This window comes from Corynebacterium sp. c8Ua_99, assembly GCF_039907185.1.
GTDB classification, from domain to species: domain Bacteria; phylum Actinomycetota; class Actinomycetes; order Mycobacteriales; family Mycobacteriaceae; genus Corynebacterium; species Corynebacterium jeikeium_D.
The window spans coordinates 1-57,671 of sequence record NZ_JASBOG010000007.1 but is presented as its reverse complement, the minus strand read 5'-3'; the positions used below and the strand labels follow the sequence as shown (position 1 = coordinate 57,671).

At 59.8% G+C, this 57,671-nt stretch carries 47 protein-coding genes, 1 tRNA gene and 1 pseudogene (1 of these 49 running past the window's edge); 25 read left to right on the top strand and 24 right to left on the bottom strand.

Annotated elements, in window-relative coordinates:
• The 3 genes in view from QKE19_RS05680 to QKE19_RS05670 are tightly spaced (at most 18 nt apart) and all read right to left on the bottom strand, a layout consistent with a single transcriptional unit that may run on beyond the window.
• Positions 1–307, bottom strand: partial view of a glycosyltransferase family 4 protein gene (locus QKE19_RS05680; protein WP_016421795.1) — the 5' portion only. The gene continues 884 nt to the left of window position 1, outside the view; only the first 307 of its 1,191 coding nucleotides appear in the window; the start codon lies at positions 305–307; its stop codon lies beyond the left edge, outside the window.
• A 3-nt stretch (positions 308–310) separates the two neighbouring features.
• Complete coding sequence (locus tag QKE19_RS05675) at positions 311–1,555, bottom strand: hypothetical protein (RefSeq protein ID WP_016421794.1); 1,245 nt, start codon at positions 1,553–1,555, stop codon at positions 311–313.
• 18 nt (positions 1,556–1,573) lie between these two features.
• On the bottom strand, positions 1,574–3,451 hold the full coding sequence (locus QKE19_RS05670) for a polysaccharide biosynthesis protein (RefSeq protein WP_016421793.1): 1,878 nt from the start codon (positions 3,449–3,451) through the stop codon (positions 1,574–1,576).
• A 366-nt stretch (positions 3,452–3,817) separates the two neighbouring features.
• Between QKE19_RS05670 and QKE19_RS05665 the strand changes: the two genes are divergently transcribed.
• Positions 3,818–3,970, top strand: coding sequence for a hypothetical protein (locus QKE19_RS05665; protein ID WP_155877870.1), 153 nt, complete (start codon positions 3,818–3,820; stop codon positions 3,968–3,970).
• A 132-nt stretch (positions 3,971–4,102) separates the two neighbouring features.
• The gene (locus QKE19_RS05660) at positions 4,103–6,670 is read left to right on the top strand and encodes a multicopper oxidase domain-containing protein (protein ID WP_016421792.1); all 2,568 of its coding nucleotides are present in this window, start codon (positions 4,103–4,105) and stop codon (positions 6,668–6,670) included.
• A gap of 8 nt (positions 6,671–6,678) precedes the next feature.
• On the opposite strand, the gene QKE19_RS05655 is transcribed toward QKE19_RS05660, so the two are convergent.
• On the bottom strand, positions 6,679–8,220 hold the full coding sequence (locus QKE19_RS05655; protein WP_016421791.1) for a glutamate synthase subunit beta: 1,542 nt from the start codon (positions 8,218–8,220) through the stop codon (positions 6,679–6,681).
• On the bottom strand, positions 8,213–12,835 hold the full coding sequence (gltB, locus tag QKE19_RS05650; RefSeq protein WP_347890581.1) for a glutamate synthase large subunit: 4,623 nt from the start codon (positions 12,833–12,835) through the stop codon (positions 8,213–8,215). The genes QKE19_RS05655 and gltB overlap by 8 nt, the downstream gene beginning before the upstream one ends.
• A gap of 314 nt (positions 12,836–13,149) precedes the next feature.
• On the opposite strand from gltB, the gene QKE19_RS05645 reads away from it, so the two are divergent.
• Complete coding sequence (locus QKE19_RS05645) at positions 13,150–14,007, top strand: HNH endonuclease family protein (protein WP_187404410.1); 858 nt, start codon at positions 13,150–13,152, stop codon at positions 14,005–14,007.
• Positions 14,008–14,546: 539 nt separating this feature from the next.
• Entirely contained in the window at positions 14,547–16,244 is a 1,698-nt protein-coding gene (locus QKE19_RS05640) for an AMP-binding protein (protein ID WP_049193377.1), read from the top strand.
• Between the two features lie 82 nt (positions 16,245–16,326).
• On the opposite strand, the gene QKE19_RS05635 is transcribed toward QKE19_RS05640, so the two are convergent.
• On the bottom strand, positions 16,327–17,058 hold the full coding sequence (locus tag QKE19_RS05635; RefSeq protein ID WP_016421787.1) for an SDR family oxidoreductase: 732 nt from the start codon (positions 17,056–17,058) through the stop codon (positions 16,327–16,329).
• Positions 17,059–17,082: 24 nt separating this feature from the next.
• Complete coding sequence (locus QKE19_RS05630) at positions 17,083–17,844, bottom strand: SDR family oxidoreductase (RefSeq protein WP_049172538.1); 762 nt, start codon at positions 17,842–17,844, stop codon at positions 17,083–17,085.
• 183 nt (positions 17,845–18,027) lie between these two features.
• Between QKE19_RS05630 and QKE19_RS05625 the strand changes: the two genes are divergently transcribed.
• A complete protein-coding gene (locus tag QKE19_RS05625; RefSeq protein WP_101738886.1) occupies positions 18,028–20,088 on the top strand; it encodes an NADPH-dependent 2,4-dienoyl-CoA reductase in 2,061 nt (686 codons plus the stop codon).
• 11 nt (positions 20,089–20,099) lie between these two features.
• On the opposite strand, the gene QKE19_RS05620 is transcribed toward QKE19_RS05625, so the two are convergent.
• The 4 genes from QKE19_RS05620 to QKE19_RS05605 form a co-directional block, all read right to left on the bottom strand.
• Positions 20,100–20,762 (bottom strand): nitroreductase family protein, encoded by a 663-nt coding sequence (locus tag QKE19_RS05620; RefSeq protein ID WP_049193382.1) that lies wholly within the window; start codon positions 20,760–20,762, stop codon positions 20,100–20,102.
• Positions 20,763–20,765: 3 nt separating this feature from the next.
• Positions 20,766–21,266, bottom strand: a complete 501-nt coding sequence (locus QKE19_RS05615) for a methylated-DNA--[protein]-cysteine S-methyltransferase (RefSeq protein WP_347890560.1) — start codon at positions 21,264–21,266, stop codon at positions 20,766–20,768.
• Between the two features lie 12 nt (positions 21,267–21,278).
• Positions 21,279–22,226 (bottom strand): alpha/beta fold hydrolase, encoded by a 948-nt coding sequence (locus QKE19_RS05610; protein WP_049189819.1) that lies wholly within the window; start codon positions 22,224–22,226, stop codon positions 21,279–21,281.
• Positions 22,227–22,335: 109 nt separating this feature from the next.
• The gene (locus QKE19_RS05605; RefSeq protein ID WP_070549594.1) at positions 22,336–23,229 is read right to left on the bottom strand and encodes a cation diffusion facilitator family transporter; all 894 of its coding nucleotides are present in this window, start codon (positions 23,227–23,229) and stop codon (positions 22,336–22,338) included.
• A gap of 43 nt (positions 23,230–23,272) precedes the next feature.
• Between QKE19_RS05605 and QKE19_RS05600 the strand changes: the two genes are divergently transcribed.
• Positions 23,273–25,690, top strand: a complete 2,418-nt coding sequence (locus QKE19_RS05600; RefSeq protein WP_088611812.1) for an ATP-dependent RNA helicase — start codon at positions 23,273–23,275, stop codon at positions 25,688–25,690.
• Positions 25,691–25,702: 12 nt separating this feature from the next.
• Here the strand turns inward: QKE19_RS05600 and QKE19_RS05595 are convergent, their stop codons facing one another.
• Complete coding sequence (locus QKE19_RS05595) at positions 25,703–26,869, bottom strand: glycosyltransferase 87 family protein (RefSeq protein ID WP_347890557.1); 1,167 nt, start codon at positions 26,867–26,869, stop codon at positions 25,703–25,705.
• 84 nt (positions 26,870–26,953) lie between these two features.
• On the opposite strand from QKE19_RS05595, the gene QKE19_RS05590 reads away from it, so the two are divergent.
• Entirely contained in the window at positions 26,954–27,676 is a 723-nt protein-coding gene (locus tag QKE19_RS05590; protein ID WP_049172553.1) for a YggS family pyridoxal phosphate-dependent enzyme, read from the top strand.
• Positions 27,677–27,706: 30 nt separating this feature from the next.
• Positions 27,707–28,093 carry a Rieske (2Fe-2S) protein gene (locus QKE19_RS05585; protein ID WP_049172555.1) on the top strand — a complete coding sequence of 129 codons (387 nt, stop codon included), beginning with the start codon at positions 27,707–27,709 and terminating at the stop codon, positions 28,091–28,093.
• 9 nt (positions 28,094–28,102) lie between these two features.
• Here the strand turns inward: QKE19_RS05585 and QKE19_RS05580 are convergent, their stop codons facing one another.
• A complete protein-coding gene (locus QKE19_RS05580; protein WP_049172559.1) occupies positions 28,103–29,311 on the bottom strand; it encodes an MFS transporter in 1,209 nt (402 codons plus the stop codon).
• A 106-nt stretch (positions 29,312–29,417) separates the two neighbouring features.
• Between QKE19_RS05580 and QKE19_RS05575 the strand changes: the two genes are divergently transcribed.
• Together QKE19_RS05575 and QKE19_RS05570 are read left to right on the top strand one after the other, a co-directional pair.
• Entirely contained in the window at positions 29,418–30,635 is a 1,218-nt protein-coding gene (locus tag QKE19_RS05575; RefSeq protein WP_049193394.1) for a saccharopine dehydrogenase NADP-binding domain-containing protein, read from the top strand.
• The gene (locus tag QKE19_RS05570; protein ID WP_070595871.1) at positions 30,632–31,483 is read left to right on the top strand and encodes an SDR family NAD(P)-dependent oxidoreductase; all 852 of its coding nucleotides are present in this window, start codon (positions 30,632–30,634) and stop codon (positions 31,481–31,483) included. The genes QKE19_RS05575 and QKE19_RS05570 overlap by 4 nt, the downstream gene beginning before the upstream one ends.
• A 1-nt stretch (position 31,484) precedes the next feature.
• Here the strand turns inward: QKE19_RS05570 and QKE19_RS05565 are convergent, their stop codons facing one another.
• The 3 genes from QKE19_RS05565 to QKE19_RS05555 form a co-directional block, all read right to left on the bottom strand.
• Complete coding sequence (locus QKE19_RS05565; protein WP_049189837.1) at positions 31,485–31,820, bottom strand: YciI family protein; 336 nt, start codon at positions 31,818–31,820, stop codon at positions 31,485–31,487.
• A gap of 108 nt (positions 31,821–31,928) precedes the next feature.
• Entirely contained in the window at positions 31,929–32,414 is a 486-nt protein-coding gene (locus tag QKE19_RS05560) for a hypothetical protein (RefSeq protein ID WP_070547000.1), read from the bottom strand.
• A 79-nt stretch (positions 32,415–32,493) separates the two neighbouring features.
• Positions 32,494–33,822, bottom strand: coding sequence for a PepSY-associated TM helix domain-containing protein (locus QKE19_RS05555; RefSeq protein ID WP_347890553.1), 1,329 nt, complete (start codon positions 33,820–33,822; stop codon positions 32,494–32,496).
• A gap of 145 nt (positions 33,823–33,967) precedes the next feature.
• On the opposite strand from QKE19_RS05555, the gene QKE19_RS05550 reads away from it, so the two are divergent.
• Positions 33,968–35,005 carry an aldo/keto reductase gene (locus QKE19_RS05550; RefSeq protein WP_070604516.1) on the top strand — a complete coding sequence of 346 codons (1,038 nt, stop codon included), beginning with the start codon at positions 33,968–33,970 and terminating at the stop codon, positions 35,003–35,005.
• Here QKE19_RS05550 and QKE19_RS05545 read toward each other — a convergent pair.
• A pseudogene (locus QKE19_RS05545) lies at positions 34,989–35,989 on the bottom strand (LLM class oxidoreductase). The gene QKE19_RS05550 and the pseudogene QKE19_RS05545 sit on opposite strands and share 17 nt — an antisense overlap.
• 54 nt (positions 35,990–36,043) lie before the next feature.
• Here QKE19_RS05545 and QKE19_RS05540 point away from each other — a divergent pair.
• Positions 36,044–36,961, top strand: coding sequence for an FAD-dependent oxidoreductase (locus QKE19_RS05540; protein WP_049172575.1), 918 nt, complete (start codon positions 36,044–36,046; stop codon positions 36,959–36,961).
• Here QKE19_RS05540 and QKE19_RS05535 read toward each other — a convergent pair.
• The gene (locus tag QKE19_RS05535) at positions 36,918–37,439 is read right to left on the bottom strand and encodes a GNAT family N-acetyltransferase (RefSeq protein ID WP_070827235.1); all 522 of its coding nucleotides are present in this window, start codon (positions 37,437–37,439) and stop codon (positions 36,918–36,920) included. The genes QKE19_RS05540 and QKE19_RS05535 overlap by 44 nt on opposite strands.
• 286 nt (positions 37,440–37,725) lie before the next feature.
• Here QKE19_RS05535 and QKE19_RS05530 point away from each other — a divergent pair, with 286 nt between their 5' ends.
• A complete protein-coding gene (locus QKE19_RS05530) occupies positions 37,726–38,955 on the top strand; it encodes an HNH endonuclease (protein ID WP_347890550.1) in 1,230 nt (409 codons plus the stop codon).
• On the opposite strand, the gene QKE19_RS05525 is transcribed toward QKE19_RS05530, so the two are convergent.
• Complete coding sequence (locus QKE19_RS05525) at positions 38,952–39,278, bottom strand: transglycosylase family protein (RefSeq protein ID WP_005511827.1); 327 nt, start codon at positions 39,276–39,278, stop codon at positions 38,952–38,954. The two genes, QKE19_RS05530 and QKE19_RS05525, sit on opposite strands and share 4 nt — an antisense overlap.
• A 93-nt stretch (positions 39,279–39,371) precedes the next feature.
• On the opposite strand from QKE19_RS05525, the gene QKE19_RS05520 reads away from it, so the two are divergent.
• Both QKE19_RS05520 and QKE19_RS05515 read left to right on the top strand, forming a co-directional pair.
• Positions 39,372–40,385 (top strand): phosphatase domain-containing protein, encoded by a 1,014-nt coding sequence (locus QKE19_RS05520; protein ID WP_070546991.1) that lies wholly within the window; start codon positions 39,372–39,374, stop codon positions 40,383–40,385.
• The gene (locus QKE19_RS05515) at positions 40,382–41,062 is read left to right on the top strand and encodes an AAA family ATPase (RefSeq protein WP_347890547.1); all 681 of its coding nucleotides are present in this window, start codon (positions 40,382–40,384) and stop codon (positions 41,060–41,062) included. The genes QKE19_RS05520 and QKE19_RS05515 overlap by 4 nt, the downstream gene beginning before the upstream one ends.
• On the opposite strand, the gene QKE19_RS05510 is transcribed toward QKE19_RS05515, so the two are convergent.
• The gene (locus QKE19_RS05510; protein WP_347890545.1) at positions 41,046–42,428 is read right to left on the bottom strand and encodes a DHA2 family efflux MFS transporter permease subunit; all 1,383 of its coding nucleotides are present in this window, start codon (positions 42,426–42,428) and stop codon (positions 41,046–41,048) included. The two genes, QKE19_RS05515 and QKE19_RS05510, sit on opposite strands and share 17 nt — an antisense overlap.
• A gap of 59 nt (positions 42,429–42,487) precedes the next feature.
• On the opposite strand from QKE19_RS05510, the gene QKE19_RS05505 reads away from it, so the two are divergent.
• The gene (locus QKE19_RS05505; protein ID WP_286683155.1) at positions 42,488–42,904 is read left to right on the top strand and encodes a DUF1801 domain-containing protein; all 417 of its coding nucleotides are present in this window, start codon (positions 42,488–42,490) and stop codon (positions 42,902–42,904) included.
• 38 nt (positions 42,905–42,942) lie between these two features.
• On the opposite strand, the gene QKE19_RS05500 is transcribed toward QKE19_RS05505, so the two are convergent.
• Positions 42,943–43,758 (bottom strand): hypothetical protein, encoded by an 816-nt coding sequence (locus QKE19_RS05500; protein WP_347890543.1) that lies wholly within the window; start codon positions 43,756–43,758, stop codon positions 42,943–42,945.
• A 635-nt stretch (positions 43,759–44,393) separates the two neighbouring features.
• Positions 44,394–44,477: transfer RNA gene (locus tag QKE19_RS05495), tRNA-Leu, on the bottom strand.
• A gap of 265 nt (positions 44,478–44,742) precedes the next feature.
• Here QKE19_RS05495 and QKE19_RS05490 point away from each other — a divergent pair.
• The 7 genes from QKE19_RS05490 (at position 44,743) to pknB (ending at position 53,946) form a co-directional block, all read left to right on the top strand.
• The gene (locus QKE19_RS05490) at positions 44,743–45,642 is read left to right on the top strand and encodes a DUF3662 and FHA domain-containing protein (protein WP_070602178.1); all 900 of its coding nucleotides are present in this window, start codon (positions 44,743–44,745) and stop codon (positions 45,640–45,642) included.
• A 136-nt stretch (positions 45,643–45,778) separates the two neighbouring features.
• Positions 45,779–46,240 (top strand): FHA domain-containing protein, encoded by a 462-nt coding sequence (locus tag QKE19_RS05485; RefSeq protein WP_016421758.1) that lies wholly within the window; start codon positions 45,779–45,781, stop codon positions 46,238–46,240.
• Positions 46,237–47,571: a protein phosphatase 2C domain-containing protein gene (locus QKE19_RS05480; RefSeq protein ID WP_016421757.1), complete on the top strand. Its 1,335-nt coding sequence runs from the start codon at positions 46,237–46,239 to the stop codon at positions 47,569–47,571. Before QKE19_RS05485 ends, QKE19_RS05480 begins: the two co-directional genes overlap by 4 nt.
• Positions 47,568–48,929, top strand: coding sequence for an FtsW/RodA/SpoVE family cell cycle protein (locus QKE19_RS05475; RefSeq protein ID WP_016421756.1), 1,362 nt, complete (start codon positions 47,568–47,570; stop codon positions 48,927–48,929). Before QKE19_RS05480 ends, QKE19_RS05475 begins: the two co-directional genes overlap by 4 nt.
• Positions 48,930–50,366 carry a penicillin-binding transpeptidase domain-containing protein gene (locus tag QKE19_RS05470; RefSeq protein WP_016421755.1) on the top strand — a complete coding sequence of 479 codons (1,437 nt, stop codon included), beginning with the start codon at positions 48,930–48,932 and terminating at the stop codon, positions 50,364–50,366.
• Positions 50,367–50,368: 2 nt separating this feature from the next.
• Complete coding sequence (locus tag QKE19_RS05465; RefSeq protein ID WP_347890540.1) at positions 50,369–51,829, top strand: serine/threonine-protein kinase; 1,461 nt, start codon at positions 50,369–50,371, stop codon at positions 51,827–51,829.
• 53 nt (positions 51,830–51,882) lie between these two features.
• Positions 51,883–53,946, top strand: coding sequence for a Stk1 family PASTA domain-containing Ser/Thr kinase (gene pknB / locus QKE19_RS05460; protein ID WP_347890538.1), 2,064 nt, complete (start codon positions 51,883–51,885; stop codon positions 53,944–53,946).
• Positions 53,947–53,949: 3 nt separating this feature from the next.
• Here the strand turns inward: pknB and QKE19_RS05455 are convergent, their stop codons facing one another.
• Positions 53,950–54,621 (bottom strand): aminodeoxychorismate/anthranilate synthase component II, encoded by a 672-nt coding sequence (locus tag QKE19_RS05455; protein ID WP_048731900.1) that lies wholly within the window; start codon positions 54,619–54,621, stop codon positions 53,950–53,952.
• A 135-nt stretch (positions 54,622–54,756) separates the two neighbouring features.
• Between QKE19_RS05455 and crgA the strand changes: the two genes are divergently transcribed.
• Positions 54,757–55,026 (top strand): cell division protein CrgA, encoded by a 270-nt coding sequence (crgA, locus tag QKE19_RS05450; RefSeq protein WP_005511903.1) that lies wholly within the window; start codon positions 54,757–54,759, stop codon positions 55,024–55,026.
• Between the two features lie 698 nt (positions 55,027–55,724).
• On the opposite strand, the gene QKE19_RS05445 is transcribed toward crgA, so the two are convergent.
• A complete protein-coding gene (locus QKE19_RS05445; RefSeq protein WP_347890580.1) occupies positions 55,725–56,273 on the bottom strand; it encodes a peptidylprolyl isomerase in 549 nt (182 codons plus the stop codon).
• 292 nt (positions 56,274–56,565) lie between these two features.
• Between QKE19_RS05445 and QKE19_RS05440 the strand changes: the two genes are divergently transcribed.
• Positions 56,566–57,459, top strand: coding sequence for a hypothetical protein (locus tag QKE19_RS05440; RefSeq protein ID WP_347890535.1), 894 nt, complete (start codon positions 56,566–56,568; stop codon positions 57,457–57,459).
• The last annotated feature ends 212 nt before the right edge of the window (positions 57,460–57,671 follow it).

Genomic DNA, 57,671 nt, shown 5'->3' with positions numbered 1-57,671 from the left:
CCACAGTCAGCGGGGTCGAGGACGCGTAGATCACGTCGGCAGGCACACGGGCAGCGACCGCGGAGGCGCGCACCAGGAAGTTGAAGAAACTGACAATGCGCTCGCGCTTCGACATTTCATTGCGGTATGGAATCGCTAGACGACGCACGTGGATGCCATCAACCGTTTTATCCATGGCCTCATCGCGACCACAGATCATTGTCACCTCGTGGCCTGCGGCGGCCATTCGGCGGGCAAACTCGTAGGGTCGGGAACCACCCGGCTCACCGGGGAGAACAAAGTGCTGGTGGATATAAGTGATTCGCATTGTTTAGGCTTCCTCGATTACGTCGACGGGGAGTTCTTCGGTGGTAGTTGATGGATTCTTCTGGCCTCCGGTTGGCCGCATTAGCGCCACTGCCGCGACCACGGCTGCTGCAAAATAGACAACTGCGCTGGTCCACGCGAGACCGAGGGCATCTCCGAGAAGAATGCCAATCGGGTAACAAATGACAGCGATGACGGCGGAAATAAGTTCCACTCGGCCAATTCGACGGGGATTGTCACTGCCGAGAATTTCACCGCACAGGTGTCGGTAGCAGCCGAGCACCACGGCCGCGATAGTCAGTGGCAGCACCAACTCCCGGGCAGGCTCAAACTCATGGCCGAATACCGGCACGATAAGGAAGTAGAGTGCCACCCCACCGAGCGCACCAAGTGCCCCGTACGCTGCAGTGACTATGCCAAGGTGTCGGAGCACACGAGATGGGGTGAGTTCGCGACCCCTCTGGTCGCTGGTGCGCTGATCGGCGACTGACTGCGCGATCCAGTACAGCGGTTCCGTCGCCGTCGCCACGACTACGAAAAGACCTAACGACGCCGGTGAGGCCAGCGCCGGCAGCAAAACGCGACCCAAGCGTGTGGTCGTCAGCGGCCCCAGACCCGATGCGATGAATGGGGCATTTGTTCGAGCCGTCTCTACCACTCCGCCAACACGGGAATCGGTGTGTTTGCGTGACTTCGCTAGCGACCAGATTGCCAGTGGCAGTGCCGGGAAGATATAGGCCGCAGCCCACCAGCGCCAGTCTTCGACTCCGGCGAAATATAGCGCAGCGCTAATAAGCAGTACTGAGCCCTGGAAACCGATGAATACTACGACGAAGAAGGACACTCGATGGCGGCTGATAGCCATGGCACGAACCATGGAAAATGACACGGTAACCAAGGCGACGACGCCGGCCATCGCCGTCCATGGTCCGTAGACGACACCTGCAATGGCACAGGCAATCAGAGCGACTACAGTCATGGCGAAACCACTCGGAATGAGACCGTGGTCGTAATCATCGCGGCGCAGCAAAAGCCGATCGGCCCCAAAGCCGACGAATGGCGCCACAATATAGGCGAACTGCAAAACGGTAGCGACCTCGCCTCGACCGGCGGGCCCCAGCACTCGCGCGGAAAGAATACTGACCACAAAGGCGACGACTGCGGCGAGCGCTGAAGCTGCCGAAATCGTCGCAACTGTTCGAACTCTTTGCGCCAGCTGCCCGGAGTTAGAGGAGCTGGTGGTTGTCACGGTGGGGAGTCATCCTAACTATTTTGCTTTCGAGCTAGCGGTTGCAAGTGATTGTGCACCGGTGGGATGCGCCTCAATACTGCTTTGCGCCCCACCGTGCTCTGCAAGCCAACGACGTGCCGCATCGTGATCATGTGTGCACGGAAGAATCCGCGAATTCAGCCGTTCCGGCTCAACACGTACCTCAGTGATTAGCGGATGACGATCACCGATCTTGGGAACCTCGCGGTCATCAACCAAATCCTCGGAGATTTTCTCACCTTCGCGAAGACCCGTGTAGACAATCTCTACGTCTGCGTCATGGAGCCTGATCAGGTTCTCCGCCAGCTCAGCAATCTTGACCGGCTTACCCATCTCCAGCACCAGAGTCTCACCGGACTCTGCAATAACGGTAGCCTGCAGCACCAGCTGCGATGCCTCCGGAATGGTCATGAAGTAGCGCTGAACGTCAGGATGCGTCACCGTCACCGGGCCGCCCTCTTCAATCTGACGCTGGAAAGTCGTAATGACTGAACCACGCGAGCCAAACACGTTACCGAAGCGGACAGATGCCCAGACACCTTCGTGAGTTTTCCCCATGTGCGCAGTCAGACGTTCCGCAGCGCGCTTGGATTCACCCAGAATCGAGGCCGGGTTCGCAGCCTTGTCCGTGGAAATATTAATAACGGTTGAAACGTTGGCCGCAGCCGCTGCATCCAGGACGTTCTGAGTTCCGATGACATTGGTTTGAACTGCTTCTGCAGGGTAGCTCTCCAACAGCGGCAGGTGCTTGAGAGCTGCAGCATGGTAGACAACATCGGGCTTGCGCTCGGTGAAGATCTGCGTCAGCATTTCCGCGTCACGGATATCAGCCAGGACGGTATCGGAGCCGTCGAGAAGCGCCGAACCCGTCAGCGACAGCTGCGTGGCATGCAAGCCGCCCTCATCGCGATCCAGCATAATCAGTTCTGCCGGCTCAAAGCGGTGAACCTGTCGGCAGATTTCGGAACCGATAGAACCTCCAGCGCCGGTAACCAGCACCTTCTTACCGCGGATTATGGAAGCGACCCTGGATTCATCCAGGTGCAGAGGCTGACGGCCAATGAGGTCGGCGATGTTAATTTCGCGCACCTGCGAGGTAGCGACAGCACCACGGTGGCGCGAGTACTCTTCCACCGGCGGCAGAATGAGCAGGCGCAGCGACGATTCCTCACAAATGTGGTTGAGGACGTTGATGCACTCAGTGGACAGTGGCTCATCAGTAGCAATGATGACCGACTGCGCCGAAGTGCGCGATGCGAGCTCACCCAGCTGATCAATTCCACGAATCACGCGGAGACCATGGATACGAGAAATATGGTTCTCGCGGCTTTCCTTGGGATCGACGATTCCAACCAAGTGGAAGCGGTTCTCACGGGAGATACCGGAATCCGTAAGACTGTTAATAAAGAACTTGGCTCGACGGCCTGCACCGAGAACAATCAAGCGATCATCCGTCTGACGGGAGCCAAAGTTGTTGGTAATCCAGCGAGCGAGAGTTCGGGTATAGATACTTGCCAAAGTTGCGACACAGCCACCTGCGAACGGAACGTACCACGCAATTTCCGGGAAGGTCTTCAGGATTTGAGCTAACCCAGTGGCTGCGGTAGCGCCGCCCATGCTGATGCTCAGCAGAACAATATCTTCAGTTCGACTGCCGGGCCATACGCGTTGTGGGTTGGTGTACTCCCCGAGCAGCAGGCCGAGCAGGACGATGACGGCCACGGCGACAGCGACAACCAAAAAATTAGTGCCTGATATTTCAGAGAAAGATACCAATTCACCGCGGACGATTCCGTTAGCGGCGGACAGCGCAATCAGCCAGGCGAGTACGTCAAATACGCACCAGGCGAGCTGCTTCCAGTCTCGGATAAACATTCTTATGCCTTTTACTGCTGGTTAAATTTTCTTACGCACAATGCGTTCCACAGGCTTGGCATACTATGCGATATGAACTACATTTACAGCCCCCTACTACAAAGGGCTACCCCATCGTTCGGGTAGCCAAAAAGCCACCTTTACCACTCATCATTCTCCCTGGCAAAACAACGTTTCACCAACTGTTTACTGAAGCTTCAATCTGTTTACATTCGTCTAACTAGCTGTACAAACTAGCTTCTAACGTAACCACTTCCTGACGATTGCAATTAATGCACAATCACCTCTTTATTGAGATGTTTATTCAAGGAAGTATTTGCGTGAATACTCAAACAATCGTTTTTGACAAAAGGGTTACACTTCCCCGTGAGCACATCATCAACGCGTCGGGCACGCGCTTTCATCACCCGGAAGCCCTTCCTTACTACCCTGATGCTGATTCAAAACCGGATGGGTCAGACACAGAAGACCACACAGTTCTGGCAGGCCCACAAAAACGGCGAAGACCCGACCAAATAAAAGCACTCTTACATGCGCCCATATTAAATGCGCACCCAGTATGCGTATTATTGATATATGTCGTCGCACGCCACACCAGAACCCCAATCCCCCACAACCAAACCGCCTACTAAGCCTGGCAAGAAGCGCCGCATGTCCTGGCATCGCAAGGCCGGTATGCCAGTGCGCTGGTGGTTCGCCTCCATCATTGTGGCAGCACTCATTCACCCTTTCGTCACCGATAGCCGTTGGCTGTTGGTGCATCTCTTTACCCTCGGCGCAGTCACCAACTCCATCCTCATCTGGGGCCGCCACTTCACCGAAAAGCTACTGAAAATCGACGTGCCCGTTGGCAATCGGAAGATTCAGTTGGCAAATATTTACCTGCTCAACGTAGGTATTGTCGCAACGGTCGTCGGCAAGCTCGGTGACTGGTGGCCGGTGACCACCGTCGGCGCGGCGGTCGTCGGCGTCGCCGTCGCATGGCATGCGATTTCCCTCGGCCGCGACCTGATGGCGAAGCGCGATCGGCCATTCGCCATTTCCGTTGCGCACTACGTCGCGTCGGCATGTCTACTGCCCATCGGCGCTGCACTCGGCGCCATCCTCGCATCTCCGAAGGGCAAAGCGCTTCACGACGACCTCCTATTGGCACACGAAGCCGTCAACCTCATTGGCTTCCTCGGGCTCGCGGCCTGCGGCACGCTCATCACCATGTTCCCAGCGCTGTGGCGAACCCAGATGTCGCCGCATTCCCGCCCGAAGCTGGCACTAGCAATACAGCTCATAGGTATCGCGATTACCGCGATCGGTGCACTGACCAGCATCAACTGGATCGCCTCGGTCGGCCTTGGCATCATCACTATCGGCTGGGTCATAGCCGCCATCCCGTGGGCGCACAACGTCATGACCGTCGCTAAAGACCCCCGCGACCGCCTCAGCTACCCGGCGCTGTCTGTCGCGGCCGCCATCGTATGGCTAATCGGCACACTCACAGTCGCCACAGTCAAGGCGCTTGACGACGGCTTCGTAATCTCATCCCTCACGCTGCCGCTGGTAATCGGTTTCGGCGCCCAGTTGCTTATCGGCATGATGAGCCAACTCCTGCCCGCCACCATCGGCGGAGGTGCTGGCCCAGTCTCTGCCGGTATGAAGGAACTTGACCGCGCGGGCGCATTTCGCTGGTCGACCATCAATATTGGTCTGGCACTGTGGCTAATGCCGCTGCCTTCCTGGACCAAAGTGGCGGTCTCCGCAATGGTCTCCCTTGCCTTGGTGTCTTATCTGCCACTTGTCGGCCGGGCCGCAAAGGCACAGATTGGTGCGCTGAAGGAACGCCAGAAGGCACGAGCTAACAAGGAAGCATCGCCGAAGCCGGTCGAGCTGCAAGCAACCGCGCGTCGTCTCGGTGCTCAAACTACCGCTGCTCTGGCTGTATTAGGCCTGGTAGTAACCGTCGGCGTTGCGCTGAGCGGTAGCGGTGGCGGTACGAGCAGCATTGAAACCACCGGCGATGTTGCGCCCACCGGAGAAACCGTCGAGGTCACGGTCACTGCCAACGATATGACCTATACCCCGAACGTCATTGAGGCGAACCCCGGCGACCGCCTGGTCATCACCATGGTCAACGCGGATTCCCAAGTCCACGATCTGCGCTTGGCCACCGGCGAGGACACCGGCCGAGTCTCCCCCGGCGACTCCGCCACCATCGAAGTGCCGGTCGTCCCTGGCGACATTGACGGTTGGTGCACCATTGCTGGCCACCGCCAGATGGGCATGACGCTCACAGTTAATGCAGGTGGTTCGAATCATTCACACCACACTGGGAACAGCAGCCACTCCGACCTCGCAACGCCAGGCGCACTCGGGAATGTCGGCGAGCTACCCGGCCCGGATTCCCCCACCATCAACCCGCTATTAGAACCCGCCGAGGACGCCACGGTTCACCACGTCACGCTGCGAGCCAGCGAGTTCACCGGCTACGCTGCCCCTGGCGTCGAGCAGCAGCACTGGGTCTACAACGGCAAACCGCTGGGGCCAACTCTGCGCGGCAAGGTGGGCGACGAGTTCGTCGTCACGCTCATTAATGACGGCACCATGAGTCACTCCATCGACTTTCACGCCGGCATTGTTTCGCCGGACGAGCCAATGCGCGACATCGCCCCTGGTGAGAAGCTTGAGTACCGCTTCCGTGCTGACCGCGCGGGCATCTGGATGTACCACTGCGCAACCATGCCCATGTCCATGCACATCGCTGCCGGTATGCACGGTGCCGTCATCATCGACCCACCGAATCTCACTGATGTTGACCACGAGGTTCTTCTGGTGCAGTCGGAAAGCTACTGGGGCGAGGACGGCCCCGACGCCGACAAGACCATGGCCGAGGACCCCGATATCTACAAGTTCAACGGCTACCCCGACCAGTATCTCACCCACCCAATTCGCATTCGCGCAGGTGAGACGGTACGTTTCTGGGTACTTGCCGCCGGCCCCAACAAGGGCACGAGCTTCCATATCGTCGGCACGCAGTTCCATCGCGTGTACAAGGAGGGCGCGCTTTTGCTTGACGACGGCGTGGGCGGTGCCCAAGCCCTTGACCTCGGTGCCGCGCAGGGTGGTTATGTTGAGGCCGAATTCCCGGAGCCTGGCACGTACCGCTTTGTCGACCACCAGATGGTGCATGCCGAAATGGGGGCACGCGGCAACATAGTGGTGAACTAAACCAGGGTTTACAACTTAATTGGAGCATCCTCCGGCTCGACAGCGCGCGGCAGATTGGACTCGCCCATCAAGTACTGGTCCACGGCCTCGGCGCAGGCGCGACCTTCGGCGATAGCCCACACAATCAGGCTGGCCCCGCGGCCATTGTCACCGGCCACGAACACCGGACCGTCGAAGTTCTGCTCGATGTCGCTGCGCACGGCGAGGTAGTCGTCGTCACGCATCATCATACCGCGATCGTTGAACTGAATCCCCAGTTCATGGGGCAGACCGCCGCGCTCCGGACCGGAGAAGCCCAGCGCGATGAGAACTAGGTCGGCGTCGAGCTCGAAATCCGTATCCTCCATGGGCACACGCTTGCCATCGATGACCTCGACCTCGTTGGCGGACAGGCCGGTCACGTGACCGTCCTCGCCGTGGAAGGAGACGGTGTTGACGTTGAAGACGCGCTTGCCCAGGGTCTCGCCGGTGACGCGAGCGTTGAAGCCGAGTGCCTCGGTAACCTCTGGTGGTTCGGAACCGGTGATGGTGTACTCGCCCTCTTCGTGGGCAGTCGCCACACGCCAGACCAGCGGATACATCGGCCACGGAGTCGACGCCGCACGGGACTTCGGCGCACGCGGGCGAATATCGAACTGCGTGACGGACGCCGCTCCCTGGCGCAGCGCGGTACCGAAGCAGTCAATGCCGGTGTCACCGCCGCCAATGACAACGACCTTCTTGCCCTTCGCATCAATCGGCGGGGTGTCGAGCTCGCCTGCGGCAACGCGGTTGGCACCCGGCAGGTACTCCATAGCCTGGTGAATACCCTCCAAATCACGGCCATCGACAGGCAGGTCGCGGGCCAGTGACGCGCCGGTAGCTAGGACCACTGCATCGAATTCGGCCAGGTCAGCAGCCGTCGGTGAGATGTTGGTGCGGAACTCAGTGCCCTCGATTTCCATCTGCTCGAGACGACGGTCGAGGAAACGCTGCTCCATCTTGTAGTCCGGCACGCCGTAGCGCATCAGACCACCAATCTTGTCGTCGCGCTCGAAGACCGTGACATCATGCCCGGCGCGAGTCAGCTGCTGTGCTGCAGCAAGGCCCGCCGGCCCGGAGCCGATGACAGCGATGTGTTGGCCGGTGTCGAAAGTCGGCACAATCGGCTGCACCCAGCCCTCATCGAAGCCGCGTTCAACGATGGCCAGCTCGATGTTCTTAATGGTCACGGCATCATCATTGATGCCGAGCACACAACCGCCCTCGCACGGAGCCGGACACAGGCGACCGGTCCACTCGGGAAAGTTATTGGTGGCGTGCAAGCGCTCGAAAGCCTCGTGCCAGCGGTTCTGACGAACCAGGTCATTCCACTCCGGAATGATGTTGCCCAGAGGACAGGCCGAGTGACAAAACGGCACGCCGCAGTCCATGCAGCGGGTCGCCTGCTGTTGCAGGTGCTCCTGACTAGCCTCCTCATAGACCTCTTTCCAGTCCATCAGACGCAGCGGAACCGGGCGATGAGCAGGCTCTTCGCGCTGGAATTTCATGAAACCCTTCGGATCAGCCATTGGTTACTGCCTCCATGATTGCCTCGTTGATGTCAGCGTCGTTGTCCTTTGCCTTCGCGACTACGTCGAGAATTCGGGCGTAATCACGCGGCATAATTTTGATGAACTGTGCGGCCGGGAACCGAGTCTTAGAACCCGTGAGCTTGCGGTGCTTCGACAGCGTTGCCTCCAGCCAGCTGATGTCCTCATCGTCGAGAGGCACGATGTCGACCAACTCGGTGTTGATGTTCGCCCGCGTCGCCTCGTTATCCAGCAGGTAGGCGATACCGCCACTCATACCGGCGCCGAAGTTGTGACCGACCGGGCCCGCCACTACGACGCGGCCACCGGTCATGTACTCGCAACCGTGGTTACCGATGCCCTCGACCACGGCCGTGGCACCGGAGTTACGCACGCAGAAGCGCTCACCGACAGTGCCGCGGACGAAGATCTCACCGCTGGTGGCACCAAAACCAATGACATTGCCGGCAATGGTGTCGGTAGCCACATCCGCGGTCGGCGGGGCCGAACGTGAAGGTCGAACCACAATCTTGCCACCGCACAGGCCCTTGCCGACGAAGTCGTTGGCATCGCCCTCCAGCTTGATGGTCACACCGGCCGGCAGGAACGCACCCAGCGAGTTACCGGCGGAACCGAGCAGGTTGACGACGATGGAGTCGTCGGCAAGCCCCTGCTTACCTGCGACTTTGGTGACTTCATACCCCAGGCGCGTGCCCACGGAACGGTTCACATTGCTGATGGCATGGTGCAGCGATACCGGTGTCGGCGCCAGCCCATTCGCGCGCGCCGTACGCAGCGCGGGCTGCGCTTCGTCGATGAGGCGCTCATCCAACGCGCCCTCAAGGCCGTGGTCCTGCGCCTTCGTGCAGTAGGAATCCTGGTCCGCAAAGAAGGGGCTTTCGGCAACGTGCAGGATTCGCTCCAGGTCAAGCTTTGCGACGCGCGGAAGGTTGTCGAGATCCTTGCGCGGACGCAGGCACTCGGCATGTCCGACCGCTTCGTCAATGGTGCGGAAACCCAGCTCAGCGAGGTATTCACGGACCTGCTGGGCGATGAAGGTGAAGAAGTTGACCACGTGCTCGGCACGGCCGGTGAACTTGCTCCGCAACTTCGGATTCTGGGTGGCAATACCAACTGGACAGGTGTCCAGGTGGCAGACGCGCATCATGACGCAGCCCTCAACCACCAGCGGAGCGGTAGCAAAACCAAACTCCTCAGCACCCAGCAACATCGCGACCACGACATCACGACCGGTCTTGAGCTGGCCATCGCACTGCACGCGGATGCGGTCGCGCAGCCCGTTGAGCATCAGGGTCTGCTGGGTTTCAGCGAGCCCCAGCTCCCACGGACCGCCGGCGTGCTTGAGGCTGGTCAGTGGCGAGGCACCAGTGCCGCCATCGTGGCCGGAGATCAGCACGACGTCGGCATGCGCCTTCGAGACACCAGCGGCGACGGTACCCACGCCCTGCTCGGAGACGAGCTTGACGTGAATGCGGGCGCGCGGATTGGCGTTCTTGAGGTCGTAGATGAGCTGTGCCAGATCCTCGATTGAGTAGATGTCGTGGTGCGGTGGCGGCGAGATTAGCCCCACGCCCGGGGTGGTGATGCGGACTTCCGCGATCCACGGGTAGACCTTGTTCGGTGGCAACTGGCCACCCTCGCCGGGCTTTGCACCCTGGGCCATCTTGATCTGGATGTCGGTGCAGTTGGACAGGTAGTGGCTGGTCACACCGAAGCGGCCCGATGCGACCTGCTTGATGGCAGAGCGTTTCCAGTCGCCGTTGGCCTCCATTTCGAAACGGTCTGGGTCCTCGCCACCCTCGCCGGAGTTGGACATGGCGCCCAGGCGATTCATAGCGATGGCCAGCGTCTCATGTGCCTCCGCAGAGATGGAGCCATAGCTCATTGCGCCGGTGGAGAAACGCTTGACGATGCTCGAGACCGGTTCGACCTCATCAATGTCGATTGGCTCGCGGTCCGAGGCGAACTCGAGCATGCCGCGCAGAGTTGCCAGCTGCTTGGTCTGCTCATCAACCTTGTTGGTGTAGTCGCGGAAGACCGCGTACTGACCAGTGCGGGTCGCATGCTGCAGCGTGTAGATTGTCTCTGGGTTGAATAGGTGGTACTCGCCTTCGCGACGCCACTTGTACTCGCCGCCGAGATCCAGCTCACGGTATGCCTGCTCTTCCGGACGCGGCAGGAATGCGCTGCGGTGACGGGCGGCAACATCTTCTGCGACCTCGTCGAGACCAATACCTTCCAGCGGAGAAACAGCGCCGGTGAAGTACTCGTCCAGGAACTCCTGCGACAGACCGACGGTGTCGGCCAGCTGAGCGCCACGGTAGGACTGCAGTGAGGCGATACCCATCTTGGACATGACCTTCAGCACGCCCTTGGAGGCAGCCTTGCAGTAGTTCGAGCAGGCCTGATCCAACGTCAGAGCTCCGAGCTGGTCCTTCATGCGCAGCTCATCGATGGTTTCGAAAGTCATGTATGGGTTAATGGCATCGGCACCAAAGCCCAGCAGCATGGCCATGTGGTGCACCTCGCGGGCGTCGCCAGCCTCAATGATGAGGCTGGCGCGCGTGCGAGTGCGCTCCTCCACCAGGTGGTGGTGAACCGCGGAGGTCAGCAGCAGCGACGGGATAGGGGCAAAGCGCTCGTTGGACTCACGGTCAGACAGCACAATCAGTCGGGCACCACGGTCGATGGCCTCAGAGACCTCACGGCGGACACGACGGATAGCGTTGCGCAGGCCGCGGCCACCGCGGGCGACCGGGTACAGACCGGAGATGACCTCGGCACGGAACTCGGAATACTCCTCGTTCTTGCCCGCCTGGCACAGGGTGACAAAGTCGTGGTTGTCCAGGATTGGATGCTCAAGCCGGATGCGACGGGCGGCATCGGCGGTGGGCTCCAGGATGTTGGTCTCTGCCCCCAGCAACGTATTCATGCTGGTGATGGACTTTTCGCGCAGCGAGTCCAACGGCGGGTTGGTCACCTGCGCGAACCGCTGCGAGAAGAAGTCGAACAGCATGCGAGGGCGGTTGGACAGTGCCGCAATCGGCGTGTCTGAGCCCATCGAACCCAGGCCCTCCGCGCCGGTGAGTGCCATCGGGCGGATGATGAGGTCAACGTCTTCTTCGGTGATGCCGAAGACGCGCTGTCGTAACACCGCGCGGGCATGCGGCATGTACTGGTAGCGCTCTCGTGGCAGGTCGGTGATGTCGACCAGGCCCTCTTTGATCCATTCCTCGTATGGACCGGTGGCGGCCAGCGTGGACTTAATCTCCTTGTCCTCAATAATGCGACCGGCCTTCATGTCCACCAGGAACATACGCCCCGGCTGCACGCGCGTGCGCTGCACAATCTGCTCCGGCGGGATATCCAGGACACCAGCTTCGGAGGCCATCACCACCAGGCCCTCGTCGGTCACCCAGATGCGCCCCGGGCGCAGACCATTGCGATCCAGGGTGGCACCGATGACCTGGCCGTCGGTAAAGCAGATGGCAGCGGGGCCGTCCCACGGCTCCATCAGGCAGGCGTGGTACTCGTAGAACGCGCGAACCTGCGGGCTGAGATTGTCGTCGTGCTCCCAGGCCTGCGGAACCATCATCATGACCGCATGCGGGAGACTACGACCACCGAGATGCAGTAACTCCAGGGCCTCGTCGAAACGCGCAGTGTCAGAACCGTTGGGGTCGCACACCGGCAGTGCGCGGTCGATGTTGCCCAGCTTGCCAGAGCGAATTAGCGACTCGCGGGCGCGCATCCAGTTCTCGTTGCCGCGCACGGTGTTGATTTCGCCATTGTGAGCGACGTAGCGGTACGGGTGTGCCAGCGGCCAGGACGGGAAAGTGTTCGTGGAAAAGCGTGAGTGCACGATGGCGAGCGCGGAAGTGACTTCCTTCTGCTGCAGGTCAAGGTAGAAATCCTTCAGCTGCGGAGTAGTCAGCATGCCCTTGTAGACGATCGTGCGGCTGGACAGCGACGGGAAGTACACGGTGTCGCCACCAGAGCCCTCGCCAGCGCCCTGTTCACCCAGCTCACGCTCGCAGCGCTTACGCAGGAAGAACATCTTGCGGTCGAGATCGATATCGCTGAGCTGGCGACCCTCGTAGTTCTTCGCGGTAACGAAGAGCTGACGCAGCACCGGCATAGCCTGGCGAGCCATCTGGCCAAGCCCGTCAGCGTTAATCGGCACATCGCGCCATGCCAAGATCTCGATGCCCTCTTCGGCGCAGATGTCTTCAATAGCCCGGATGGCATCAAGGGTGGCCATGCGCGACTGCGGCAGGAACGCAATACCGGTGGCGTAGGTGCCAGCCGGCGGCAAAATAACGCCTTCCTTGCTCAGCTCAGCACGGTAGTAGGCATCCGGAACCTGAATGAGAATGCCGGCACCGTCGCCGGTGGTCTTCTCAGCGCCGGCGGCACCGCGGTGGTCGAGGTTGACCAGTGCCTGGATGCCCTTTTCCACAATGTCATGGGTCTGGCGACCGTAAATGTCGGCAACAAAGGCCACGCCACACGCATCATGTTCGTTCGACGGGTGGTAGAGACCTTCCCTCTGAGGACCACGAGGCAATGTGGTCGCTGTTTCGGTCAGGGTCATGGCTGTCTTAGCTGTCATGGCTGTTTTCCCCTTGTAGGTGCAATGTGCCAATTGGGGGACACGGGTTATCTATATTTCCAACTGTTTTAACAATGCACTTTCATCTAGGCGTAATGCAATACGTATTTAGGGAACTAGCTATATTTACCCACCCCCGAAGGAGCTAGAACACCCTTCCCGTTCGACTAAAACCGGGCTTTTACTACCCGCTTTAACGCCATAACCCCCTAATCGAGCTACCACCCCCGCTAACTACGCACAATTGTTCGATTCTTTAGCAAACCTCCCTCCATACCCAATCCGCCCCCACCGCTATGGTTAGCTCCATGCTCGCCAACCGTCGTTTCCGCTCGCCACTGCAGGGCCTCGCCCTCCTCATCGGCGCAGCGACAATCCTCAGCGGCTGCACGGCTCCCACAGTCCCCACTCCAGAGAGCCAGTCGTACAGCCCGGCTCCGGCACCCGCATTCACGCCCGAGCCAGAGGAACCCGCGCCCGAGATTCCTGAAGCGCCCGACTCGCCGGACGTCCCCGACACCCCAGCGCCCAGCACATCGCCTATCGACGGCATCCGTAGCGCCCTCAACCAGCTGGAGATAAAAGGGCGGGCACCGAAAACCGGCTATGCGCGCGACGAGTTCGGGCAGCGTTGGAGCGATGACGTCTCTGCCGAGTTTGGGCACAACGGATGCGACACGCGAAACGATGTTTTGAATCGTGACCTTATTAATAAGGAGTACAAACCAAATAGTCGCGATTGCGTCGTGCTTTCAGGGCAGTTACTGGATCCCTATACCGGCACGATGATTGATTTCCAGCGCGGCCGCAACACCTCTTCCGCCGTACAGATCGACCATGTCGTAGCCTTGAGCGACGCCTGGCAAAAGGGGGCACAGCAACTCCCACCAGAGGTTCGGCAGGACTTTGCCAATGACCCCCTCAACCTCTTGGCCGTCGATGGCCCCGCCAATCAACAGAAGCGGGATAGCGATGCCGCATCCTGGGTACCCGCCAATAAGCCATTTCGCTGCCAGTATGTCGCTCGCCAGGTGGCGGTAAAACAGAAATACCACCTGTGGCTCACACAGGCGGAGTACGATGCCATCGACCGTTGGCTCTCTACCTGCACACCAGAGGATGAGCCCGCACTTGCCGCCCTAACCCTGAATTAGGGCAACTTCCTCCGGCGCTCACCGATGCCACACACCAAGGCTCAAGCCGGCGAATATGTCACCTATTTAACTACGTGTTCGCAACCTCCGCCCCTCCTAGTCGCGAACATTTCTATTTTTCTGAAGATTCCTAGCCCCTAATTTCTGGGGGCGACCGCCATTCACTTGCGGCCCACCCCCTTCAAACAAACCAACCGAAAACCCCTGGATTCATAGAGTTATATACGTCAATACCAGAATTGAATTCGTTACCACAGTGTTAGCATTTCGTTATATTCACTGCTTCCCGTCGGTTTATAACCGTTTGATAACACTGTATCCTCTAGCCCGTACGCGAAAAAGGTATCCGTCGTAAAGCACTGCGCACACTGACTGCGTATTTTTACTTTTCTTCGTGGAAACTACTTTTTGGCGCGGCACAGGTTTGTTAAAGTCTGGTTGTTACAAAATCGCACTACCGTGACTGATGGTGTCAGTGTGACTAAAGAGTCGCTTGGCGCTATTAATCGCTTGTCCATCATCTTGGAGGATTCTCACCCATGGCAGCTGAAATGAAGGCTCCGGAAGTACCACTTGGGCTCCAAATCAAGGCTTTTGCCCAGTCGATTCCACCACTCCTGCGTACTGGTGCCCTGTACATGACTCCGAAGACGGCGCCGAAGATTCTCGATTACCTGCGTCGCCTGAAGTTCTCCGTCGCCAGCCTGATTTCCATGAGTGCGCTGCGCTACCCGGATCGCCTCGCCCTTGTCGATGATGACGGCGAACTGACCTATTCTCAGCTGCTGGACAACGCCCACGCCCTGGCTCGTGCCTTGATGGACCGTGGCATGACTCAGAAGTCCAGCTTCGGCGTTATCGCACGCAACGGCCGCGGCATCATCCTGCCGATGGCCATCAAGGGCTTCATCGGCTCCGAAATTATGCTGATGAACATCGGCTCCGGCCCGACTCAGATTCGCGGCGTCGTTGACCAGAATAAGGCCAAGTTCCTGTTCGTCGATGACGAGTTCCTGGGCAACCTGCCAGAAGACCTCGACGATGTCACCGTCGTTATTACCTCCGTGACCAAGCCGGAGACCCGCAAGAACGCGGGCAAGAACTTCGTGTTCATGGAAGACCTCATTGAAGAAGGTCGTACATCGAACGCCAAGCTAGATCCGAAGCCGGAGCAGGGACGCATCATCATCATGTCCTCCGGCACCACCGGCATCCCGAAGGGTGTCCTGCGCAATGAGCCGAAGACACCGGCAACTGTGGGTGCAATCGCCGATCGTATTCCGTGGCGCCGCAACATGGTCATTCACCAGTCCGCATCCATGTTCCACGCCTGGGGCTGGGCAAATGTGCTGATTGGCATGGCTACCGGCTCCACCATTGTCACCATGCGTGTCTTCGACCCGAAGAAGGCTGTTGACCAGTGTGAACAGTACGGCTGTAACGGCATGATTTCCGCGGCCTTCTTCCTGCGCCAGATCAAGGATGTTCTGGATGAGGAGCCGAACCGCAAGATTGGCCCGTTCCGCTTCATTGTCTCCTCTGGTAACGCCATCCCGGGCTGGCTCGTCTCCGCGCTGACTCACCGCTTCGGTCCGGTTATCTGTAACTTCTACGGCTCCACCGAGGCCGGCCTGTGCTCCATCGCATCCGGCGCGGACCTCGCAGCCCGCCCGGACTCCGCAGGTCGCCCGGCAATTGGCGCCAAGGTTCGCATCCTGGGTGACGACGGCAAGGAAGTCGAGCCGGGTGAGGTTGGCATGATCCACACCGCTCAGGAGCTCTCCTTCATCGGTTACCTGAACAAGAAGGACAAGTTCACCACCGTCGATGGCCTGTTCCAGATTGGTGACCTCGGCCGTATCGACCAGGACGGCTACCTGTACATCTGTGGTCGCTCCGACGACATGGTGATCAAGGGCGGCGAGAACGTCTTCCCACGCGAGGTCGAAGAAATTCTGGGCCCGGTGCCGGGCATCGCCGATGTCTTCTGCCACGGCAGCAACGAAAACGACGAGATTTTCGCTGACCTGTTCCTCTACGTTGTCCGCGAGGACAATGAGGCCGGCAAGAACCTCACCGAGGACATGCTGCGCGAGTACGTCCGCGAAACTCTGGCCGAGCACTCCACTCCGGACCGCGTCTTCTTCGTCGACTCCCTGCCGCGCAACGCCATCGGCAAGGTTGTCCCGCGCGAGGTCAAAGCAATGCACGAGCGCCTGAACCTGGACGCTCAGTAAGAAGCCTGCACACGAAAGTGTGCCCACCGGCTATCCGCCTGGTGGGCACACTTTTTGCTTATCTTCGCTACCTTTTACACGGCTATCCGCGCGGGCGCACCTGGATTTCATCCACGTTGGCATCCGCTCCGGTATCAACGGCCAGACGTACTGCGGCTGCGATCGATTCAGGCCGCATGAACTTCGTTCCGTCGTAACGCCAATCCGCATCATCGCGGTGCCAATTCGACTGCAGCTGAACCTGCATATCGGTATCGACGCGCCCAGGGTGCACGGAGCTGACTCGTACCGCGCCACGCTCTTCCTCGCGCAGCGCATCGGTGAAGGCCCGCAGCGCGAACTTCGACGCTGCATACGGTGAAGTACCAGCTGAAGCGCGGAATCCCGAGCCCGAGTTGATGGTTACCAGCGTGCCCTCCGCCTTGCGCAGCGCTGGCAGCAGCTGGCGTGTCAGGTCGGCGACGGCGACGACGTTGATGTCCATAATTCGCGACCAGTCCGCACGCGAAACCTCCGCCACGTCCCCATCGACGTACACGCCCGCCGAGTGCACGAGCACATCCAGCCCGCGCCCACCGAGCGCCTCCAACAGCTTTGCCACTTCCGCGTTTACGGCGTCGGTATCACCCAGATCAGCAACGAATACGCTTGCCGACGGCAACTGCGACGCCACCTTCTCGGCAGACTCAGCACTGGTAGCGCCCACAATGACATGGTGGTCACGGGAGAGATCCTTGGCGACCGCCAGGCCAATACCACGGCTTGCACCCGTGACCAGGGCAATCTTGGTGTCAGCGGCAATATCGATGCTCATGTACGGCTCCTCTATGTAGTCGGTTTACTTCTTCGGCTTCGCGCCGCCCACCTGGTCGATGGGGGTCACCTGCAGGAAGTCAATGTTGACGCGCTTCGGACGGGTGGCCGCGAACACAATGATGTCGGCAACATCATCGGCGGTCAGCGACTCAACGCCATCGTAGACCGCTGCGGCCTTGGTCTCGTCGCCGTCGAAACGCACGAGTGAGAAGTCGGTATGGACGCGCCCCGGATCGATTTCGGTGACGCGCACGCCATCGGCAGCAACCTCTTGACGCAGGACTTCCACCAGCGCGCGCTCAGCGTGCTTGGCTGCGTTGTAACCGGCGCCGCCGGTGTAGACCTGACGGCCGGCAATCGAGCCGACGGTGAGCACAATGCCGCTAGTGGACTTCAATGCGGGCAGCAGCGCGCGGGTGACGCGCAGGGTGCCCAGCACGTTGACCTCGTACATCCAGCGCCACTTTTCCTCGACAGCGCCTTCAACCGATTCCATGCCCCAGGCGCCACCGGCGTTGTTAACCAGCACGTCGACGCGCGGTTCGGTCTTAGCCAGCGCCGCCACATCGGCGTCAGAGGTCACGTCAACCTTGTAGACCGTCGCTTCACCACCGGCAGCGCGAATCTCCTCCGCGACAGCCTCAAGCTTGTCCTCGCGGCGGGCTCCCAGCACGACGCGGAAACCTTCAGCTGCGAACTGCTTGGCAGTGGCTGCACCAATACCGGAAGAAGCACCGGTAACTACAGCTACTTTCTTGCCATTAGTTGAAGTTTCAGAGGTCATGGGGGCTTAACTCCTTGCTACATGCGTCTACTGATATTCCCGACTGTAGTCATACGACACCCTCCTGCGCCGAAGACTGCGCGTGCTTTACACCTGATGTTCCACGTGAAACGTATATAAAACTGTGCAGGAATTTTCCCGATTCACCTCATACGCAGCTGCTAAAACCGCGATACTGGTTGCATGTCTGACCAGCCTCACTTCCCACATCTTCTCTCCCCTCTCGACGTCGGTCCTCTAACTCTGCGCAATCGCATCATCATGGGCTCAATGCACTCCGGCCTGGAAGATCGCACCCGTGATATCCCCAAGCTGGCTGCCTACCTGGGTCGGCGCGCCGAAGGTGGCGTGGGGCTCATCGTCACCGGCGGTTATGCTCCCAACATCGAGGGTTGGCTGACTCCGGCCGGTTCGATGATGGCGTCGAAGCGCATGGCGGACAATCACCGCCGCGTTACTGACCTCGTGCACTCCCACGGCAGCCACATCGTGCTGCAGGTGCTGCACGCCGGTCGTTACAGCTACAGCCCGCTGGCTCGCTCCGCCAATACCGGTCAGTCGCCGATTAGCCCGTTTAAGGCTCACCGCCTCACCGGCTTTGATGTCTCACGCACTATCGGCGCTTATGTCCGCGCCGCGAAGCTCGCAAAGCGCGCCGGTTACGACGGCATCGAGGTTATGGGTTCCGAGGGTTACCTGCTCAACCAGTTCCTGGCCGAGCGCACCAACCACCGCTCGGACAACTGGGGTGGCAGCGCCGAGGCTCGCATGCGCCTGCCCATCGAAATTGTCCGTCGTATTCGCGCCGAGGTAGGCGAGGACTTCCTGCTGCAGTACCGCATTTCGCTGCTTGACCTGGTGGAAGATGGTCAGACCTGGTCGGAGACCACTGAACTCGCGCAGCGTCTGGTCGAGGCTGGCGTCGATGTCTTCAACACCGGTATCGGCTGGCACGAAGCACGCGTCCCCACCATCGTTACGTCCGTGCCGCGCGCCGCATTCACGGATCTGACTGGTCGTCTCCGTTCGCTTGTCGACGTCCCGGTGGCAGCCTCCAACCGAATCAACCGCCCTGAGGTTGCGGAGAAGATCCTCGCTGACGGCAATGCGGACCTGATTTCCATGGCCCGCCCACTGCTGGCTGACCCGGACTTCGCCATCAAGGCGGGCGATGGTCGAGCTGACCAGATCAACACCTGTATCGCCTGTAACCAGGCCTGCTTGGACCACACCTTCGCCAACAAGCGCTCTACCTGCTTGGTCAACCCGAAGGCGGCTTACGAAACCGAGCTGGTATCCGTGCCGGTTGCGAAGGACAAGGCCAAGCGCGTCGCCGTCATCGGCGCTGGTGTGGCTGGACTCGCTTTCGCGGAAGCCGCAGCTCAGCGCGGTCACCACCCGGAGATTTTCGAGGCCGCCGACCAGATTGGTGGCCAGTTCAACCTCGCCGCACAGATTCCGGGCAAGGAGGACTACGGCGAGACGCTGAAGTACTTCTCACGTCGACTGGAGGTGCTCGAGGTTCCGGTTCACCTGAACACGCGTGCCGACGTCGACGAGCTCAAGACCAAGTTTGACCACGTGATTGTGGCCACGGGTGTCACCCCACGAATCCCGGGCATTGACGGTATCGACCACGAGAAGGTCATTCGTTACGACGAGCTGCTCTCGGGTGCGAAGCAGGCCGGTAACAAGGTGGCCGTCATCGGTGCTGGTGGTATCGGTGTGGACGTGTGTGAGTACCTCACGCGCAAGCCGAACCAGACCATCGAGGCCTGGAAGGACGCCTGGGGCGTCGGTGACCCAGCGGAGTTCCGCGCGGGCCTGACCAAGCCGGGCACGGTCTCTGGCGCGGCTGAGGAGTTTGAGGTCGAGCGCGAGGTGCACCTGCTGCAGCGCAAGACCTCCCGCATCGGCAAGGGCCTGGGCAAGACCACTGGTTGGGTTCACCGTGCGGAGATCAAGAAGGCCGGTGTCAAGCAGTACACCGGCGTCACCTACAACCGCATTGACGACGAGGGCCTGCACATCACCATCGATGAAAAGCCACAGGTCATCACAGTTGACAACGTGATTGTCTGTACTGGACAGGTATCCAATCTGGACTGCCTGGGCGGAAAGGATCGCGAGAGCGTCACCGGCGATAACTCCAATGTCACCATCATCGGCGGCGCGGACGTGGCCGCTGAGCTGGACGCAAAGCGTGCCATCCGCCAGGCCGTTGAGGTAGCGCTCGCGCTGTAGGGCTAGGGCTGCTACGCCTCGTAGCGGTCGGTGTAGGCGCGCTGCTCGAACTCGAAACGGCCCGGGTGAGCCGGGAACTCACCCGGGACACCGATGGCCAGCAACAGCGCTACTGCCACATCGGTGTCACCGGCACCGATAGCTTCCTTGACCTTCTGCTCGCTAAAGCCCGTCATCGGGGAGCTAGCCCAACCAAAGGCGCTGGCAGTGACCATAGCGAAAGAAGCGGCAATCATGGCGTCGCGGATTGCGAACTCGCGGGAGAGACCCTTTTCCTCGCGGGCCTTATGGAAGGAGGTCATCGAGGCTTCCCGCTCGGCAGCGGCAACTTCGTCCCACAGGCCAGTCGCCTTGTTGGCCTCAACCAGGCGTGGAATACCGCGCTTCCAGCCGGTCGGCTCACCAATGAAGGCGAGCAGCAGCGGCGCATTGGCAACCTGCTTCTGACCACCGGCAGCTTCCACTACCTGCTGGCGCACCTCAGGATCCTCGATGCGCACGATAGCCCGAGACTGAATGTTAAAGGCGCTGGGAGCTTCCAGAGATAGCTCCAGGAGGCGGCGCACGTCAGCGTCGTCAAGCGGTTCGTCAGCGTAAACGCGCGTGGCACGGCGGTTGCGGATGATGTTCTCAAATTCGGTGGCGAACTGGTCGCGCGGAGAATGTGAAGTCATGCATTAGAGATTAGCGGGTGGCCAACCTTCGAGTTCGAGCAGCCAGCGCTTCATTTCGCGGCCGCCGGCATAGGATCCGAAAGACCCCGCTCCCCCACTGGCGGGCACCACGCGGTGACAGGGAATCAGAATGCCCAGCGGATTGGTGGCACAGGCCGATCCGGCAGCTCTGGCGGCACGAGGCGATCCGGCCATTTCAGCGAGCTCACCGTAGGTCACAACCTGGCCATACGGCACGTCGCGCAGTGCGGTCAGCGCACGAGCGCGGAAAGAATCCTGGGTGAATATGTCGCAGTCCAGCGGCAGCGCAAACTCGCGGCGCTGCCCGGCAAAGTACTCGCGGAACTGCTGCGCTGCCTGTTCCGCCACCGCTTGCGCTTCGGGGTCGGCGGCGCTGGGGTCGTCGTCAAGCACGGGGCCTAAGAGATTGACTTCGACGACCCCGCGAGCGGAGGTGGCGATTCCAAGCACGCCGAAAGGCGTTTCTACCTGGGAAATCGCCATAAAACCTCCTACTTAGCCCTTGTTGGCCTGGAACCAGGCCAGCAGCTCGTCCCACTCCTTCTCGTGACCGGAGCGGAAGTACCCACCGTAGCCCACGCCCTTACCACCAGCCGGCTGAGCCTGGCGCTTTTCAATCTTTTCCGCAGAGCTCATCACATTGGTGATCAGGTCTGCCGAGGACTCCTCAGTCCAGTAATCATCCGGAACGCGGATGGACAGGAACGGCTGCGGAGCCTTGGAGAAGCGGTTAGCGAAGTCGAACTCGGAGTCGTCGAAGAAGTAGCCTTCCTTGCGAGCCCAGCGAGCCCACTGACGCATGACACCGTTCGGCGGCTCGACAGCCAGACGCCACGCCGACGCCGGAATGTGGCCAGTGATGAAACCGCTAATCGGGCCGAGAATATTGAAGATGAAGAATGCGCGGACCTTGCCCGCCACGGACGGCACCTTGGAAATACGCATACCGCGGCAGTTGACCAACGCCGCTGCGTCATAGGTGCCCTCGGAGCCGGCGTAGACGATGCCGTGACCACCAACCGCGTGGCCGACAGCGAAGTGCGGCACGTCCGGGTAGGTCTCCTTGGCCCACTCGATCACACCCGGAATATCCTTGGTAATCCAGTCCGACATCCGGATGTCTTCATTGTTCTGGTCAGTCTTCAGAGCGGACTGGCCAATTCCGCGGTAGTCATAGGTGATAACGCCGTAGCCCTTTTCTGCCACGGTCTCAGCGAAACGGTGGTAGAAACCCTGCGGCACACCGGTACCGGAGTGAACGGTGATGATGCCGTTGGGAATGTTCTCTGGGTTCTCCTTCGGGCGGAACATGGTTCCGCGCAGCAGGACGCGGTCATTAGCCGGAATAATGATGTCCTGCCGAGGGCACGGCTCCGGCAACTTCGGGCTCTTCGCGGAAAAACGGCTATCCCCAGTGGAAGTGGTTGAGGCTTCGGAGGTCATTTATGCAGTTCCTTCGAGTGGACTTAAACAGTGCATGATTTTGTATACACAATCTTAAAGTGTAAGGCTCATCACTTTCAGCGCTTTCGTGGAATTTGCCTCACTCGCGCTACAACTGCACATCCCCATAGGCGCGTTCGTCCTCAATTGGCTCCAGATGCGAGGAGATATGCACACCTGGAAAACGCTCCCGCAGCTCATCTTCCATCGCGGTAAGCACATCGTGACCGCGCTCCACGCTCCACGCGCCCGGCACCAGCACATGGAACTCAATGAACTTCTGATACCCCGACTCGCGAGTGCGGATTTCGTGGACGTCAATGCCACGACTCCGGTCACGGTGCGAGGCCAAAATCTCATCCACCGCCACGCGGTCGTCGCCCTCCATGGCCTTGTCCATCAGGCCGTTACCGGAATCGCGCAGCAGCTTGTAGCCAGCGACCAGGATGTTTACAGCCACGGCCAGCGCGATAATCGGGTCGAGCCACCACAGGCCGGTAGCCCACACCAGCGCCACACCTACAAGCACACCGGCGGAGGTCCACACGTCGGTCATCAGATGCTTGCCGTCGGCGGTCAGCGCCAGGGAGTTGTGTTGGCGCCCGGCCTTAAGCAGAATCAGCGCCACCGCACCATTGATCACCGAGGCAATTACGGTCACGACGAGGCCCAGGCCAATCTGCTCAATCGGCTGCGGGTTCACCAACCGCTCGATGGAGACATAAATAATGGCCACCGCCGCCACGAAGATCATGGCACCTTCCAGCCCGGCCGAGAAGTACTCTGCCTTGGAATGGCCGAACTCATGATCGCGGTCCGCGGGCCGCGCGATAACCTTGAGCACAATAATTGCGACAACTGCCGCAACCAGATTGACAATCGACTCCGTCGCGTCGGAAAGCAGGCCCACCGATCCGGTCAGAGTGTAGCCCCAAAACTTCAGCGCGATGGTGACGACCGCCGCCCCCACTGAAAGCCAACCAAAACGAGATAAGTCCTGCATATGCAGGCACTTTACCCGCCTTTCCGGAGTTACTACCAGTTCTATGAGCACCGATTTCCAGTTCAATTTGCAGAACATTTCTGCAGGCCTGCCGTTCGCGTCGCAGCTCGCCTCGCTTGCCGACGCCGTGCGCGACCACGACGTAGTAGTCCAGGCCCCACCGGGTACCGGCAAGACCACTTTGGTTCCACCGGCAGTGGCCAACACCCTGGGCGGCCGCATTGTGGTCACGACTCCCCGGCGCGTGGCGGTGCGCTCGGCGGCGCGGCGGTTGGCGCAGCTGTCGGGCACCAAGCTCGGTGAGGAAGTTGGTTACTCGGTGCGCGGCGACTCCCGCACCTCCCGCGCCACCCGCGTAGAGTTTGTCACTCCCGGTGTGCTGCTGCGCCGACTGCTGCGCGACGGTGATGTGGATGCCAGCGCTGTGCTCATCGACGAGGTGCACGAGCGCGGCTTGGACACCGACCTGGTGTTGGCGATGGCGCGCGACTTGCGGGATATCCGCGATGACCTGCGCCTTGTCGCTATGTCGGCAACAGTGGACGCGCCGAAGTTCGCGGCCTTGCTCGGCGGCTCCACCCCGGCTCCCATTGTGGCGGCGGAGGCGGAGATCTTTCCGCTGGACATCCGCTACGCGCCTTTTCCGCAACGGCTGGATGCACGCGGTGTGACCGACGACTTCCTACAGCACGTTGCTGCACAGGCCGGCACACTCGCGGAAGAAGCCGCCGGTGATGTGCTGGTTTTCCTCCCCGGCGTCCGAGAGGTGGAACGCTGCGCAGGCTATATCGCGGACTCCTCGGAGGTGGCGGTGCTGACGCTGCACGGCCAGCAGAGCTCCGAGGAGCAGGACCGCGTGTTCCGTCGGCAAGCGGACGGTAGACGCGTAATTGTGTCCACCGCGATTGCGGAATCATCCGTGACTGTGCCGGGCGTGCGCGCCGTTGTCGACGCCTGCCTCGCGCGCGGACCGCGACTCGACATTGCGCGTGGCTTCTCCGGCCTGGTCACCAGCTCGTGTGCGCAGTCCTCCGCGAACCAGCGCGCTGGCCGAGCGGGACGTGAGGGCCCGGGCATCGTGGTGCGCTGCGTCTCCCAGTCGGAATTCGCGTCCTTTCCCGCCTGGCCCGCGCCGGAAATCGAGGTCGCCGACCTGACCCAGGCGCTCCTCGACGCCGCCGCGTGGGGCACGCCTGGGATGCAGGGACTGAAGCTTCTCGACGCCCCACCACCCCACCACGCGGAGGTCGCAAACCGCATTCTGGCTGGTCTGGGCGCTGTTGATGAGGCCGGTGACATCACGGAACTCGGCCGCACCCTGGCTACCCTGCCGGTGCATCCGCGCATGGGACGCGCGCTGCTGACCGCCACGGCCATGATGCCGGAGCACGCCGACGCGGTCGCACGCGCAGTGGAGAAACTCACCGATGCCCGCGGCTTGGTCAAGCAGGTGCGCCGCATTGAGCTGGATACTGAGGCCCCCGCCAACCTGCTGCCCTCGGACATCCCCGCGCTGGTCACGGCCCTGGCGTGGCCGGATTTCATCGGGCGACGCCGCAGTGCGAACTCCGACGAATACCTCTTCACCGGCGGCACCGCTGCGGAACTCGCCCGTGGTTCTGACCTGCGCGGCCACGAATGGATCGCGGCCGCCGACATCTCGCGGCTCTCCCATGGGCGCGCGCTGATTCGCGACGGCGAGGCGATTGACCTGGAAATCGCCATGCTCGCCGCCGGGCACCTCGCCCGCACGGAGACCACGGCGCGCGTCGAACAGGGCCGCGTTCGCGCCCGCGAGCGCGACCTGCTCGGCGCCATCGAGCTGTCCTCCCGCCAGGTCTCCCCAACACCTGAGCAGTGCATTGCTGCCAACTCCGCCTGGCTTGCCGACGCGCTTGCCGACGCCGCCCCCAACCTCGACCGCGACACCGAACAACTCCGCCGCCGCATGGCCTTTCTCCACACTCATCGCGGTGCCCCATGGCCGGATGTCTCCCCCGCAGGGCTCGCGGCCCAGGCCGAGCTCCTCTTTGCTGGCGAGCTGGACCGCCCGACCCCTCCCAAGCTAGATGCCGAGCACCTCCGCCGCCTGCTGCCCTGGCCGGAGGCCACGGACTTCGACCGGCTGGTGCCCGAACGCCTGGAGGTCCCCTCCGGTTCGAAGATTCGCCTGGAGTACCCGGAGGACCCCACGAACCCTGAGGCAAAGATTGTGCTCGCCGTGAAGTTGCAGGAGTGCTTCGGCCTGGCGGAGACCCCGCAGGTATTGGAAAAGCCGGTGACAATGCATTTGCTGTCACCGGCTCAGCGACCACTCGCGGTCACTCAGGACTTGGAAAGTTTCTGGAATGGCGCCTACGCACAGGTTCGCTCCGAGATGCGGGGCCGTTACCCCAAGCACCCGTGGCCGGAGAACCCGTGGGAGGAGCAGGCTACTGCGAGAACGAAGCGTCGTCGTTAAGCAAGCCCGTCGTTAAGCAGCTGCCTGTGCCCGCACGCGACTGGGCTTGCGCCAGAGGTAGATTGCGTAGCCCAGGCAGGTGAAGAAGAGCACGCCGCCCATGATTCCCTGCATGTTGCCGTAGAACCACTGCCCCACATTGGCAGCGTGGCCGAAGTCATTGCCCACGAACACCTCGTACGGTGCCCACCAGTGGGCGATCATGAACAGGACACCGACAATAATGTGCCCGATCTCGCGGACGAAGAGCACCAGCGGCACGAAGACCATGACGATCGACCAGTGGTGGCTGACCGCGTATGGCCCGGCGAAGCTGACCGCCAGCGCGACGAAACCGAGGGCCGCGACCTCATAACCATTGCGGTGGTAGATCCACGCCACGAAAGCGGCGGCGATGGCACCAAAGAGGAAGAAACCGTAGATGCCAACATCGAGCGCAGTGCCCTCCACCCCGGCGCGGGCGAGCAGACCACTGAACGCCTGGTTGGCCTCGTAAGCCGGGGCGCCACCGCGGTTGCCGGCGAAGAACTCATCGGTCCAGAAGTAAATCGACTCTTTAAAGCGCACGGCGAAACCAATGGCGACGGTCACCAGGAACCAGCAGAAGCTCTTGGCCACGGCCGCAAAGTCACGGCGCATGAGGAACACCAGCGCATATGCCGCAGGGGTGATCTTGATACCCGCCGCGATACCCACGCCCAATCCACGCAGCTTCTTGGGCAAAAAGCCCAACACATCGGAGACCACCAGCAGCGCGAGGAAGACGTTGATCTGCCCGAAGAGCACGTTGGCGCGCAGCGGGTCAAGCAGCATCACCACCCCGAGCAGACAGGTAGCCATCAGCTTCGGACGCTCAGAGCCGAGACGAGTGAAGACCATCCACAGCATCGCCCACACCGCCGCCAGCGTGGCGAACGTCCAGATGATTTGCAGGGTGACCGGCCCCGCCCAGGTCAGCGGGTAAAACAGCAGCGCTGCAAACGGTGGGTAGATGAAGCGGAAACCCGATCTGGTGGGAAACTCTGGTGAGTAGAGATCCTGGTCTCGTCGTAGCGCCCAGCCGGCGTCTTGGAAGACCTCGAGGTCCATCATGTAGGCAGTTGCCGCAAGATAGATGAAGTCGATGACAACGACCAGCGACACCAGCCCAAATACAATTGCCAAGATCCGTCTCTGCATGACGGAAAGCGTCGAGAGTCTGTCCATGAGCATGATTCGACACTACCGCACTGTTCTTCCTACTCAGGCCTTAGAGTGGGAGGTATGTTCGTGGAAAACTATCGCAAGGTTCGCTCCGAGATTGACGACGCTTGCCGACGAGCCGGGCGCCAGCCCTCCGAGGTCCGCCTGCTGCCCGTCAGCAAGACTGTGCCTGTCGACGCCCTGGTGGAATCCTGGCCGGAGCTCGCAGCAGCCGGCTGCGCTGGCCTAGCGGAAAACCGCGTCCAAGAAGCGGTGGCCAAGGCAGAGGCATTCCGGGAGGCCTTCGGCGACAAGGCACCACATATGGCCATCATTGGTCCGCTGCAGACGAATAAGGCTGGCCACTTGGTCAGTTGTGCCGATGAGTTTCAGGCTCTGGACCGCCCGAAGGTGGCCGGAGCACTGCAGCGTCGCTTGGCTGATTCCGAGCGCACGCTCGATGTGCTGATTCAGGTCAACGCCTCCCGCGAGCCGCAGAAGTCGGGTCTGGCACCGAGCCACGCGGCTGAGTTTGTCCGCATGTTTGGGCCCGATGGCGAATACCCGAACCTGCGCCTGCGCGGGTTTATGACCATCGCGGCCCAGAATGATCCGAATGTGCGCGAGACCTTCGCGGAGCTGCGGGAGCTGCGGGACAGTCTGCTCGGGGATTTGCCGGACGGTGTCAGCCTCGACGAACTGTCAATGGGTATGTCCGGCGACTACCACGAAGCCATCGCCGAGGGGGCGACCACCGTGCGTGTGGGACGCGCCATCTTCGGTGAGCGCTCCTATCAGAAATAAAGGTAATCAAATGAAGGTAATCTCAGTGCCATGAGTTCTGATGTCTCCCCGTGCTCCCGTCGTCGTTTCCTCCTGGGAACTGCCGCCACTGCAGCTGGCGCACTCGTAGCCGCTTGTGCACCAAAGTCTGCGGTGGAGAAGGTTGACGCTGCCGACATTCCGGTTGGCGGCGGTGTGGTGATCGGCAATTACGTCGTCACGCAGCCGGAGGAAGGCAAGTTCGCCGCTTTCTCCAGCTCCTGCCCGCACCAGAATGGTCGTATCACTGAGGTCAGCAATGGTGTGATGATTTGCCCGAACCACAACTCCCACTTTGATATTGCTACTGGTGAGGTTGTTTCTGGCCCCTCGCGTAAGCCCGCTGGTCAGGCATCGCTTTCAGCCGAAGGCACTGAGCTGATTGTGGGCCAGAAGTAGGTTTATCTTCTAGCGCCGCGGCTTCAACCCCGCCACGGCACACGCGCCCGCGATGAAGGACAGCGCCACCAGCCACGGAATCAGCCCTGCCCACTCGAAGCGACTGAACACCATGCCGGATACCCAACCGACAATGGACGAGCCCGCGTAGTAGCTGAACAGATACATCGATGACGCCTCGGCGCGGTCGCGCTGTGCCACCAGGCCCACGCCGGACGAGGACAGCGAGTGCGCCACGAAGAACGATGCCGTGAACACGAGCACGCCCACGATCAGCGCGGACAACCACGGCAGCAGCGCCAGCCCCAGGCCCATGCACGCCGCCAGAGTCGCAATGGCGATGAGGCGACGGCGGCTCACCGTCTTCGCCCACACACCCGCGCGTGCCGACGACCACGTGCCCGACAGGTAGAGAATAAATACGAACCCTGCCAGTGCCGGGGAGAGCCCGAACTTATCGCCCAGTCGGAAGCCCAGGTAGTTGTACAGGGAGACAAACGCTCCCATAAACAGGAACGCCAGGGCGCACAGCGCCAGGATGCGCGGGTCGCGCAAGTGTCGCGCAATGGCCTGCCCCTCCCCTGCAAACGACAGTTTCTTCGGCTTAAACCTGCGCTGTTGCGGCAGGAAGTACCAGGTCAGGATGGCGAAGATGAACGCCACCGTCGCCGAGACCGCAATCGCCACCCGCCAGGAGGCGAACTCCAGCACAATGGACGGAATGATACGGCCGAGCAGGCCACCGACCGTCGTGCCCGAGATATACAGCCCCATCACGCGACTGACGTGGTCGGCGTGGACTTCCTCACTGACATACGCCATAGCCACTGCGGGCACACCGGCAATGACAATGCCCTGCAACAGGCGCAGCGCAATCATCGAACCGATGCCCGGCGCGATTGACACCACGAGCCCCAGTAGCGTTGCCACAAATGCGCTGATGACGATGACGCGCCTGCGCCCAAAGCGTTCCGACAAAATGGACACCGGGATAATCGCACAGGCCAAGCCACCGGTGGTGGCGGATACCGTCAGCGCGGCGGTGGCGGGGTCGACCGATAGCTCGTCGGAAAGCGTGGGCAGTAGCGCCTGCGTTGCGTAGAGCGCTTGGAACGATGCCAGGCCAGCGAAAAGCACAGCAATAAGCGCGCGACGGAATCCGGGATCTTCTGGCCGCAGTCCTTCGATCTGTTCGGGGTTTTCGTTAGCGCTAGTCACTTGTCCTACGTTAGCCCTCCCTCCAAACCCCTCGCTGAATACACGGATTCAGAAAACCTTTTTAATTCGCCCGCGGTATCGCTTTCGTTTTATTAGTTTCGTAGGCATGACTACTTCTTCCGCACAGCCACAGAGTCGCAATCACGACCGCGAGTACGACATCGTCGTCTACGGTGCCACGGGTTTCGTGGGCCGCTTGATTGTGGACTATCTGGCTAAACACGCCGGTCAGACGAAGGTGGCGCTCGCAGGCAGGAACGCTCAGAAGCTTGCCGACGTCGCGGAGAACGCAGGCGTATCGGACTGGCCGGTCATTGTTGCGGATGCTGCCGACCAGCCGGCGGTGGCTGAGCTTGCGGCCAGTACAAAGGTGGTGCTGACCGTTGTGGGGCCGTATGCGAAGTACGGTCGCACCCTGGTGGCCGAGTGCGCCAAGGCCGGTACTCACTACGTCGACCTGTGTGGCGAGGTGCTGTTCGTCCACGACTCCATCGCGAATAACCACGAGGTGGCACAGCAGACCGGAGCGAAGATTGTTCACTCCTGCGGCTTCGACTCGATTCCTTCCGACGTCGCTGTCCGCGAGCTCCACGAGGCGGCCCACACCAAGCTCGGTGAAACAACCCTGCTGTTCAAGCACGTCAAGGGCGGTGTCTCCGGCGGCACTATCGATTCGGTCCGCGTCCAGCTTGCACAGGCCAAGAAGGACCCCAAGCTGCGTCGCATCATCGCCGATCAGTACGCCCTGGCTGAGCCGGGTCCCGACCAGGGTAAGTTCGGCGTCGACCTGCGCCCGGCGCGCTTCCGCCGCCACTGGCGAGCGCCCTTCTTCATGTCGCCGTTCAACACCCGAATTGTTCAGCGCTCGGCGATGCTGGCGGATTACGGTGATTCCTTCCGCTACCGCGAGCTACTCAATGTCGGCCGTGGCCCGAGGGCTTTCGTCCGCGCAAATATTTTTGCGGCTGTCTGCAGGTTGGCGCTGGCGGCGATGGCGTTCGGGCCGACGGCCAAGCTCATTGATAAGAAGCTGCCGAAGCCGGGTGAGGGCCCGAGCGCTGAAGAACAGGCCGAGGGACGCTTCACCATCGAGGCCTACACCGTCGATACTTCCGGTATTCACTGGCGTTCCAAGGTGTCTCTCGAGGAAGACCCCGGGTACGCGGGCACCGCGATCATGATTTCCAGCGCCGCCCTCGCACTCGTCCACGACGATCTGCCGGACGCTACCGGCGTGCTCACTCCTACTGTCGCGCTTGGCGACGCCCTGTCCCGCCGGCTCCGCGCGGGCGGCATGACCATTGAGGCGGTGCAGGCTCGATGATTGGCGGCCTGACCGGTGCTTTTGCGAATCTCACCCGCGGACCGAAACTGCCGAGTGTAGGTGGCGGCCGTGCGTTAGTGACCGGCGCTTCCTCCGGCATCGGCTGGGCATGCGCAGAGGCACTGGTCGAGGCCGGTTTCGAGGTCGTTGGTACGTCCCGCAGGGGCGCGGAGGCGCCGCACCCCGAGGGCGTGCAGATGGTGGCGCTCGACATGTCCAGCGCCGACGACATCGCTGCTGTGGTCGCCCACGGGCCTTACGACGTCGTCGTCGCCAACGCCGGTGAGAGCCAGTCGGGCGCTTTCGAGGAGCTACCCCGCGAGGCACTTGAGCGTCTCTTCCAAGTCAATGTTCTGGGGCAGGTGGAGCTGTTACAGCAGCTGCTGCCCGGCATGCGCGAGGCCGGTCGTGGCCGAATTGTGCTGGTTGGTTCGATGCTCGGCGGGTTGCCGCTGTCCTACCGTTCTTCCTATGTGGCGACGAAGGCCGCTATCCGCGGCTTTGGGCTTTCGTTGCGCGGTGAAGTCGCGCAGTTCGGTATTGGGGTGACGGTTGTCGAACCGGGTGCCATCAACACGGGGATTTCTACACGTCGGACGACGTATGGCGATGACGGTTCCGTTTACGCTGCTGATGTCCACCGCATGCTGACGAAGTTGAACGCCAATGAGAAAGGCGGCATTCCCGCTTCTGAGATTGCTGAAGTGGTTATGCGCGAAGTGGCTGCCGAGCGACCTTTGGCCCTGGTGGCGCGGGGGTCGTCGGCACGCGTGGCAGTGCCCTTCATGCGGCGAATCCCGACGCAAGCGATGTTGACCATCATGCGCCGGGTGCACGGGCTGCGGTGAGTTAATCGGCGACGGCGCGCATTTCAACGGCCTGCGCACACGCCTCCGCGGCTTCGTGGGCTAGGTTGATGGCCTCTTGCTCGTCTGCGACTTGGACGATCCAAAAAGCTGACGGGAACGTCATCGCGTTGTAGTACGGCAGATCACTATGTGAACCATCCGGCAGCACCGTCATGGCATCCTCCGGTGGAACCAGCCCGCCGGACATAACCCAGTGGCCTTCGTCCTGAAGCTTCTGATTGAAGCGTCCAATCCGTTCAAAGGCAGCGTGCATTTCCTCATCAGAGTCATACGCGTTGATATCTCTGCGACCATGGACCGTGAAAAAGTACTGCACACCAAGCTCCTGGGTTTCGTTTTGCTAAGTGTAACAGATTGCGCGGGGCTGGAACCGGGAATTTGTGAGGAATTTAGAGCTTTGGTTGAGCGTTTTTGCGGCCAGGGCCTAGTTCTCCTGTTGCGCAGCGGCGGCTCGCTGTGCCCTAATCTCCGCTACCTGCTGCTTGCGGATATTGAAACCCATGCGCCACGGGGTGGCTAGACCTGAGTCGGGGGCATGCGGGTTATCGCGCCAAGATTTGCCCTCGTTGTAGGCCTGCGCGCCCTCACGGTATGCGGCGGACTGCTGAGAAAAAGTTGGATACGGCTGTTCGTCAGCCTGCCTGGCCTGCGCGCCGACAGCTTTCATTCTTGCGCGCAGTTCCTTGACTTTGTTCTTCGCCCTTTCGTCATGCTGTTCCTGCTGCTCTGCGATCTCAGCGAGTGCCTGTTGCTCGGTGATGGGGTCGAACGAGTCTTGGCCTGCCTTGTCGTAGGCTTCCTTAGCGCGCGGGGTGCGCTCCCAATCACGCAAAGACGGATTGTAAACGCACCAGTCTTCCTGACCGTCATCTTTGTAGATACTGCCGCTGTGATCCCAATACCTTGTCATGCGTTTACCCTCCTGAGTGTTTTTCATGGGTGTGACTACGCCGTTAGGTACAGGGAACCCGAAGGCGACAGAACCTACACTAACCTCTCCGCAGCTTCCGCCAGACCCAATCAACAATCACGAAGCCAACAAGCGTCACACCAAACAGTGGTGCAACCACCGAGTAGGCAATCAACAGCGCCACAACAGCTGCTGCAACACCCGGGCGAATGTCCCGCCAACGCGTCGGCGCCGGGAGCCTGCCAGGTCGGCCACCTAGACCGCGCCCAAACCACATGGCGTACCCGCGCACAATCATCGCCAACAGAGCGACACCAATCAGTGCCAGGACCAGCTGATTCACCCACCCGAACAGGATGCCCATGTGCGCGTTAATCAGCCATTCGGTCAGCTTCGCCGGCAGCGGCCAGTCCGCAAAATGAATCCGATCGACCATCGCTCCGGTCGAACCGTCAACGGTGACGGTCTCAATGCCCATCCGCCATTCCTCGCGGGCTTCCTTGGCCATCCACACCGTGCCAGCCTCCGGTGGTGTCAGTTCGACTTTCCCGGACAGGCCCTCGGCACGTGCGAGGTTCATAACACTATCTGCCTCTGACCAGTCATAATTCGCTGGTGCAGTCGCAGTCATGGCTGGTTTCGGTGCGTACCAGTCCATCGTCTCGCGCAGCTTTGCGATGCCCGTTCCAGCCACCCACGACCACGTCAGGCCGGTGACGGTCAGGAACAAAAGTCCAACACTGACCGCCACGCCAACATTCGCGTGACGACGCATATGATGCGCCCTCTTACTTGTTCCCTGTGTCCGCTTGCGACGCGAACGATCCCACCAGAGCCAGAGGCCACCAATAGCCAGTGCGCCCATCCAGGATGCTGCCGTCTCGGAGTAGAGGCGACCGAAGTTGCTATCAATCCAGAGTCTGCGGTGCCCTTCAGAGATCCACGCCCGCAGTGGCAGCGCCGCCGAGGAACCGTATTGCACCAGGTCACCCTTGATGCTCAGGTCGCCTGGGTCGACGAACACCGCATGTCGGTAGGACTCCGACTTCAGCTGCTCATCATTGAACATGACTCGCGTTGTCTGCCCCGGCTTTTCCGGGACCTGCACCGCGGTCACCGGCAGGTCAGGGTGCACGCGCTGCGCGACCTCAACCTGCTTTTCCAGCGGTTGTGCGGGAAGGCTTGATGTTGCGGTTAGCTCTTCGTGGTAAACCACCTTTTCTATGCTCGGGGCGAGGGCATACGCCACGCCTGTGATAGCTGCAATAACGAGTAGTGGCGCAACGAGGATGCCTGCAACGACATGGATTCGGTGCAGTAATGCTCGTGGCCCACCATTTTTCTGAGTCTGTGCGACGGGGTTTGCGGCTGGCGTTCCAGCGGCATCGCCTGTGGCTATTGAAGTCATGCCTTATTAGTCGGACGAACTGCCCCAGTTGTTCCCCAGCAAGCTCACTTTTATTACTTCCAGGGGTAGCCATTCGGCCACGCACCTCGTTGTCGGCCACCTTGTGCGCAACTACCCGTCGTTAAGCACGCGTACCCTCGTAGACATGGCTTATCCAGACGTGTACCACGCCGATGACAACCGCTATGAGACAATGCCGTACAACCGCTCCGGCAGCACGGGGCTGAAGCTTCCAGCCATTACGCTGGGACTTTGGCATAACTTTGGTGATGACCGACCGCTCGAGACGCAGCGTGAAATCCTGCGCACCGCGTTCGACCACGGCGTCACGCACTTCGACCTCGCCAACAATTACGGCCCACCGCAGGGCTCTGCGGAGGCGAATTTCGGTCGCATCATGGCCAAGGATTTCGCTCCTTACCGCGATGAAATGATCATTTCCTCCAAAGCCGGTTGGTACATGCAGGATGGTCCCTACGGCTTCGGCGGCTCGCGGAAGTACCTCGTGGCCAGCTGCGATGCCTCGCTGAAGCGCATGGGCCTGGATTATGTGGACATTTTCTACCACCACCGCCCCGACCCGGATACGCCTATCGAGGAAACCGTCGCCGCCCTCGATTTCCTCGTCCGGTCGGGTCGCGCGCTCTACGTCGGCGTTAGCTCCTACTCCCCCGAGCTCACTCGCCGCGCGCAGAAAATTGCCCGTGAGCTGGGCACACCGCTGACCATTCACCAGCCGAGCTACTCCATGTTCAACCGCTGGATCGAGGACGAGCTGCTGGCAACCTGCGCCGACGAAGGCATGGGCGTCATCGCCTTTTCCGCGCTTGCGCAGGGGCTTCTCACCGACCGCTACTTGGATGGCGTGCCGGAGTCCTCGCGTCTCGGGGCGCACAAGATGAACTCGGGGTTCCTCAACGACGACACGCTCACCGCCATCCGCGAGCTCAACGCCATTGCTTCACGACGAGGCCAGTCCCTGGCACAGATGGCCATCTCGTGGGTGCTCCGCCGTGACGAAGTGACCTCAGCCCTGATCGGTGCATCCTCGGTGAAGCAGCTGAAGAACAGCCTCGGCGCCCTGGACGCTGCACCGTTTAGCGATGAAGAACTCGCGGAAATCGACAAGTGGGCTGTCGACCGCGGGATTAATCAGTGGCAGGGCGCTACGGAGTCTGTGTAGGGAGCTCATCGAGCGCCGGCAGCACATACTCGATCAGCTCATCAATCTGTTCTTCCGCATCCCGCTTCGAGGTGCGGAAGTTGATGCTGACGTGATTGATGCCGAGCTGTCGCTGGGATTGCAGCAGTTCAATGAGCTTGTTGCGACCAAGGCGGTACCCGAAGTGGCCGCCCTGCGCGGGGGGGCGTCGGGATCTTCATGCAGGTCAATCCACAGTGATTCCAGGAATGGTTTGAACACGTCCTCACCGCACTCCTGAGCCACAGCCTCCTGCCAGTTGGCGATGTTTTTCTTCTGCATCTCCAGGCCCTTGTGGTACATGAACCACCCGTCGGTATGCGCGGCCTTCCACTCCAGGCTCTGCTGACAGGAGCCAGTGGCCAACAGCGGAACTCGGCGTGCCAGCGGCTTGGGCACCACATCGGATCCGCCCATCTTGCCCTCGGACCACCGGATAGGCCGGTAGCTGGTGCTGAGGGCTTTTTCATAGACCTCGATATGCTCGCGGAAACGCTCACCGCGCTTGCCTTTGTCCTGGTTAAAGGCGGGGAACTCCTCGGGTCGGTCACCGGTGGCAACGCCAAAGAGGAAACGGCCATCGGAAAGCCTGTCCAGTGTGGCAGCGCGCTTGGCCATCACCAGCGGATGCTGGAAGGGCACGACGACTGCACCGGTGCCGAGCGCGATATCGGTGGTGTGTGCGGCGATGTAACTGAGGTACATCCAGGGGTCGTAGACCTGGCCGACGTCGCCGAATGTTTCCACGCGCAGCGGGATGTCGCGTGCCCACACCGCCGCGATGCCTGCGCGTTCGACTTTCTGAATCAGCCGAATCTGGTTGCTCAGCGCGTCCTTGGGCTCGGCTTCGGCGTCCTGCTCGATGGGCAGACTCAGCCCTACCGTGAGTCGGCCCGGCGCGAATGTACGCTGGTAACCGGGTAGTTCGTCGATGGGCTTGTCCGAAAGATCAAACAGCGAGCTCATGGTGCTCCACGGTAGTACAGCTCGAGGTGCGGCACTCGTCGTTAAGCTGGGAGCATGCTTGAGGATGTCATCATCGTCGGTGGCGGCCAAGCTGCCCTCGCTACCGCCTATTACTTGCACAAACGCGGCATTGATCCGCTCATTCTGGACAATCAGCCCGCTCCCGGCGGCTCCTGGCGCAATGTCTGGCCCTCACTGACGCTCTTTTCCACCCCGGACTTTTCCAACCTTCCGGGCATCCAGATGCCCGATTATGACGGTTTCCCGCCCGCTTCCCACGTGATTGACTACCTCAGCTCCTACGAAAAGCGCTACGAACTGCGCGTCCAGCGCCCGGTCACCGTCACGCACGTCTCCCATGACGGCACCTTCCAGCTCACCAGCGATGCCGGCGACTTCGAATCCCGACAGCTCATCGCCGCCACCGGCAACCGGCCCTTCGTCCCGTATTACCCCGGCACGACCTCCGCGAAACAGTGGCATTCGGCCAACTACCCAGGTCCCGAGCCCTTCGAAGGCTCCCGCGTTGCCGTTGTCGGCGCGGCGAACTCCGGCGCCCAAATAGCCTCTGAACTGGTGCTTTCCGGCATCGACACCACCTGGTTCACCCGCCACGAACCACGCTGGATGCCCGACGACGTCGACGGCCGCGTCCTGTTCAAACGCTACCGCCAGGGCGCCACCGACAGCATTGGCGACATCGTTGCCCTACCGCCCGTCCGCAAAGCCCGCGACTCCGGCGCACTCACCTGGACACCCATGTTTTCTTCGCTTGACGACGTCCACGCGGACCACCTCATCTGGTGCACCGGTTTCCGCCCAGCGCTCGACCCTTTCCGCAGCATCGACTCTGACCTCATCGAGTTCGTCGGCTACGGCGACTGGGTTGGCCCCGGTGCCGCCACGATCATGGGTGTTGGCCCCTTTGCTAAGCGCGCGGCCGAGCGGGTGGCTGCCCGTCTGTCAGCATGACCTGCATCAACAGCATGTCCAACCAGCGCCCGTTCTTCGCCCCCACCTGCGGCAATAGTCCAACGCGCTGGAAGCCATACTTTTTGTGCAGCGCAATCGACCCCTCGTTGCTGCCTTCTATCGCCGCAACCAAGACGTGCTTTCTCGCCTCACGAGCAGCATCGATGGTCGCGCTTAACAGTGCGCCTCCAATTCCCCTGCCTTGAAAGTTCGGATGCACGTAGATGGAGTTTTCCACCGTGTACTGAAACCCGTCGAAGTCACGGAAATCGCTAAAGGTGGCATATCCAGCGACTTCGTCGTCAAGCGTGGCGACGAAAACCGGGTAGCCCTTGTCCCAGTGCGCCTCCAGCCATGCGATGCGATTCTCCGCGCTGACGGTGTCATCGTTCCAGATGGCGACGGTGTTGATCACGGCCTCGTTGTAGATCTCCGCGATTGCTGCGGCGTCCTCCCGCGTTGCCTGTCGGATGATCATGGTTTTACTCCCCGCTGTCTGCGCTGGTTATCTGCACTCTGCTTTTATGAAAGCGAGATTACCAAGCTTCTACGTTCGAACGGGTGTTTTGTTTGTATTCTTGGGACACCACCTAGCGCGCCCCCTGCAAATACCCAGATAAACTGTGCTTTTATGGTCGACTAATCGTCTTCGAGAACTCCCCAATATTTCTTTTCATTTCTCTTTACAAACTAGAAACATGCCCGTATGATAGCAAGTAAGTTCGAAAGAAAACTGACAACCATTGGAGCACCAGGGGGATCCAATGAAGTCCGACCAAGCAACCGAACCATATTGGGCTCATGAGAATTCCGAAGATGAGCTCTCAGCACTCGCGCGGGCTACCAACCGCGCCCAACTTGAGTTGATTGAAGCCTGCTGCCCTGCAGGTGATGATGACGTTGAAAACCATGCCGCTCGCATCAGCGTTCGGTTGGGAATCACTCGCAGTGAGGCACTGCGTATCTGTGACATTGGCCTGTTGCTGGAGAAAATGCCACAGTTGGCGGAATATGCCCGGGAAAGCTGCGCATTATCCATGCGGCAACTCGGCATCATTGCACATGGCGTAGTCGGCATCGAGCCTGATCAAATACCCGATGCAGAGAAGAAGATTCTGGCATTGGTTACGCCACGGAAGCGTCGTCAAGCAATGATTGGTCCTCGCACGCTCACCACCAAAATTGGTGATATTGCTGCGGACTTGGATGACCGTGCTCGCGCCGACGGCACAATTCCCACCATCACCGACACGGAATCGGTGACTCTGGTGGAACGTCCCGACAGCTACTCCCAAATCATTCTCACACTGCGGCCGGACCGCGCCTATTTCGCCATGTGCGCAATTGAAACGGTCTTCCGCGCGAATGAGGAAATGACGCAGGCGGATGCATTTGTGGAACTCATCCACCAGCGCACCAATGCGGAAGTTGTGCTCAATGTTTTCCGCGAGCCCCACAGTGATGACGCCTGGCTGGACGGTGCCGGCTGGCTAGGCGCGCTGGTCACGGAGGAGTGGATGCAAAAGGTGACGCATGTCCGCCTCTCAGCAGACAGCGCCACCAATGGTTACCGCCCAACTCCAGCGCAGGTCGCCCGCGTCCACGGTCGCGATGGAACATGTCGCTTCCCCGGCTGCGAAGTCCCAGCGTACAAGTGCGATATTGACCATATCGCGCCGTACAACCAGGAAGACCCCGAAGCCGGTGGTCCCACCGACACGCAGAATCTGCACTGCCTATGCAGGAAGCACCACAACCTGAAAACCCACAAGCTCTGGGATATCACCGCTTATGAGGACGGCTCAGAGGTGTGGTCCTCTGCCGACGGCGTTACCGCGGCGACCGTCCCGGCCGGACCATTAGCCGGGTTCGGCCGACAGACTTTTGACAAACGCGCTACCCAGAAGACGAAAGCACGCCATGACCACTACATGAAGTGGTGGCTGTCATTCGCGGCTGTGCCAGATCTGGTCTTTGATGATGGGGAGGATTAACCCAGCGGACCACCGCAGTTCGGCCATGCGCCAGCACCCTGGGAGGCAAGCACGCGCTCGCCAATCTCAATCTGCTGCTCCTTAGTGGCCTGGTCAGCCGTCGGTGCGTACTGGTCACCGCCGTGGCCGCTCCAGGTCTGCTGCGAGAACTGCAGTCCGCCGTAGTAGCCGTTACCGGTATTGGTCTGCCAATTTCCGCCGGACTCACAAGCCGCAACCTGATCCCAGGCGCTAACTGATGCAGCGTTAGCGGCCGCGGTCGGGGCAGCAATCATGCCTGCTGCCACAGCGGCGGATGCGATGAACTTACCGGAAAAACGCATAAAAAGAGAACACTCCTAAAGGGTTGACTTTTCTCTTGGGCGACCAACCTACGCGCACCCTCCCCCGTCCTGTCAACCCGTATCCTGGAAAGCATGTCCGTGGCAGATGTCGTCCGCAAGACCGAGAGAAGGATCAACGCGCTGGCCGCCAAGCGTTCCAAAAACGCTGGTTGGGAACCGGAAATCATCGGTTTCACCGGGTACGGAAATGCAGAGCGCGTGCGCGTATTCGGCCGTGTCCTCCTGAAGGATCCGGCCAAAAAACGAGACGAAGAACGAAACAAAAAACGCGGATTTTGGCAGTTCTTTACCGTCGAACTCGCGGACTTTCCCGTCACCATCACTGCCGGCGACCGCACGGTGGAAACCACCACGGATAGCAACGGCTATATCGAGGTACTAATCAGGAATCACGGCCTCGAACCCGGCTGGCACGAAATTACCATCAACGACACTCCTGCAGAGGTCCTCATCCTCTCCCCGGAGACCAAATACGGCATCGTCTCCGATATTGATGACACCGTGTTGGTCACCATGCTGCCGCGCGCCCTCATCGCCGCCTACAACTCCTGGGTCAAGGAGACAGACGAGCGCAAGGCCGTCGCTGGCTTCAGCGAGTTCTATGCGCAACTTCGCCGTCGTTACGCGAGCAAAACCGACGAGGACACGGACGTTCCCGTCATCTATCTCTCCACCGGAGCGTGGAACACCTTCAGCACACTAAAAAAGTTCCTACACCGCAACAACCTGCCGAAGGGCCCACTGCTGCTCACCGACTGGGGGCCAACGCCCACCGGCCTGTTCCGCTCGGGCAAGGAACACAAGAAGGTGCGACTTCGCGACCTGTTTATTGACTTCCCCGAAATCAACTGGATTCTCGTCGGCGATGATGGCCAGTACGACCCGCTCATCTACGGCACGGCCGCGGCGGAGCATCCGGACAAGGTCGCGGCCATCGCAATCCGCAACCTCACTCCCAGCGAGCACGTGCTCTCTCACGGCACGGCGGTGCCAATTGAAAAGCTGGAGAACAAGGAGGTCCCGTTCATCGAGGGCGCCGACGGCTATGAACTGCTCAAACAGATTGACCAGCTGCCGCAACCATGATCTACCTCCGCCATGCCCGTATTCACGATGATGCCGAGCTCCCGGCGTACGTCGTAAAGCTCGCGCTGCCCTTCCCCATGACCTTCACCACGCCGATTACCATCCTGACCGGCGAAAACGGCAAGGGAAAGTCGACGGTGCTGGAGGCGTTGGCATCGGCGATGGGGGTCGATACGGACGGCGGCTCGCGATACAAGACGCAGGAGCGCACCTCCCCGGTCCCCCTGGCGCTGACCAGGCGCAATCCCCCGGATACGTTTTTCTTTCGCGGCGACGCGCACCTGAACCTCGCGCGCTATTACGAGTCGCTTGGAGACCCCTCCTTGGCAGACCTCACCCAGATGAGCCACGGCCAATCCATCATGACGCTGGCCGAACGCCGCTTCAGCGCCGAATCACTGATCTTCCTCGACGAACCCGAGGCCGGACTGTCGGTCCTACGCCAACTGGAGCTCCTCGGCCGCCTCGGCGCGCTCGCGGAAGCCGGCGCACAAATCATCATGGCGACGCATTCCCCCATCCTGCTCGCCGCACCGGAAGCAACAATCATTTCGCTTGACGACGCCGACACCACCCACTTCGAAGACACCCTCGCGGTACGGACAACCAGGGATTTCCTAGCCGATCCCGTCGGCATCGCGGACTACATGGTGGAGCGTTTTACTTCGGATTCTTAAGCCCCAGCGCCGCCACGACACCCAGGGCCGACAGTGCCACCGGCAACCACATCGCGTCACTCATGGCGGTGGTGAAGTCGCCACGGTTGCTGCTGAGAGCTGCGGCCATGACGGTGGCAATCAGTGCGCTGCCCAGCACACTGCCAATCTGGCGGATGGTGTTGTACACACCGGAAGCGGCACCGGCGAGGGACGGGTCGATGTTGCGGGTGGCAGCCGTCGACAGCGTGCCCCATATAAACGCGTTTGCCACACCGAATGCGGCGCCCGGCAGCAGCAGCCACAGCACGGAGAGATCCTCGTGGATGAGGTAGTGGAACCCGAGCATGCCCACCAGTGAGGACCCAAAACCAATCAGCGCGAACTCACGGAACTTCAGCCGGTCTAGCATTCGCCCAGTCCACGGCGCCATGACACCAGAGATGAGCGCCTGCGGCACGAGCAGCAGTGAGGCCTGGATGGTCGATAGGTCGCGGGCGTTCTGGGCGAAGAGGATAATCGGGAAACCGACCGCGACCACCAGCGCGCCCATCACGGCAATGGCCAGCGAGGAGATGGTGAAGTTGCGATCCTTAAAAAGGGACAGCGGCATCAGCGGTTCGGCCGTGGTCTTGGCCTCCCACAGGGTGAACAGGGCCAGGACCACCACGCCACCGGCAATCAGTGCCCAGATCCAACCGGACCAGCCGGCACTCTCCCCCTCCTGAATGCCGAAGACCAGCAGGAACATACCAATCGCGCTGAGTACAACACCGAGATAATCAATCTTGTTGCGGTGTGTCTCAAATGTCGGCAGATAGCGGAACGTAAAGACGAGCCCGATCAGCCCAATCGGCACATTAATGAGGAAAATCCAGCGCCAACTCAGCAGCTCAATCAACACGCCACCGGCCAGCGGCCCCGTCAGCGAGGCAATTCCGGCCGCCGCACCCCACAGGCCCATCGCCGCGCCACGATGCGCCGGCGGAAACATCTGCGTAATCAGCGCCATCGTCTGCGGCGTCAGCAGCGCGGCCCCCAGTCCCTGCACCACGCGGGCAATGATCAGCATGCTTAACGACGGCGCCAACCCACACGCCAGCGACGCCAACACGAAGATAACCAGGCCCGCTACATAGGTGTGCTTGACTCCCCAGAGGTCACCGAGCCTGCCGGTAATGAGCAACGGCACGGCATAGGCCAGCAGATAACCACTGGTCACCCACATGACCTGGTTGAGCTCACCGCCCAGTTCATGCTGGATGGTGTTGATGCCAACAGTGACAATGGTGGCGTCGACCAGGATCATGAAGAAGCCGAGCAAAACGGTCCACAGCGCTGGCCACGCCTTTTTGGGATCAAACTGAGTATTCAAATCTGTAGCCACTCGGAGTCATGTTAGTTGATGGCTCGGGTGTTAGTTGATGGCACAGTAAAATCCAGGCCATGGCTGTTCAGCATATGACCGATGAAACCATCGCCGAGTTCTTCGCCGATCACCTCTCGCGGGTGGATGATGACACGCAGCGCGCTGTCGCTCTCGAGGTGTTGGAATGGGTTCATGAAAAGTACCCGGAACTCGGCGTTCGCATTGCCTGGAATCAGCCGATGTTCACGCTCGATGGCACTTTTATCATCGGTTTCTCCTACGCCAAGAAACACATGTCCATCGCCCCAGAGCGCGACGGCATTGTGAAGTTCTCCGACGAGTTCGATGACCGCGGCCTCTCCTATGGCAAAATGATGGTCCGTTTCCCCTGGCCAAAAGATGGCAAAGCCGAGTCCATGCCGCTGGACCTGCTGGCCAAGATGATTGAGTTCAACATCGAGGACAAGCGCGGGATGACCAAGTTTTGGCGGTAGGCCGGGGTTGATTACCAGACCTGGAAGCTGCCAAGCATTTAATGAGCATTCCTTTCCTCAGCGAGATTGCGGAGGAATGCGTCTTTGTCGTCGCAGTAAATCTCAATCGAGGAAACCATCATTGGTCCCTTGTAAAGATCTTCTGCCACGACCTGCGAATCGACTTCTAACTTGACGTTCACTTCACTCAAAACAGGCACCCTGAGATTGCCGTGCTCGTCAATTGCTACGTCCCCTCCTTCACCTGCCGTTACGGAGCTCGCATGACGTAAGTGTGACCACGGAATTTCGCAAATAAGCCTTCGCCCATTTCGCAGTACGAGTCCTTGCGGTGTCATTAGATGTGGATGATCCCGAACAGTTACGTAAAATCCAGATAAAAGAACTACGGCATAAACACTAATTACCAGAAATAAATATCGCCAAAACGCATTAGAAATAGCAAAATGCACTATGCTTATTTCTGCAACGCTCAGCGCCAGTATCATAAAAACAACAGTTCGAAGGTTTCTATATGCTGTGAAGGACCTGACTTCACTGTCGACATTTCTCTGAGGCTTAAAAAAGGTGAAAGCAGCTAGCAGCGAACCAACTTCCGAAACGAGTAACGCTAGTATTTTTCGAGGTACGCCAAATTTCTTTGACGTCTCGGACAGCGAAGAAGCCCATGACCTGCCATTTCTGAGATAGTCTTGCCACATACCTCCAAACAGTAAGAGAAAAGCCGCAACCACCACGGCAAGTGGTAACAGGAATACCCAACCCGGCAAACCAGATACCACATTCATAAGAAGGAAAAGAACTCCTTCAAAAATAATTGCGGCACCCAGCATTGCTCTAAATACAATTTTCATGTTTGCCTTCCGACTATGAATTGGCAGGTTTTCCTCGGAAGAAGATTACTCACCAAACGGGCTCTCTCTTAATACTTCTTACACATTCTTGAGTTGATTTTTCACGATATAAACAGGTACCAAACAATCGTTAAAATATGGCCGTGAGCCAAATTCATGACTGAACACCGCTATACCAATGTCGCAGATGGGGGCCGACCGCCCTCATGCTCATCTCAAAACTATTCAAGTTTTCTTCTACTTTCAATACAAAATGAGTTTTGAGATTTCTACATTTCTTCTCGCGAGCTGGCTGCAATGCTCGCTGGCCCACGCATCCGACGACTTATGGCCACGCTATTCACCTATCGATGCGCTACAGCGTGTCCACAAGTGAATAGCGCATCGACAAGTGAGAGAGCCTGGCCCACAGCGTGCGCATAAGTGCCGAAAAACCATCGATAAGTCAGGAGAATCCATCGACAAGTCCCCGAAACCTGGCCATAAGTGCCGGACAGGGTTAAAGGAGAGTTAAAGGACAAGCCAACAACCTCAGCTCAGCATCTGCCTCTGCTTCAACCCAAGCCCCACCCCAAACCCCAACCCCACAAACAAAAAATCCTCGGAAGCTTTTACACTTCCGAGGATCTTCGCTGTGGGCGAAGGGGGACTTGAACCCCCACGTCCGTAAAGGACACTGGCACCTGAAGCCAGCGCGTCTGCCATTCCGCCACTCGCCCGTGGGAACGAATAGAACTATAACACCCCGCGCTAATACACCACCAAATCCCCAGGCCAGCGCGCGTTTTCCACCACTTTTCAGCACTTAGCAATAGCAACTTCCTCCACAACCGTCGTCACTATTTGATAAACCTCAGTAGTTCCTAGCCCTTAACTGAAGGTGTAGGGCTCTATACTGTTGCTTAAGTATCGATAATTTTTGTGCACATTTTTTTCACGTAACCCGCCGCGGTTTGGCGGGAGAAGGCGAATTTCTTTAGTCAGATGGATTTCCTAGGACGCATCCGCAAGCTCGATAGCTCGCTTCAGCGCGGGCTCGATAACAGCTTTGCGCGCGTGTTCGGCGGCAAGGTTGTCCCGAATGAGTTAGAAGAATGCCTGAAGCAGGAAATTGAAGACTTCCTGATGCAGGACGCCAACGGTCAGTACTTGGCACCCAATGATTTCCGCATTGGCATCAGCGCTGCCGACTACAAGAACCTTTCTGCGTCCGAGCCCAACCTGCCGAATCAGTTGGCTGACCGCATGACACGCTACTGCCGTAACAACGGCTGGGGCTTCACCGGTTCCATTAGCGTCCACCTGCAGGCAGTGGAGTCTCTCCACACCGGCCAGTTGAAGACGGCCAGCACTTTCACCGAGGACACCGTGGGCACCTCGGAGTTCGTCCCATTCGAGGACAGTGCCGATGATGCCAACACTGACGCAGCCCCGTCGCAAAGCGATGAGGAACCCCAAGCTGCAGAGACCTCTGCCGCCTACCACCCGCAGCCGGAAGCTGAGCAGTTCCCCACTGCTTCCCGCCCCATCCCCGCAGTCGACCCGGAAGCGGCAACTGAGCTGAGCAGCGCGACCGTGGGCGAAGACCAGCCCCAGGAAAAGACCGTCACCCTGCTGTTGCAGGACGGCTCCTCGCGCGTATTTGAGGTGCGCCATGGTTCGAACATCATCGGCCGCGGCACCGCTTCCGACTTCCGCCTCCCGGATACTGGTGTTTCCCGCCAGCATGCCGAGATCACGTGGGATGGCCAGGACGCTGTGCTCGTCGATTTGCATTCGACCAACGGCACCATTGTCAATGGCGAACCCATTGAGAACTGGCTGCTGGCCGACGGCGACGAAATCTCGTTGGGACATTCTGTTCTCGAAGTTCAGATTCGCTGATTCAGATCCGCTAAGTAGTGAGGTTCACCAGGTTCACATGCCACTGCCCTAGGTTTGCCGACACATTCCTGGAATAATTACGTCCGTGTGTTCGGTTTGCGGACCCACCAGCTCTACATAAGGAGGTTCCTCGGACGTGGAAGCTATCGTTTTTCTGCTTTCGCGCATCGGCGTGCTGGTCGTCCTGTGGTTTTTCATTTGGATGACGCTTCGCACCCTGCGTACAGAAACAACAGGCTCGGCTCCGCTGCGCCCACTTCGGCAGGCCAGCAGTGCTCCGGCCAAGCGTTTCCAGCGCTCGCAGACTCCACATCAGCTCCTTGTCACCTCCGGGCCGCTGGCGGGTTCGCGCATGAACCTAAACAACCAACGCGACATCACTATTGGCCGTTCAGAGTCGAATGCCTTCGTCCTCAACGATGACTTCGCCTCGGGCCAGCACGCTCGCGTCATCAACCGCGACGGCATCTGGTACCTGGAAGACCTGGACTCCCGCAATGGCACATTCCTCAATGGCCAGCGCGTGGAACAGCCGGAACGCCTGGCTTCGGGTATGGAATTTCGTATTGGCCGTACAACTTTGAGGTTGCAACCATGAGTCTTGCTCTGAATTACACGGCCCGCTCTGACCGCGGCCTCATCCGACAGAACAACGAGGACTCCGCCTATGCGGGTTCGCGTCTGCTCGCGCTTGCCGACGGCATGGGTGGCCACGCCGCCGGAGAAATCGCATCTCAGCTGATGATTGCGGCCGTCTCTCGGCTGGACAATGATCAGCCCGGCCCCGATTTGCTCGAGTCCCTGCGCAGCGCCTGCATGGAGGGCAATAACTCCATCGCGGATGAAATTGAGCAGAACCCCTCTACGCAAGGCATGGGCACTACGCTGACTGCTCTGCTTTTCGACGGTACCCGCCTGGGCATGTGCCATGTCGGTGACTCGCGTGGCTATCTGCTGCGCGACGGGGAGCTCATCCGCATTACCCGGGATGACACCTATGTGCAGTCCCTGGTGGATGAGGGCAATCTCACCGAAGAAGAAGCGGCAATTCACCCTCAGCGCTCACTGATTTTGAAGGCTCTCACCGGTCGCCCGGTGGAGCCTACTTTGTCTTATCGCGATGTTCACGAGGGCGATCGCTACCTGCTGTGCTCGGATGGTCTATCCGATCCAGTGTCCGCGGACACCATCAAGGATGTGCTCTCGGAGGGCACTCCGGACGAGGCCGCTACCAAGCTCATTGACTACGCGTTGAAGTCCGGTGGTCCGGATAACATCACCGTGGTGGTTGCCGATGTTGTCGATTCGTCGGCACGCACGCCTTACGAGCCCGCCCTGGCCGGTGCCCTACAGAGTGCGGAGGAGGAACTCCCCCGCCCCAATACGTCAGCGGGACGCGCGGCGGCACTCCGCCCGCGGAAGTCGCAGGAAATTGCAGTGACTTCGGCGCCGGAGAAGAAAGCTTCCAAGGGCAAGTGGCTAGTTATTTCTGTGGTGCTGGTGCTGGTGGCCGGGTTGGTCGGCCTTGGTATTTGGGGCTGGCAGAAGAAGGAGTCGATGTACCATCTCGCGGTGGTCGACGGGCAGGTGCAGCTGATGCACGGCGTGCCCGGCAGTTTGCTGGGCTTCGATCTGCAAGAGCCACATCAGTTCATCTGTTTGACCGATGACAATAAAGTTCAGCTTCCTCCGGCTGGGACGCCGAAGGAGAAGGTCGACTGCCACATCATGACGCCGGAAGATCTCTCACCGGCGGCACGCAATTCGCTGGAAGGTCTGCCGGCTGATTCCTACGACGGTGTCAGCGACCAGATTGGCCGTTTGGCGGAGTCGGCACTGCCGGTATGTCTGTCCGTTTCCGACGATGACAAGAAGGATGAAAAGCTGGGCTCGAAGCCAGGAGTCAACTGTAGGCAGGTGCGAAAATGAGTGAAACTACCACGAAGCGACAGCTTCGGATGAAGGAAATGCTCCTGCTGCTGCTGTCGGCAGGATTGTTGCTTTTGGCACTAATTTCACTGGAACTGGCTCAGGGCAACTCTCTGACCGCAGATGTCTTTTACATCATTGGCGGATTCTTTGTGATCTTTGCAGTGGCGCATATCGCGCTGACCTTTGTGGCGCCCAACGCCGATCAGGTGATGCTGCCGGTTGCAGCAACGCTCAATGCCTTGGGGCTGGTGATGATTCACCGCCTCGACCTGGCCAATGACACCTCGTTGGTGCGCAACCAGATCATGTGGACCGTACTCAGTGTCGCACTGTTTATCGGCGTGATCGTCCTGCTGCGCAACCATCACTCGCTGTCGCAGTACTCGTATCTGCTGGGTCTCGGCGGCTTGATTCTGTTGGCGCTACCGCTGGTGTGGCCGTCGTCGATTAATGCTGATGCCCGCATCTGGATTTCCATCGGCCCGTTCTCCATGCAGCCGGGTGAGTTTGCCAAGGTCATGCTGCTGATCTTCTTTGCTCAGCTGCTGGTGAATAAGCGCTCGCTGTTCAATGTGGCGGGCAAGCGTTTCCTGGGCATTGATTTCCCGCGTGTTCGCGACCTGGGTCCGATTCTGCTGATCTGGGGCATCGCTACCGTCATCATGGCTCTGCAGAATGACTTTGGCCCGGCGCTGGTGCTCTTCGGCACTGTGCTGGCAATGCTCTACGCTGCCACCGGTCGTGGTTCCTGGCTGATCATCGGCATGGTGCTGGTGACCGTCGGCGTTGTCGGTGTCTACATGGTTTCGGACAAGATTCAGGCGCGAGTCACGCATTTCCTGGATCCGTTGGGCTCCTACGACGAGGGTGGCTACCAGCTCTCCCAGGGTCTGTTCGGCATGAGCTGGGGTGGCATCGGTGGCACCGGTCTGGGCCAGGGCTACCCACAGAACATTCCGGTGGCACACTCTGACTTCATCCTCTCGGCCTTTGGTGAGGAGCTCGGTTTTACCGGCCTGAGTGCCATCATCCTGCTGTTCGCGATTCTGATTTCCCGCGGTATTTCGGCGAGCTTGGCGGTACGTGATTCCTTTGGCAAGCTGCTGGCGGCCGGTGTCGCATTCTCGATGGCCATTCAGCTGTTCGTGGTTGCAGCCGGTGTTTCCAAGCTGATGCCGCTGACCGGTCTGACTACTCCGTTCATGTCAGCCGGTGGTTCCTCACTGCTGGCCAGCTACATCATGTTGGCCATCGTGCTGCGCGTCTCTGACGAGGCCAACCGCCCCTGGGGTATTCCAAGCAACCCTTCAGGCCTCAACGACAATGCCACCGCATCTCAGGAGGTGAACCAGTAGATGAATAAAACCATTCGCCAAATCTTTGTTGTCGTTCTCGGACTCTTCGTTCTTCTACTGGCGAACCTGACCTACATCCAGGGCTTCCAGCAGGATAAGTACGCCCACAATCCGCTGAATAGCCGCCAGTTCCTGGAGGAAAAGTCCAAACCTCGCGGCCAAATCACCACTGACGGCGACATTCTGGCCCACTCGGTCAAGGGCGAGAGCGGCTTCTATGACCGCAGCTACGACACCGACCCGGAGGCATATGCCGCGGTGGTCGGATACCTGTCGGACATCTACGGCTCCGCCGGTATCGAACGCTCTCAGAACGAGATCTTGAACGGCAGCGACCCTTCGCTGTTTACCTCCCGCGCCCTCGACATGGTCACGGGCAAGGAACCCTCTGGGGCCTCCACGGAGCTGACGCTGTTGCCGAACGCTCAGCGGACTGCGTACCAACAACTCGCTGAACGCGGCTACGTCGGCTCCGCCGTCGCCATTCGCCCATCGACGGGTGAAATTCTCGCGATGGCCTCCACACCGTCGTTCAACCCGAATGACATCGCCGCCGGCGACGAGAGTACCTGGCAGTCCCTCAATAACAATGAGGGCGCACCGCTGCTCAACCACGCCACTCAGCGTCCGCTGCCGCCGGGTTCCACTTTCAAGGTGTTGACCACGGTCACGGCACTGGAGCAAGGCGCTTCCCCGGACACCTCGGTCACTGGCGCACCGCAGATTACGCTGCCGGATACCACCACTACGTTGGAGAACTACGGTGGCTCGACCTGTGGTGGGGCTACTACAACTCTCCGCCAGGCTTTCGCGCAGTCCTGTAATACGGCATTCGCTGAGCTCGGTATGCAGTACGGGGCCGATGCGCTCAAGGACGTCGCTAAGCGATTCGGCATCGGTGAGACCCACGATGACGCGGGCCTGCCGATTCAGCCCTCCGCTGTCGGTGATATTCCGGATCAGTCCTCGCTGGGTCAGACCTCCATTGGTCAGCGCGACGTGTCTTTCACGCCGCTGGACAACGCCATCATCGCCGCCACGATTGCCAACGGCGGCGTGCGCATGGAACCCCAGATCATCAAATCGGTGCGCGGTGCCGACCTCTCCGAAATCAAGTCCTTTAAGCCGATTGAAGCCGGCGAGGCGATTTCGCCGGAGGTCGCGGAGACCGTAACTGAGCTGATGCGCGGCTCCGAGTCGCACTCGGGCGGTAACGGTTCGCGTATTGCCTCCAAGACCGGTACCGCGGAACACGGTGCTGTCCGCGGCGAGTACGCACCGCACGTCTGGTACATCGCCTTCGCGCCGGACTCCGATGTCGCCGTGGCTGTCGTCGTGGAAAACGGTGGCGGCCAGGGCCAGGGCGCTACCGGCGCCTCCGTTGCTGCCCCGATTGGCCGTGCACTCATTGACGCGGTCGAACAGGCGGGTCGATAAGCATGGATGCCCACCAAGTTCAAGACATCGTTGGCGACCGATATCACGTTCGCCGTCTGCTCGGCCGTGGCGGCATGTCCACCGTCTGGCTTGCCGACGACGCCACCAGCGGCGAACTGGTTGCAATCAAACTTCTGAACCAGGAGTACTCGGACAACTACGAGTTCCGGCAGCGTTTCCAGAACGAAGCCGCCGCTGCGCGCAGCGTCAACAGCCCAAACGTGGTGAAGATTGTCACCTACGAGGAAGGCGACATCGGCAGCCACGGCGCGTGTTACATCGTCATGGAGTACATCCGTGGCGAATCTCTGTCGCAGGTGCTGCAGCGACGTCGCACCCTGCCAGAGCACCTGATGCTCGACGTGCTAGAGCAGACTGCACACGGCCTGTCGGCAATTCACGCTGCGAACCTTGTCCACCGCGACATTAAGCCGGGCAACCTCCTGGTGACGCCGGAGGGCACCGTGAAGATTACCGACTTTGGCATTGCCAAAGCCGCTGAAGCGGTGCCTCTGACGCGTACCGGCATGGTCGTCGGTACCGCGCAGTATGTCTCACCGGAGCAGGCACAGGGCAAACAGGTGAGTCCGGCGACAGACATCTACTCGCTTGGCTGTGTCGCCTACGAAATGGTGGCCGGCGCCCGGCCCTTCCAGGGCGACTCCACCGTCGCGGTTGCCGTGGCACACATCAACGAGGCACCACCTGCGTTGGCGCCGACGGTCAATCCGCATATCCGCGAACTTATCGGCATTATGCTGCGCAAGGATCCGCAGCGTCGCTATGCCGATGGCCGTGAGCTGGCACAGGCTGTTTTGCGAGTGCGCGCGGGGCACCGCCCACCACAGCCGCGTGGTGTGACCCCAACGGTGCACCGTCAATCCAACGCTGCCAACCCGGCGACCACCGAACTCGGTGCCATGACGCGACCGCCCATGCCGGTGTCGCAGCCACCGCAGCAACCGCAGCGGCCACCGCAGCAACCCGCCCGACAGCGTAAGCCGGCAAAGAAGCGCAGCGGCTGCGGTTGTGGCTGCGGCAGCATTGTGCTGTTGGTGCTGCTAGTGTTGCTGGCCGGTGCTATCGCGGTCGTCTATTCGCTGTCGACTACCGGTTCACTGCCAACCATTCCGAACTTGGAGCAGTACATTCCGAACCAGTCACAGCAGCAGACCACAGAGGAAAACACCGACCCCAACGACGGTTCTGGTTACGGTTGGTCGGGAGACAATTCCGGTAACTGGGGAAATAACGACGGCGGCAACAATGACGGTGCCTCTGACAGCTCCACTGAGCAGGACACCAGCGAGACCGCTCCGGAAACGTCCGAACCGACTCAGGATTCGGGCAACGACAGTGGCGACAACAGTGGCGACGACTCCAGCGGCGGTGGTCTGCCCGGTATTCAATTGCCCCTAGGAAATGACTCCGGTAATACCTTGGGGACTCCAGATGCACAGTAATATTCAGGTACAAGATGTTTTGGTGGAAATCCTTCCGAAGGGACTGACGAACAATGTCTGGCAATGACGATCTCCTCTCCGGCCGTTATCGGCTCGGCGAGCTCATTGGCGTTGGCGGCATGTCCGATGTCTACCGCGCTGAAGATACTGTTCTCGGTCGCTCTGTCGCGGTCAAGATGATGAGGGCCGACCTTGCCAGGGATGAGAACTTCCTCGCAAGGTTCCGTCGTGAAGCGAAAAACTCAGCGCTGCTGAATCACCCGTCGATCGTGTCGGTGTACGACACCGGCGAGACGGATAGCCCGATGGGGCGCGTGCCTTTCATTGTCATGGAGCTGATTCAGGGCGAGACCCTGCGTGATCTTGTTCGTCGTGAGGGGCGGCTCGACCCGAAGAAGGCCGCATCGATCATGGCATCGGTGTGTGATGCGCTGACGGCATCCCACCATGCGGGCATTATTCACCGTGACATCAAGCCAGCGAACATCATGCTGACCAACACCGGCAAGGTGAAGGTGATGGACTTCGGCATCGCTCGCGCGCTCGGTGATTCCACCACGATGACGCAAACTGCGGCGGTGCTGGGTACCGCGCAATACCTCTCGCCGGAGCAGGCGCGCGGTAAGACCGCCGATGCCCGTTCCGATATTTACGCTGTCGGCTGCGTACTTTTCGAGGCCGTCACGGGCGCCCCGCCATTCACCGGTGAAACCCCTCTTTCTGTCGCTTACCAGCACGTTCAGGACCAGCCGCCGCGACCTTCGGGGAAGCTCAACACCGACCCGAACACGGCTCAGGCCCTCGACGCGGTGCTTCTGACCGCGATGGCCAAGGATCCGATGGAGCGCTACGACTCTGCAGAGGACTTCGCCCAGGATTTGCGTCGTCTTGCACGCGGCGAGGATCCGTTGGCGCTGGCACACCACGGCGCGCATGACGACGACGCGACGACCACCGAATTCCTTCCGGCAACTCCATCGGATGCTGAGACCCGGGTGACCCCTGCGCAGCAGGCAACTCCGGCCGCTGTCCCTGCTCCGGCTCCGGCTCCGGAACCGAAAGAAGCAGCTGCCCAGCCGGAAGCCTCTGCTCAGATCGCTAACACTGACGAGCCTGAGAAAAAGAAGGGTGGCGCAGGAAAGACTGTCGCACTGGCGGCTGCTGCGCTGGTCGCTCTCGGCGGTGTCGGCTACGGTGCCTACCAGCTTTTCAACTCGTCCACCGAGGTCGAGACCGTTGCCATTCCGCAGGTCGAGGGTCTAAATGTCAATGAGGCAACGCAGGTTCTCGAGCAGGCTGGTTTCGTGGTCAACCGCGTCGACGAGCCGAACCCAGATGTGCCCCGAGACACGGTGATTGCCACCGAACCGGGCGTCGGATCGGGGTTGCCGCAGGGATCTCGTATCAAGCTGCGCGTATCTTCGGGCCCAGAGTTGACCAATGTGCCGGATGTACGCGACAAACAGGCCGAGGAAGCTCGCCGCCTACTCGAGGAGGCGGGGCTTGTCGTCAATCCGAAGCTGCAAGAGGAACCGAGTGAGGACGTTCCGCGCGGCAATGTCATCGAGCAGTCTCCAGCTGCCGGTTCTCAGGTGTCGAAGGGAACCCGTGTAACTTTGACTGTCTCCTCCGGTATCGAGACCAAGACTGTTCCGGATGTCACTGGTCAGAGGTTGGATTCCGCCCGCACGACCCTCGAGTCCGCTGGTTTCGTTGTCGAGGTGGTGGAGGTTGACTCCACTGAGGAACAGGGAACCGTTGTTGAGGTTCCCCAGAAGGGCACGGAGCTCACCGTCGGAACGACTGTCGAGCTGCACGTTTCGCGCGGCAACCAAATTAAGATGCCACGAGTTGAGAGCCAGACTCTCCGCGATGCGGAGAAGGCACTCACCGATGCCGGCTTCGAGGGAACTATCCGCACCGAGGAAGTCACCACGTTGGATCTGTCCAAGGTCGACCACGTGGAGAAGGCCGACCCGTCAGCCGGCTCCAAGCTCAACAAGGACGGCGAGGTCACCCTGCGTGTCTACCGGCTGGGGGTCGCCCCGGAGAGCTCTTCAGAGGAACGGCCTGCTCCTGAACCTCCCATAAGGCTGCCGGATCTGCTGCCTAACTAGCGGCTAGTGTGCCAGCACGTCTGAGAAGGCGCGCTGGTACACGGCCTGCTGCTCTTCCAACTCCGCCAGGAGTTCCTCGGTGTACTCACCGCCGGCCAGCCGCAGCCAATTGACCAGCATGCGGTGCCCGTACTGGGTGAGTACCGACTCCGGGTGGTACTGCACGCCGTGAATCGGCAGGTCGCGGTGGCGCATCGCCATCAGCATGCCCGAATCCGTGAATGCCGTGGCAATGAGTTCCTCCGGCAACGTCTTCGGATCCACCGTCAACGAGTGGTAGCGCGTGGCAATAAAAGGACTGGGCACATCGGCCAGAACACCCGTGCCGTCATGGGTGACCGGGGAGGTCTTGCCGTGCAACAGCTCGTCGGCACGCACAACCTGCGCACCAAAAACCTCACCAATCGCCTGGTGACCCAAGCACACACCCAGCACCGGTGTCGGCTCGTCCTGCCTGCTCACCGCGCGAATAATGTCCTCTGTCCATCCAGCATTGGACGGCTCACCGGGACCGGGCGACAGTAGGATTGCATCAAATTGCTTTACGACGTCGTCAACATCGCGGAGACGCGCATCATCATTGCGCCAGACAGTAACCGTTTCGCCGAGCTGGCCTATGTACTGGACCAGATTGAATACGAAGCTGTCATAGTTATCGACGACGAGAATCTGCATAACTGGGGATTCTACTGCCTGCGAACTTCACTGGTAAGTTCGGATGCAAAGTTTACAATTATGCATATACCGCGGGAGTGTAGATACCGCGCTGATCGCAACCTGCTGACCACAACCTAAGGAGTTTAAAGCGCTATGCCTAAGGCAAAGATCGAAAGCACTAATTCACCACAATCCGGTGGCTCCTCCGTCAGCCGTACCCCGGTCAAAATCAACAGCACTCAGACGCCGGTGTGGTACAAGGTGCTGATGTTCGGGTTCATGCTGATTGGTTTGGGCTGGCTGCTGGTCAACTACATCGCGGGTCCGCATATTCCGTTCATGGTGACTTTGAACGCATGGAACTACGTCATCGGCTTTGGTCTTTTCATTGTTGGTCTGCTGATGACTATGGGTTGGCGTTAGTCAGCTCTAATACATCGCACCCCCTCAGGCGCATCCACTTTTGGATGCGCCTTTTTTTCATACCTAAAAACCCAGGTCAATTCACCCCCGTCAATACACCCGTTTCCCACACGTTTTTCGGAGAATGAGGTTTTCCCTCCTACTGATCGCGCAAAAAAGTTATCCACAGAAACCTGTGTAACAATCATGTAATTTGTGGATAACTGTGGAGAGATTTCGTCCCAAATTTCTCACGGGTTACGTGACAGAAACCGTAAAGCATGACAACTTTGGTTCTATCTCCTGTGTCCACAGCATCCACAGCCTGTGGATAACTCTGTGAACAAGTAACATAGTTGCAAGTCAAGTTGTGCGTAACTCCAATATTCTGCGGAGTTCGACCACTTTCGAAAGCTGGTTCGTAAATTACAAGAATGGAATTATCCACACATGTGCACAAGTCTGTGGACAACTGTGGATTCTTGTAATTTGTGAAAATTGGGACCCGTAACGTGCTTCTTGGCCCGTGTTCACCTAGGTGAACAGTGGAGCATTTTGTCCACAGGGCTGTGGACATGTGGAGAATCACCCCAATTTACTACTACCCCCGCTACCCCTAAACACAACATTGAAGCTACGGGCCGTCGTAAAGCGAAAATGGGCATGAAAAAACCCGCCCGGAACAACCGGACGGGTTAAAGAGCGTAGAAGCTAGCGGATTACTTCTCGATGTCGATGGAGGTAATCACGACCGGCTCCAGCGGACGATCCCAGTGATCGGTAGCCACACGAGCGACCTCGTCGACGACCTTCTTCGAGGCGTCATCAGCGACCTCACCGAAGATGGTGTGAGCGCCATTGAGGTGCGGGGTCGGAACCACGGTGATGAAGAACTGGGAACCGTTGGTGCCACGACCGCCACGCTTGCCGGCGTTTGCCATAGCGAGCAGGTACGGACGATCAAACTGGAGCTCCGGGTGGATCTCATCGTCGAACATGTAGCCCGGGCCGCCGGTGCCGGTGCCCAGCGGGTCACCACCCTGAATCATGAATCCGGCGATGATGCGGTGGAAGATGGCCTCATCGTAGAACGGGCCGGACTCGGTGCCAGAGGCGTTCTGACCCTTGTACTCCTTCGTGCCCTCTGCCAGGCCGATGAAGTTGTCGACAGTGTTCGGCGCGTGGTTGCCGAACAGGTCAATCACGATATCGCCATGGTTGGTGTGCACAGTTGCAGTAGCAGTCTTAATAGTCACGTTCCTTAGGATACCGACCTTGGTGGCCAATTGCTCTTACTGGTGAGTTTCTCCGTGGCAGAAACCAGCGAAAATGTTTTTCAAGATAAGGAAAAGAGTTCTTCGTTGACCCCCATGAAGAGCAAATAGTGCCTAAGCTGGAATGTGAGCCTGCTGCAAATATTTCGACGCTAGGCCTAACTGGGCCCTAGCTCTTGGACTTAGAAGCATCTTGGTCTCAGAGGCACTGGCGCCGCAGCAGTATTAATCATTGATTGAAAATTAAAGGCGAAGCCTGTTGGCGATGCACTAATTAAGGAGAGTCATGAACCCCAACGCAATCTCGCTGGCTGTCAAGGGACTGAAGTCCGCTTACGACAGCTACTCGGATTACCGGGACAAGAAGGCTGCAGAGCTCTACGACACGATGCAGGAGGCTAAGAAGGTGGCATCTGCACAGAACGAGGCTGCAAAGGACGCAGCATCCGATTGGGCAGAAGACGTTAAGGAAAAGGTTTCCGACGCTCGCGATCAGCTCGCTGAGCAGGCTGAAGAACTGACCGGCAAGGTTGAGAAGAAGTCCAAGGAGACCAAGAAGCAGGCTAGGAAGGCCGCGAAGCAGGCCGAGAAGGACGCGAAGCGCAAGGGCAAGAAGACCCGTTGCAAGGCTCGCTGCGAAGCTAAGAAGGCGGAAAAGAAGGCCAAGAAGGCTCGCAAGGACCTCGAGGTGCGTACCCAGAAGGCTATCGACAAGGTAACCGGTAAGGAAGAGCAGCGCGCCAAGAACGGCCGCATTGCAACCGCTTCCCTGGTCTTCGCTGTTGTTGCAGCAATCGTCGGCGTCATCGTCTGGAAGCTACGCAAGGACGACAAGCTCCCGGTCGACCCGGCTCCGTACCAGCAGAAGGCCCAGGAAGTTAAGCACAAGGTCGAAGAAAAGGCCTCCGAGGTCAAGGAGACCGTTGAGGAGAAGGCTTCCGAGGCTAAGGAAAAGGCTGAAGAGGTAAAAGGCAAGGCAGCTGACAAGGCCGACGAGGCCAAGGACAAGGCTGCTGAAGCCAAGAAGACTACTGAGGAGAAGGCTGCTGAGGCTTCCAAGCAGGCTCAGATCAAGGTCGACGAGGTCAAGACCGAGAAGAAGAACGCTGAGGACGCTAAGAAGATCTCTTCCAAGCCGTCCAAGCCAGCTCCGAAGCCGGGTCAGGCTCGCAAGAAGTAAATAGGCGGCTGGGGCTAGATAGCCAAAAGCCTTTTCACGCCCGATCGTTCTGTGCAGTAGATGCGCCGACGGTCGGGCGTTTTTGGTTAAGCAGCAAACCTGACAACTTCAAAAGACGGGCTGCAAGTGTGAAACTGTGCGAGCTTATGACACTTTCAAGCCATTTTTCAGGCCATTTTTGACATAAACGCAGTCAGTAACTCGGCGTTCTT

What these genes read in the sequence shown, in the direction of transcription:
- QKE19_RS05530 (WP_347890550.1), top strand. Translation starts at nt 37,726, where the DNA reads ATGAAGTCCGACCAAGCAACCGAACCATATTGGGCTCATGAGAATTCC.
- QKE19_RS05535 (WP_070827235.1), bottom strand. Translation starts at nt 37,439, where the DNA reads ATGATCATCCGACAGGCAACGCGGGAGGACGCCGCAGCAATCGCGGAG.
- QKE19_RS05470 (WP_016421755.1), top strand. Translation starts at nt 48,930, where the DNA reads ATGAATAAAACCATTCGCCAAATCTTTGTTGTCGTTCTCGGACTCTTC.
- QKE19_RS05600 (WP_088611812.1), top strand. Translation starts at nt 23,273, where the DNA reads ATGAGCACCGATTTCCAGTTCAATTTGCAGAACATTTCTGCAGGCCTG.
- QKE19_RS05550 (WP_070604516.1), top strand. Translation starts at nt 33,968, where the DNA reads ATGGCTTATCCAGACGTGTACCACGCCGATGACAACCGCTATGAGACA.
- pknB (WP_347890538.1), top strand. Translation starts at nt 51,883, where the DNA reads ATGTCTGGCAATGACGATCTCCTCTCCGGCCGTTATCGGCTCGGCGAG.
- QKE19_RS05505 (WP_286683155.1), top strand. Translation starts at nt 42,488, where the DNA reads ATGGCTGTTCAGCATATGACCGATGAAACCATCGCCGAGTTCTTCGCC.
- QKE19_RS05500 (WP_347890543.1), bottom strand. Translation starts at nt 43,758, where the DNA reads ATGAAAATTGTATTTAGAGCAATGCTGGGTGCCGCAATTATTTTTGAA.
- QKE19_RS05475 (WP_016421756.1), top strand. Translation starts at nt 47,568, where the DNA reads ATGAGTGAAACTACCACGAAGCGACAGCTTCGGATGAAGGAAATGCTC.
- QKE19_RS05670 (WP_016421793.1), bottom strand. Translation starts at nt 3,451, where the DNA reads ATGTTTATCCGAGACTGGAAGCAGCTCGCCTGGTGCGTATTTGACGTA.
- QKE19_RS05520 (WP_070546991.1), top strand. Translation starts at nt 39,372, where the DNA reads ATGTCCGTGGCAGATGTCGTCCGCAAGACCGAGAGAAGGATCAACGCG.
- QKE19_RS05560 (WP_070547000.1), bottom strand. Translation starts at nt 32,414, where the DNA reads ATGACAAGGTATTGGGATCACAGCGGCAGTATCTACAAAGATGACGGT.
- QKE19_RS05525 (WP_005511827.1), bottom strand. Translation starts at nt 39,278, where the DNA reads ATGCGTTTTTCCGGTAAGTTCATCGCATCCGCCGCTGTGGCAGCAGGC.
- QKE19_RS05635 (WP_016421787.1), bottom strand. Translation starts at nt 17,058, where the DNA reads ATGAGCATCGATATTGCCGCTGACACCAAGATTGCCCTGGTCACGGGT.
- QKE19_RS05645 (WP_187404410.1), top strand. Translation starts at nt 13,150, where the DNA reads ATGGTTAGCTCCATGCTCGCCAACCGTCGTTTCCGCTCGCCACTGCAG.
- QKE19_RS05490 (WP_070602178.1), top strand. Translation starts at nt 44,743, where the DNA reads ATGGATTTCCTAGGACGCATCCGCAAGCTCGATAGCTCGCTTCAGCGC.
- QKE19_RS05465 (WP_347890540.1), top strand. Translation starts at nt 50,369, where the DNA reads ATGGATGCCCACCAAGTTCAAGACATCGTTGGCGACCGATATCACGTT.
- QKE19_RS05615 (WP_347890560.1), bottom strand. Translation starts at nt 21,266, where the DNA reads ATGGCGATTTCCCAGGTAGAAACGCCTTTCGGCGTGCTTGGAATCGCC.
- gltB (WP_347890581.1), bottom strand. Translation starts at nt 12,835, where the DNA reads ATGACCCTGACCGAAACAGCGACCACATTGCCTCGTGGTCCTCAGAGG.
- QKE19_RS05570 (WP_070595871.1), top strand. Translation starts at nt 30,632, where the DNA reads ATGATTGGCGGCCTGACCGGTGCTTTTGCGAATCTCACCCGCGGACCG.
- QKE19_RS05655 (WP_016421791.1), bottom strand. Translation starts at nt 8,220, where the DNA reads ATGGCTGATCCGAAGGGTTTCATGAAATTCCAGCGCGAAGAGCCTGCT.
- QKE19_RS05575 (WP_049193394.1), top strand. Translation starts at nt 29,418, where the DNA reads ATGACTACTTCTTCCGCACAGCCACAGAGTCGCAATCACGACCGCGAG.
- QKE19_RS05590 (WP_049172553.1), top strand. Translation starts at nt 26,954, where the DNA reads ATGTTCGTGGAAAACTATCGCAAGGTTCGCTCCGAGATTGACGACGCT.
- QKE19_RS05585 (WP_049172555.1), top strand. Translation starts at nt 27,707, where the DNA reads ATGAGTTCTGATGTCTCCCCGTGCTCCCGTCGTCGTTTCCTCCTGGGA.
- QKE19_RS05625 (WP_101738886.1), top strand. Translation starts at nt 18,028, where the DNA reads ATGTCTGACCAGCCTCACTTCCCACATCTTCTCTCCCCTCTCGACGTC.
- QKE19_RS05515 (WP_347890547.1), top strand. Translation starts at nt 40,382, where the DNA reads ATGATCTACCTCCGCCATGCCCGTATTCACGATGATGCCGAGCTCCCG.
- QKE19_RS05610 (WP_049189819.1), bottom strand. Translation starts at nt 22,226, where the DNA reads ATGACCTCCGAAGCCTCAACCACTTCCACTGGGGATAGCCGTTTTTCC.
- QKE19_RS05660 (WP_016421792.1), top strand. Translation starts at nt 4,103, where the DNA reads ATGTCCTGGCATCGCAAGGCCGGTATGCCAGTGCGCTGGTGGTTCGCC.
- QKE19_RS05540 (WP_049172575.1), top strand. Translation starts at nt 36,044, where the DNA reads ATGCTTGAGGATGTCATCATCGTCGGTGGCGGCCAAGCTGCCCTCGCT.
- QKE19_RS05605 (WP_070549594.1), bottom strand. Translation starts at nt 23,229, where the DNA reads ATGCAGGACTTATCTCGTTTTGGTTGGCTTTCAGTGGGGGCGGCGGTC.
- QKE19_RS05440 (WP_347890535.1), top strand. Translation starts at nt 56,566, where the DNA reads ATGAACCCCAACGCAATCTCGCTGGCTGTCAAGGGACTGAAGTCCGCT.
- QKE19_RS05620 (WP_049193382.1), bottom strand. Translation starts at nt 20,762, where the DNA reads ATGACTTCACATTCTCCGCGCGACCAGTTCGCCACCGAATTTGAGAAC.
- QKE19_RS05555 (WP_347890553.1), bottom strand. Translation starts at nt 33,822, where the DNA reads ATGACTTCAATAGCCACAGGCGATGCCGCTGGAACGCCAGCCGCAAAC.
- crgA (WP_005511903.1), top strand. Translation starts at nt 54,757, where the DNA reads ATGCCTAAGGCAAAGATCGAAAGCACTAATTCACCACAATCCGGTGGC.
- QKE19_RS05595 (WP_347890557.1), bottom strand. Translation starts at nt 26,869, where the DNA reads ATGCAGAGACGGATCTTGGCAATTGTATTTGGGCTGGTGTCGCTGGTC.
- QKE19_RS05480 (WP_016421757.1), top strand. Translation starts at nt 46,237, where the DNA reads ATGAGTCTTGCTCTGAATTACACGGCCCGCTCTGACCGCGGCCTCATC.
- QKE19_RS05455 (WP_048731900.1), bottom strand. Translation starts at nt 54,621, where the DNA reads ATGCAGATTCTCGTCGTCGATAACTATGACAGCTTCGTATTCAATCTG.
- QKE19_RS05640 (WP_049193377.1), top strand. Translation starts at nt 14,547, where the DNA reads ATGGCAGCTGAAATGAAGGCTCCGGAAGTACCACTTGGGCTCCAAATC.
- QKE19_RS05630 (WP_049172538.1), bottom strand. Translation starts at nt 17,844, where the DNA reads ATGACCTCTGAAACTTCAACTAATGGCAAGAAAGTAGCTGTAGTTACC.